At 44.3% G+C, this 57,671-nt stretch carries 44 protein-coding genes (1 of these 44 running past the window's edge); 32 read left to right on the top strand and 12 right to left on the bottom strand.

Annotation, left to right across the window (positions count from 1 at the left end):
* Positions 1 to 125: 125 nt before the first annotated feature.
* Positions 126 to 1,355, bottom strand: a complete 1,230-nt coding sequence (locus tag NYE45_RS04450) for a nitrate/nitrite transporter (RefSeq protein ID WP_340017303.1) — start codon at positions 1,353 to 1,355, stop codon at positions 126 to 128.
* Between the two features lie 427 nt (positions 1,356 to 1,782).
* Between NYE45_RS04450 and nirB the strand changes: the two genes are divergently transcribed.
* From nirB to NYE45_RS04485, 7 genes are all read left to right on the top strand, one after another.
* Positions 1,783 to 3,888, top strand: coding sequence for a nitrite reductase large subunit NirB (gene nirB, locus NYE45_RS04455; RefSeq protein WP_340015770.1), 2,106 nt, complete (start codon positions 1,783 to 1,785; stop codon positions 3,886 to 3,888).
* A 20-nt stretch (positions 3,889 to 3,908) separates the two neighbouring features.
* Positions 3,909 to 6,041, top strand: a complete 2,133-nt coding sequence (locus NYE45_RS04460) for a molybdopterin oxidoreductase family protein (RefSeq protein WP_340015771.1) — start codon at positions 3,909 to 3,911, stop codon at positions 6,039 to 6,041.
* Positions 6,042 to 6,375: 334 nt separating this feature from the next.
* Entirely contained in the window at positions 6,376 to 6,795 is a 420-nt protein-coding gene (locus NYE45_RS04465; RefSeq protein WP_340015772.1) for a hypothetical protein, read from the top strand.
* A 24-nt stretch (positions 6,796 to 6,819) separates the two neighbouring features.
* A complete protein-coding gene (locus NYE45_RS04470) occupies positions 6,820 to 11,790 on the top strand; it encodes a DUF4132 domain-containing protein (RefSeq protein WP_340015773.1) in 4,971 nt (1,656 codons plus the stop codon).
* A 589-nt stretch (positions 11,791 to 12,379) separates the two neighbouring features.
* Complete coding sequence (locus NYE45_RS04475; protein ID WP_340015774.1) at positions 12,380 to 15,091, top strand: glycoside hydrolase family 3 C-terminal domain-containing protein; 2,712 nt, start codon at positions 12,380 to 12,382, stop codon at positions 15,089 to 15,091.
* 144 nt (positions 15,092 to 15,235) lie between these two features.
* Positions 15,236 to 16,801, top strand: a complete 1,566-nt coding sequence (locus NYE45_RS04480) for a glycoside hydrolase family 30 beta sandwich domain-containing protein (RefSeq protein WP_340015775.1) — start codon at positions 15,236 to 15,238, stop codon at positions 16,799 to 16,801.
* 279 nt (positions 16,802 to 17,080) lie between these two features.
* Positions 17,081 to 18,067 (top strand): WXG100 family type VII secretion target, encoded by a 987-nt coding sequence (locus NYE45_RS04485; protein WP_340015776.1) that lies wholly within the window; start codon positions 17,081 to 17,083, stop codon positions 18,065 to 18,067.
* Between the two features lie 262 nt (positions 18,068 to 18,329).
* Here the strand turns inward: NYE45_RS04485 and NYE45_RS04490 are convergent, their stop codons facing one another.
* The 3 genes from NYE45_RS04490 to NYE45_RS04500 form a co-directional block, all read right to left on the bottom strand.
* A complete protein-coding gene (locus NYE45_RS04490) occupies positions 18,330 to 19,118 on the bottom strand; it encodes a formate/nitrite transporter family protein (RefSeq protein ID WP_062837512.1) in 789 nt (262 codons plus the stop codon).
* An 83-nt stretch (positions 19,119 to 19,201) separates the two neighbouring features.
* The gene (locus NYE45_RS04495; protein ID WP_340015777.1) at positions 19,202 to 19,588 is read right to left on the bottom strand and encodes a hypothetical protein; all 387 of its coding nucleotides are present in this window, start codon (positions 19,586 to 19,588) and stop codon (positions 19,202 to 19,204) included.
* A gap of 25 nt (positions 19,589 to 19,613) precedes the next feature.
* On the bottom strand, positions 19,614 to 19,754 hold the full coding sequence (locus tag NYE45_RS04500) for a hypothetical protein (RefSeq protein ID WP_340015778.1): 141 nt from the start codon (positions 19,752 to 19,754) through the stop codon (positions 19,614 to 19,616).
* Positions 19,755 to 19,964: 210 nt separating this feature from the next.
* Between NYE45_RS04500 and NYE45_RS04505 the strand changes: the two genes are divergently transcribed.
* Genes NYE45_RS04505 through NYE45_RS04520 form a run of 4 tightly spaced genes read left to right on the top strand, consistent with a single transcriptional unit; the run spans position 19,965 to position 26,330 of the window.
* Positions 19,965 to 21,215, top strand: coding sequence for a hypothetical protein (locus tag NYE45_RS04505; protein WP_340015779.1), 1,251 nt, complete (start codon positions 19,965 to 19,967; stop codon positions 21,213 to 21,215).
* A gap of 4 nt (positions 21,216 to 21,219) precedes the next feature.
* Entirely contained in the window at positions 21,220 to 24,027 is a 2,808-nt protein-coding gene (locus NYE45_RS04510; protein ID WP_340015780.1) for a helix-turn-helix domain-containing protein, read from the top strand.
* 1 nt (position 24,028) lies between these two features.
* Positions 24,029 to 25,654 (top strand): hypothetical protein, encoded by a 1,626-nt coding sequence (locus tag NYE45_RS04515; RefSeq protein WP_340017304.1) that lies wholly within the window; start codon positions 24,029 to 24,031, stop codon positions 25,652 to 25,654.
* Positions 25,647 to 26,330: a hypothetical protein gene (locus NYE45_RS04520; protein ID WP_340015781.1), complete on the top strand. Its 684-nt coding sequence runs from the start codon at positions 25,647 to 25,649 to the stop codon at positions 26,328 to 26,330. Before NYE45_RS04515 ends, NYE45_RS04520 begins: the two co-directional genes overlap by 8 nt.
* Before the next feature lie 270 nt (positions 26,331 to 26,600).
* Here NYE45_RS04520 and NYE45_RS04525 read toward each other — a convergent pair whose 3' ends face one another.
* On the bottom strand, positions 26,601 to 26,945 hold the full coding sequence (locus tag NYE45_RS04525) for a helix-turn-helix transcriptional regulator (protein ID WP_340015782.1): 345 nt from the start codon (positions 26,943 to 26,945) through the stop codon (positions 26,601 to 26,603).
* A 135-nt stretch (positions 26,946 to 27,080) separates the two neighbouring features.
* On the opposite strand from NYE45_RS04525, the gene NYE45_RS04530 reads away from it, so the two are divergent.
* From NYE45_RS04530 to NYE45_RS04550, 5 genes are all read left to right on the top strand, one after another.
* Positions 27,081 to 28,061: a DGQHR domain-containing protein gene (locus NYE45_RS04530; protein WP_340015783.1), complete on the top strand. Its 981-nt coding sequence runs from the start codon at positions 27,081 to 27,083 to the stop codon at positions 28,059 to 28,061.
* A 493-nt stretch (positions 28,062 to 28,554) separates the two neighbouring features.
* Complete coding sequence (locus NYE45_RS04535) at positions 28,555 to 29,400, top strand: hypothetical protein (RefSeq protein ID WP_340015784.1); 846 nt, start codon at positions 28,555 to 28,557, stop codon at positions 29,398 to 29,400.
* A gap of 365 nt (positions 29,401 to 29,765) precedes the next feature.
* The gene (locus NYE45_RS04540) at positions 29,766 to 30,209 is read left to right on the top strand and encodes a MarR family transcriptional regulator (protein WP_264926902.1); all 444 of its coding nucleotides are present in this window, start codon (positions 29,766 to 29,768) and stop codon (positions 30,207 to 30,209) included.
* Positions 30,210 to 30,564: 355 nt separating this feature from the next.
* A complete protein-coding gene (locus NYE45_RS04545) occupies positions 30,565 to 31,743 on the top strand; it encodes an MFS transporter (RefSeq protein ID WP_340015785.1) in 1,179 nt (392 codons plus the stop codon).
* A 46-nt stretch (positions 31,744 to 31,789) separates the two neighbouring features.
* Positions 31,790 to 32,917, top strand: a complete 1,128-nt coding sequence (locus tag NYE45_RS04550; RefSeq protein ID WP_340015786.1) for an NtaA/DmoA family FMN-dependent monooxygenase — start codon at positions 31,790 to 31,792, stop codon at positions 32,915 to 32,917.
* Between the two features lie 1,249 nt (positions 32,918 to 34,166).
* Here NYE45_RS04550 and NYE45_RS04555 read toward each other — a convergent pair.
* On the bottom strand, positions 34,167 to 35,156 hold the full coding sequence (locus NYE45_RS04555; protein WP_340015787.1) for a zinc-binding dehydrogenase: 990 nt from the start codon (positions 35,154 to 35,156) through the stop codon (positions 34,167 to 34,169).
* A 181-nt stretch (positions 35,157 to 35,337) separates the two neighbouring features.
* Between NYE45_RS04555 and NYE45_RS04560 the strand changes: the two genes are divergently transcribed.
* The 5 genes from NYE45_RS04560 to NYE45_RS04580 all read left to right on the top strand — a co-directional run bounded on the left by NYE45_RS04560 (position 35,338) and on the right by NYE45_RS04580 (position 40,553).
* Positions 35,338 to 36,198, top strand: coding sequence for a LysR family transcriptional regulator (locus NYE45_RS04560; RefSeq protein WP_340015788.1), 861 nt, complete (start codon positions 35,338 to 35,340; stop codon positions 36,196 to 36,198).
* 14 nt (positions 36,199 to 36,212) lie between these two features.
* The gene (locus NYE45_RS04565) at positions 36,213 to 37,313 is read left to right on the top strand and encodes a beta-eliminating lyase-related protein (protein WP_340015789.1); all 1,101 of its coding nucleotides are present in this window, start codon (positions 36,213 to 36,215) and stop codon (positions 37,311 to 37,313) included.
* Positions 37,314 to 37,632: 319 nt separating this feature from the next.
* Positions 37,633 to 39,021: a discoidin domain-containing protein gene (locus tag NYE45_RS04570; protein WP_340015790.1), complete on the top strand. Its 1,389-nt coding sequence runs from the start codon at positions 37,633 to 37,635 to the stop codon at positions 39,019 to 39,021.
* A gap of 151 nt (positions 39,022 to 39,172) precedes the next feature.
* On the top strand, positions 39,173 to 39,643 hold the full coding sequence (locus tag NYE45_RS04575) for an SMI1/KNR4 family protein (protein ID WP_340015791.1): 471 nt from the start codon (positions 39,173 to 39,175) through the stop codon (positions 39,641 to 39,643).
* Between the two features lie 31 nt (positions 39,644 to 39,674).
* Entirely contained in the window at positions 39,675 to 40,553 is an 879-nt protein-coding gene (locus tag NYE45_RS04580; protein WP_340015792.1) for a LysR substrate-binding domain-containing protein, read from the top strand.
* On the opposite strand, the gene NYE45_RS04585 is transcribed toward NYE45_RS04580, so the two are convergent.
* Positions 40,550 to 41,539: an aldo/keto reductase family protein gene (locus tag NYE45_RS04585; protein WP_340015793.1), complete on the bottom strand. Its 990-nt coding sequence runs from the start codon at positions 41,537 to 41,539 to the stop codon at positions 40,550 to 40,552. The two genes, NYE45_RS04580 and NYE45_RS04585, sit on opposite strands and share 4 nt — an antisense overlap.
* Positions 41,540 to 41,644: 105 nt before the next feature.
* Positions 41,645 to 42,679: a PocR ligand-binding domain-containing protein gene (locus NYE45_RS04590; protein ID WP_340015794.1), complete on the bottom strand. Its 1,035-nt coding sequence runs from the start codon at positions 42,677 to 42,679 to the stop codon at positions 41,645 to 41,647.
* A 305-nt stretch (positions 42,680 to 42,984) separates the two neighbouring features.
* Here NYE45_RS04590 and NYE45_RS04595 point away from each other — a divergent pair, with 305 nt between their 5' ends.
* Both NYE45_RS04595 and dhaK read left to right on the top strand, forming a co-directional pair.
* Positions 42,985 to 44,127 (top strand): glycerol dehydrogenase, encoded by a 1,143-nt coding sequence (locus NYE45_RS04595; protein ID WP_076333049.1) that lies wholly within the window; start codon positions 42,985 to 42,987, stop codon positions 44,125 to 44,127.
* On the top strand, positions 44,127 to 45,896 hold the full coding sequence (gene dhaK / locus NYE45_RS04600) for a dihydroxyacetone kinase subunit DhaK (protein ID WP_340015795.1): 1,770 nt from the start codon (positions 44,127 to 44,129) through the stop codon (positions 45,894 to 45,896). Before NYE45_RS04595 ends, dhaK begins: the two co-directional genes overlap by 1 nt.
* Positions 45,897 to 46,238: 342 nt before the next feature.
* Here the strand turns inward: dhaK and NYE45_RS04605 are convergent, their stop codons facing one another.
* On the bottom strand, positions 46,239 to 46,403 hold the full coding sequence (locus tag NYE45_RS04605; protein ID WP_340015796.1) for a peptide-methionine (S)-S-oxide reductase: 165 nt from the start codon (positions 46,401 to 46,403) through the stop codon (positions 46,239 to 46,241).
* Complete coding sequence (locus NYE45_RS04610) at positions 46,381 to 47,013, bottom strand: LysE family transporter (protein WP_145146180.1); 633 nt, start codon at positions 47,011 to 47,013, stop codon at positions 46,381 to 46,383. The genes NYE45_RS04605 and NYE45_RS04610 overlap by 23 nt, the downstream gene beginning before the upstream one ends.
* Positions 47,014 to 47,452: 439 nt before the next feature.
* Between NYE45_RS04610 and NYE45_RS04615 the strand changes: the two genes are divergently transcribed.
* The 6 genes from NYE45_RS04615 (at position 47,453) to NYE45_RS04640 (ending at position 54,189) form a co-directional block, all read left to right on the top strand.
* Positions 47,453 to 48,490 (top strand): siderophore ABC transporter substrate-binding protein, encoded by a 1,038-nt coding sequence (locus NYE45_RS04615; protein WP_340015797.1) that lies wholly within the window; start codon positions 47,453 to 47,455, stop codon positions 48,488 to 48,490.
* A 16-nt stretch (positions 48,491 to 48,506) separates the two neighbouring features.
* Positions 48,507 to 49,532 carry an iron chelate uptake ABC transporter family permease subunit gene (locus NYE45_RS04620; protein WP_340015798.1) on the top strand — a complete coding sequence of 342 codons (1,026 nt, stop codon included), beginning with the start codon at positions 48,507 to 48,509 and terminating at the stop codon, positions 49,530 to 49,532.
* The gene (locus tag NYE45_RS04625) at positions 49,529 to 50,593 is read left to right on the top strand and encodes an iron chelate uptake ABC transporter family permease subunit (RefSeq protein ID WP_340015799.1); all 1,065 of its coding nucleotides are present in this window, start codon (positions 49,529 to 49,531) and stop codon (positions 50,591 to 50,593) included. Before NYE45_RS04620 ends, NYE45_RS04625 begins: the two co-directional genes overlap by 4 nt.
* Positions 50,590 to 51,342 (top strand): ATP-binding cassette domain-containing protein, encoded by a 753-nt coding sequence (locus NYE45_RS04630; RefSeq protein ID WP_340015800.1) that lies wholly within the window; start codon positions 50,590 to 50,592, stop codon positions 51,340 to 51,342. The genes NYE45_RS04625 and NYE45_RS04630 overlap by 4 nt, the downstream gene beginning before the upstream one ends.
* A gap of 258 nt (positions 51,343 to 51,600) precedes the next feature.
* Positions 51,601 to 52,779, top strand: coding sequence for an alanyl-tRNA editing protein (locus NYE45_RS04635; RefSeq protein WP_340015801.1), 1,179 nt, complete (start codon positions 51,601 to 51,603; stop codon positions 52,777 to 52,779).
* A gap of 105 nt (positions 52,780 to 52,884) precedes the next feature.
* Entirely contained in the window at positions 52,885 to 54,189 is a 1,305-nt protein-coding gene (locus tag NYE45_RS04640) for a DUF1963 domain-containing protein (protein ID WP_340015802.1), read from the top strand.
* A 587-nt stretch (positions 54,190 to 54,776) separates the two neighbouring features.
* On the opposite strand, the gene NYE45_RS04645 is transcribed toward NYE45_RS04640, so the two are convergent.
* Both NYE45_RS04645 and NYE45_RS04650 read right to left on the bottom strand, forming a co-directional pair.
* A complete protein-coding gene (locus NYE45_RS04645; RefSeq protein WP_340015803.1) occupies positions 54,777 to 55,124 on the bottom strand; it encodes a DUF1801 domain-containing protein in 348 nt (115 codons plus the stop codon).
* Positions 55,121 to 55,696, bottom strand: coding sequence for a GNAT family protein (locus NYE45_RS04650; protein ID WP_340015804.1), 576 nt, complete (start codon positions 55,694 to 55,696; stop codon positions 55,121 to 55,123). Before NYE45_RS04650 ends, NYE45_RS04645 begins: the two co-directional genes overlap by 4 nt.
* 255 nt (positions 55,697 to 55,951) lie before the next feature.
* Here NYE45_RS04650 and NYE45_RS04655 point away from each other — a divergent pair, with 255 nt between their 5' ends.
* The 3 genes from NYE45_RS04655 to NYE45_RS04665 all read left to right on the top strand — a co-directional run.
* Positions 55,952 to 56,407 (top strand): GNAT family N-acetyltransferase, encoded by a 456-nt coding sequence (locus NYE45_RS04655; RefSeq protein WP_340015805.1) that lies wholly within the window; start codon positions 55,952 to 55,954, stop codon positions 56,405 to 56,407.
* A gap of 155 nt (positions 56,408 to 56,562) precedes the next feature.
* On the top strand, positions 56,563 to 56,844 hold the full coding sequence (locus NYE45_RS04660; RefSeq protein ID WP_340015806.1) for a hypothetical protein: 282 nt from the start codon (positions 56,563 to 56,565) through the stop codon (positions 56,842 to 56,844).
* A 95-nt stretch (positions 56,845 to 56,939) separates the two neighbouring features.
* Positions 56,940 to 57,671: the 5' portion of an amino acid permease gene (locus NYE45_RS04665; protein WP_340015807.1), read on the top strand. Its footprint extends 663 nt past the window's final position; the window shows 732 of its 1,395 coding nt (coding positions 1–732); the start codon lies at positions 56,940 to 56,942; the stop codon falls past the right edge of the window.

Genomic DNA, 57,671 nt, shown 5'->3' on the forward strand with positions numbered 1-57,671 from the left:
TAAGCAAAAAAGCAGCCTTAAACAGAAACAACAGCGTAGCCCCATCGGGCTGCGCTGTTGTTGGGTTAATCCAGGGTCATTGACAACCACCGTACCATTGGTTAACGGCCGAGTGGTTGTACGGCTCAGGACGAGAGGGATGTCGATTCAGCCATGCCTTTGTTGCTTCGGCTTAGCCAGCTTACACGCCAGCGGGATTGCATGAAGAGAACAAGGATTAGGGAAGCTGCTGCAATCAGGCTAAGAATGACAAAGCCTGGTGTATAGGATTGATAGCTGCTATACAGTTGACCGAGAATCAGCGGCAATGCATATCCGCCCAATCCGCCAGCGGCACCTACAATACCTGTCATTAGACCAATCTCGTTACCGAAGCGTTGGGGAACCAGTTGGAACACGGAGCCATTTCCGGCTCCCAGACACATCATGCCGAGGAACAACATGACTACCACAACAGGAAGTGGTGGCATGAAGGATACACCGATCAACATGATACAAGCTCCTGTGTACAGGAAAGTAAGCATGCGGGTTCCGCCAATTTTGTCCGCCAAGTACCCCCCAACAGGCCGGAAGAAACTGCCGGCGATCACACAGAAGGTCGTAATGTCTGCGGCACGAACAGGAGAGAGTCCGTATTGGGTGTTGAAGAAGATGGTGAGATAGTTACATAATCCAACGAAACCACCAAAGGTTACACAATAGAAGGCACAGAATACCCAGGCATCTTTTTGTTTAAGCAGACTTCCGTATTGGGACAATTTCTTGGGTTCAGGCCGGTTAGGGCTATTTTTGGCAAAGATAGAAAAGAGAATAAATACGATAGCGATCGGTATAATAGCAAGTCCGAACACAACTTCCCAGCTGCCAAAATGCGTAGCCAAGCGATTGGCGAACAACGTCGCGAGTACGGTTCCGCTGTTACCCGCCCCGGCAATACCCATGGCCAGACCCTGATGCTCTTTGCCATACCATTGGCCTGCCAGAGGTAGCGCAGCAGCAAAGGAGGCGCCTGCGACACCGAGCAAGAGTGCCACCACGTACAGTTGGCTTAAAGAGTCGACCCATAGCCAGCCGAGTAACAAAGGAACCAAGGTAACGAGCATCCCAATCTGTGCGGTCAGTTTTGGACCAATATAATCAGACATGAAGCCAAGCACAAGGCGCAGGATGGAGCCGCCGAGAATAGGCAATGCGACCAGATTGGCCTTTTCCAGCGGAGTCATCGGATAATCCAATGCAATAACAACTGCGAGTGGACCAAGCATCCCCCATATCATAAAACTGATGTCAAAATACATAAACGCCCCGAAGAGGGTGGGCTTATGCCCGCTTTTCCAAAAACTTTTGTTCTCCATCATCCATCATCGCTCCTCATCCAATTGAGATCTTCGTGATTTGTCTATGTGCTTGTGAAGGCAGAAAAAGGCCGCAATTCGTCCAGATAAGAACGATTTGCGGCCCCGTTGCCGACAGGCGGTACACGTCATTGTGTTCCCGCATCTGAGTTGATCACAGCACTGTGATTTTGATTCAAATTATAATCAAGAGAAAATAGAGATGTCAACAAAAATTACACGTAATTTTAAATATTTCATTTTTAAATCGTATTTCACATTTATGATGTTAATTTAGTTGACATATGATTAGGATTCCCTTAATCTGAATCTAATATGAATCCACACAATGGCGTGTGGATTCCGGAGGCAACGGTGCCCTTTTCCGAATCATGGAGAAGGGATTTTTCTGTTTATTTTCAGGTGAGAGAGAGATAGGGGGCAGCCCATGAGCAGAAGCAAACTGGTGATTATCGGGAATGGCATGGCTGGAGTGAAGTGTGTTGAAGAGATTATCGCACTGGCGCCTGATACGTATGAGATTGTAATTTACGGCAATGAACCCCGTCCCAACTACAATCGGATCATGTTATCGAAAGTATTGCAGGGTGAGCATTCGTTACAGGATATCATTATCAATGATTGGACCTGGTATGCCGAGCATCATATTCGGTTATGCACAGGTGAAACGGTACACCGAATTGATACCCGCGGAAAATATATAGAGACTGAATCCGGCTTAAGGGAAACGTATGATGTCCTGATTCTGGCGACAGGGTCTTCACCTTTTATCCCACCGATTCCAGGAATGGATAAAGAGCGGGTCATGTCCTTCCGGACCATTGATGATTGTACACGTATGTCTGACTATTCCAAAGTATATCGAAAGGCTGCGGTCATTGGTGGTGGATTGCTTGGACTGGAGGCTGCACGCGGGTTGCTGCATTTGGGTATGGAGGCGGTGGTGGTCCATAACGCACCTTACATTATGAACCGACAGCTCGATCAGAAGGCGGCCATGATGCTTCAGCAGGAGCTTGAAGACCAGGGCATGACCTTTCTTTTGGCCAAAAATACGCAGAAAATTACCGGACGATCGCAGGCCCAGGGGCTGCTGTTCACAGATGGCTCCAAGCTTGAAGCTCAGGTTGTCATTGTCGCTGTAGGGATTCGGCCAAATGTGGATCTGGCCAGACGAAGCGGAATTGCCACCAATCGGGCAATCATGGTAGATGACTATATGCGCACCAGTGTACCGGATATATACGCAGTTGGGGAATGTGCCGAACATCGGGGAATCAGTTATGGTCTGGTGGCTCCCTTGTATGAGCAGGGGAAGGTACTTGCACGTACGCTCTGTGGACAGGAAACGCCTGAGTACAAAGGATCTATTCCTTACTCACAGCTGAAGGTATCCGGGGTTGATGTTTTCTCGGCGGGCGATATCAGTGGGGAGGGCATGCAGACCGCAATTCAACATCTGGATGGTATTCGAGGCACATACAAAAAAGTGCTGATGCAGGCTGGCAAAGTGCGTGGAGCCATTTTATTTGGAGATACAGCCGAAGGAACGGCATTGCTTGGACTGGTGCAACGAGGTGCGGATGTGTCGGAATTGGCTCCGCGTGAAGGGGCCCCGGACCCGGCTGAGATGGCTGCTGCGGCATTACCGGCTCAGGAGACCGTATGTGCCTGCAACAATGTGACCAAGGCTGCGATAATGAAGGCCATTCAGGAACAGGGCCTGGAAACGGCAGATCAGGTTAAGGAGCAGACCAAGGCGTCAGGTTCATGCGGTGGCTGTCGGCCGATGGTGGCTGCTCTGTTGAAACATACGCATAACCTGAAAAATAACGTGGGTACTGGCGTGGTCGCCACACCGGATAAACCTGCTCCAATGCCTGTATGCAGTTGTACGGATCTTGGGCATGCAGAGCTGAAGGAATTACTGGCTGACATCATTGTTCCAGAGACAGACCTACCTTTGATCTTGCAGAAGCTGGGTTGGGGTTCGGAGCTTGGCTGCGCGGGATGTCGTCCAGTGATCCACTATTACTTACAGGTATCCACTCGAACGATACATGATCAAGAAATCGATAGTATCCAAGAGATTCAGGTGCGTTGGGATGATCAGATCCCGTTGTCATCTTATGCAAGGGATGCGGGTGGCTTGGCAGCACAGCTTCGTACGAGTTGGATTGGTGCAGCGATGCCGTCGCCCGTGAATATAGGCGTCGCACCAGGGCCGGGATCATTGGTGAGCGCACTTGTGCAAGATATTGGCTTGCTGGCATCACCAGCTGGATGGGAGATCTACGCAGGCGGTCATGCAGAGCATCCGGTCAAGCAAGGTGGCTTGCTCGGGGTGGCTGAAACAGAGGTGCAAGCGGCCGCACTGGCATCAGCCTGCCTTCAATGGTATCGCCAAACCGCCTGGTACGATGAGCCGTTATGGGCGTGGACAGAGCGATTGGGATTCATGTCGATTCGGGAAACGTTGCTGGATGACCAGTTGCAGAAGGAACTTGCAGCTACACTTCATGCTGATATATAGATGAAAGGCGGGGATGGAAGATGGGATTATCCGTGAGTTCAGAACCAACAGCCTCCAGGCTCTATGTAAAGGAAACCCAGTGTCCGTATTGCAGTGTGCAATGCAAGATGACTGTTGAAGAACTGGCTGCACCTGTTGCAGGCCAGCGTCGTGGTGAGTATGCGGTTCAGGGCGTTCCGAATGAAGCCTCTCAGGGCAGGCTGTGTGTGAAGGGCATGAATGCTCATCAGCATGCACTCAGTGGACAACGATTAATGCATCCGTTAATTCGTCGCAATGGCGAGCTTGAACCCTGTTCCTGGGACGAAGCCATTCAGACCATTGCAGAGCGGTTTCGGCAATTGAAAGATTCATACGGAGCAGATACGGTCGGAGTATACGGAGGCGGATCTTTGACCAATGAGACAGCCTACCTGCTCGGAAAATTTGCCAGGGTTGCATTGGGTACGAAGTATATCGACTATAATGGACGGTTTTGCATGTCAGCTGCTGCTTCAGCTGGCAGTAAAGTGTTCGGGATGGACCGTGGCTTGACGTTCCGCCTGTCCGATATTCCCAAGGCGGGCTGCATTGTACTCGCAGGTACCAATATTGCGGAATGCCAACCTACCCTGTTGCCCTACTTCAATCAGGCCAAGGAGAACGGGGCATTCATTATCGTTATTGATCCCCGCAAGACGGCAACTGCAGCCATTGCCGATCTCCATTTGCAGGTGAAGCCGGGCATGGATGCATTGCTGGCGGATACCCTGTTGAAGGTGATTATGGATGCCGGATTGGCAGACCCTCATTTTATAGGCGAACGAACGCATGGATACGAACAATTAATGCAAGGGTTGGCTGATCTGCAGCTTGAACAGGCGGCACAAGCATGTGGGGTGGATCTCGCCCTGATTCGTAAGGCGGGAATGGCTTACGGTGAGGCAAAGACGGGTATGATCATGACAGCGCGTGGTGTGGAGCAGCAGACAGATGGGCATATGGCCGTCAGGCACTTTCTGAACCTCGTGCTGGCGACTGGCAAAATTGGCAGAGAAGGCTGTGGATATGGTGCCATCACAGGTCAAGGTAATGGGCAAGGCGGACGGGAGCATGGGCAAAAGGCTGACCAGCTGCCGGGCTATCGCTCCATTGAAAATGAAGCTGATCGTGCCTATGTGGCATCGGTTTGGGGCGTGGACCCTACAAGTCTACCGGTTAAAGGGGTCTCGGCCTATGAGATGATGGAGAAGGTTCATGATCAGGAGATTCGGGCATTGCTTGTGATGGGCTCCAACCCGGTTGTATCCAATCCCAATGTGCGTTTGGTGGAAGAAGGTCTGCGTAAGCTGGACTTTCTGATCGTGGCAGACATGTTTCTATCCGAGACAGCGCGAATGGCTGATCTGGTTCTCCCGGTTACGTCTTATATGGAGAATGAAGGTACACTGACCAATCTGGAGGGGCGTGTTCTGCTGCGTGAACAGGGGCGACCTGCGCCAGGAGAAACGGTTGATGATTGGGATATATTATGCCGGATTGCTGCGCAACTGGGCAAAGATTCTTATTTTGAATATGACAGTGCTGAGGATATCTTTAATGAGCTTCGGGTGGCGAGCCGTGGTGGAGTCGCTGATTACTATGGCATTACCTATGAGCGTTTGCGTAACGAGAAAGGGGTATACTGGCCGTGTTCTGCCCTTGAGGATCAGGGAGAAGGACTACTGTTCGGTGAACGATTCGCTCACCCGGACGGCAAAGCCGCATTCACATTCGAATCAAGTCCGGGCTGGAATGATGTATCACCGGAATTCCCCTTAATTCTCACCAATGGGCGTGTGCTCCCTCATTATCTGACAGGGGTCCAGACACATCGTAGTCCGGCGCTGGCAGCCCGTGAATTGGAGAACTTCGTTGAACTTCATCCGGCTACCGCTGCCCGTCATCGCATTCACGATGGAGAATGGGTCGAGATTCAATCGGTTTACGGAAGCTTCACGGTACGTTCGCGCATCAAGGATTCCATTCGGGAGGATACCTTGTTCGTGCCGATGCACTGGGGTGGCGTTCAGAATGTGAATCGGGCAACCCGACCGGAGCTGGACCCGTTCTGCCGAATGCCTGGATTCAAGACAGCGGCCGTAACCATTCGACCGTTGCGATTGGCGAGATGATCATACAGATTAAGGGTTACCAGGTGTCATAATCTTCTCTAAGCGTAGCTTAGCGGCTGCGCAGTCCCATATTTATATGAGACTGTGCAGCTTTTTTTGCGTATATGTACGCAAGTAGGCCATAGTTCCGTGGTTCCACGTAAACATGAGGATTGGCTCATGAATATGGATTGAATTTTAGTTATGATGTTTATTAGGGGTACATATGTACGTATTTTTGGTTATATTTTGAGGCCGATAACAGTTTCGAGTTTAGGTTATTACGCATCGTGGTATAGATATCGGGGCTTATGGAAGCTTCTTCAAATAGGGCAGGACATAGGGAGGGAACACGGTGAACATATGGATAACGGTAAAAAGTCTGGGTAAGCGCAAGCCGGCACTTGCCAAACAAGCTGCCGAACTTCCGGAAACAACCCATACGCTGAGGCAGCTCATTGAGAACATGGTGGCTCTGCAAGTGAAAGCTCTTCAGGACAAGAAGCAACAGGCAGAATTACTCGCCTATCTCATGCCGGATGAGATTGAGACGCAGGGAGCGACGGGAAAAGTTGGGTTTGGCGCAGTATACAATGAGGGCGTCCCTGATCTGAATGGTGCGATGGAGACAGCTATAACCGCCTATGAGGATGGGTTGTACAAAGTGTTTCTCAACGATGAAGAATTGCAGGAACTGGACAAGTCGATGGTGATACAGGACGGCGACAACGTGGTGTTTATTCGTTTTACAATGCTTGCCGGACGTCTGTGGTAGAGAACGATGAAGGAGGAGAACAGGATGAATCAGGAAGAACAAGTACAGGTGTATATGGATGAATTGCAGGATAGAGCCAAGTCGTTAACAGGGGTACAGCTTGAGTTGGCAAACTATGTTGTGGAGATCGCCGGGTCTACGTATTTGCGTGGAGATGAAAAGATGTTTTTGAATACAGAAAAATTGCTTGGAAGGCTGGCTGCAGAAACGCAGCAACCATTATTCCAGCCACTATTGGATGTGCTCCAGCATCTGGCGAGCGAGTCATTGGTTGCACGATTCCGTTATATAGCTGAGCGTGCGACTCGTTTCCCATATAGTAACCACTATGAACGCCGACCTTTTCGCACATCCGATCCGGAGCAGCATGTAGCACAGGTCATCCGCAAACTGATGGGATTGTTCCGAATGGAGATGAAGAATTTCTCCCTGAGTGAATATGTGTCACTTCGTGAGTACAAGCTGGATTATCTGCATGAGATCCGTTGGGTTCTGGCGGATTGTATCGCATATGAACTGGATCATCAGGGCGGAGATATGAAGCAGGCATTGCACGATATTATCTATGGTGACAATCAGACGGCGCTGTTAACCCATGAAATGATCAAAGGCATATTCATGAGCGATCAGGCAGATGCCTATCAGATGGTGGGTGAGTTGCTCGTTGCAGCAAGGTTGCAGGAAGGGTTGCGCCAAAGCATTGTGGAGCGGATGGATGAAGGAACACTGGAAGCCTATATTTACATATTAAAAATCATCATCGACAACAACCTGATCCGTTTCAGTTCGGTGGTAAGAGCACTCGCCGTATGGACGGGAATTGGCATAGAAGCAGCCAATCAGCGTGTTGCCGCACAGCTCATTGAACAAGCCCATGAGGCGCTTGTGCAACCAGAAGTACGCGAATCCTGGCAGCAGGAAGCGAACGCCAACAAGCTCTTTATCAGCCTGTGGGCGACAGCGGTCATTGAAGAGAATGAACTGAAGAGCAAGATCATCGAGATTATGGATCAAGGCCAATTATATCAGAAGATTGTTGCCCAATACGTACTGGCTAACAGCCAGAACAGAGAGCTTCGTTTGCACATTGCACGTCGTTATCTGGAGGCGCAGGATACCGAGTTGATGCACTGGATTGTGACCAACTATGATGCCATGTATATGTACAACTGGAGTTTCGAGAATGGAGAGAATCAGCGTAGTGTCTACGTGTGGCCATTGCCTGCGCTTGAAGATAAGGCTTTGAGACGTCAGGACTTTGATCAATTCAAACAGATGTTGGCTGTCATTCCAAAAGGCGGATCAGGTGGACCATCGGGTGTACTTGAGTATGTTCACTACCGGATTGATACAGATGATGTAGTGAAGAAAATGTTATATCTGGCCGCTTATGATATGGACCCGGAATGGATTGGGGAAGTCATCGCAATCAAGGACCGTTTGAGCCCAGAACTGCGCGGGGAACTGTTGTCCCAGTTTGTTCAGCATCCCGATAATGAGGTGCAGCGGCAGTTTGTGTTTGAGAGTTTGTCTGATAAAAGCATCAGTAATCGGGAAAGTGCGCTCTCCAAGGCGAAGCAGCTCACGTTGACGGTTGAAGAGATGAAACAGATGGAGGCGCTGATGAAGCTCAAGACAGGCTCACTTCGTCAGAAGGTCATCCATGTATTGTTACTACAACCCGTGGACCAATTGACGGTTTCACTGAAGCGACTTTTGCAGGCCAAGAGTGAGTTGCAGCGTCTAGGCGCGCTCGAATTGTTGACCGAGATTGCGGCAGATCCGGAGCGGGCAGATCAGCAGGAGCAATTGCAGCCATTGGCACAGCTGATTGAGACGCCAACCGCGAAGGAACAGAAGTTGCTCGATAAGCTGACGGATCAGGGGAGTCGCTATACGGCCGCTAATGGGTTTGGTTTATTCGATCCGAAGCGACGTGAGCCATTGCTGGATGAGAAGCGTGACCTCAAAGGCCACAGTCCGAAGGATATCTTTACACTTTCTCTGGATAAGACCAGACCATTCCTGCAGGGGCTCGATGAATTAGTGCATGAACACAGGGATCATGAGTATGAAGTGGAGTACTATGCTGGCTACAAAGACACGTTGTTAGTCGGAGCGAGTCTTCGCTCCAAGGTTCCGTATGGAGAGCGGAATGAAATGAAGCAGATGGAACAGTTCCCCCTACATGACGTATGGGAAAACTTTATTCAACATGCTGGGTTTAGCAGTGTAGAACTGATGCAACTATACATGGTTATACAGCTCCGGGATTTCAATGGCAAATTGAGTGACCATTACAGTTACTTCCATGATCAGTATGACTATGAAGAACTGCAAAAGATTCCGTTATTGGAAGGCTGGCGCAAGTCGTTTGCCGAACAGATCTATCCTCTGGATGACATCGAAAAGCTACAGCAGATGCTGGATTCGTTAACGTATAAGGATCAGGTAGTGGCACTGATATCGGCGGCATTTCTGGATAGCGATCCGATCGACACGTTTGAAATAGCTGAGAAAACCTGGGCCTCCATCATCGCGAGTATGCCTGCTGATCGACTCGAGAAAGAGTCAGGCATGCTTCATATTCTGACTGGACCTTGGAATTATGTGGTTCGTGGCAAAATCCATGACGATAACAGCTTCAAACGTTTCTTCCAGACAGCCTACCAGTTCGCCAGTCTTGTAGAAAATAGTCAACCGTTGTCCTTGCTGTCACTTGAAGATTTCCTGCGTGCGTACCAGCTGAACCTGATTGATGAACAGGAGATATATCGACAGGTTCTGGTCGGTGGGAATCGTCTGTTATTTATTCGGGACTTAACATCCACTCGTACAGAAGGGATCGCGAGTGATCCGAAGCTGGTTCAATTACGAGATGCGGTGGTCGATCGCATTCTGGAGATTGAGCTGACCCGGGGAGAGCTCTCTACAGAAGTGAGTACACTTGCGATGAAACTGGAACGAATTGAAGGCATGGAACACTGGGTACATCTGGTCTCGGCGATGGATCAGGATACATTTGTCCGTGGATATATCTACAGCTATGGAGACAATACAATACGCAAAGAGACGTTCAGCTATCTCATTCAGAATTGTCATCCACGGGATGGAGAAGATGAGAATCGGCTTGGAGAACTGCTCCAGAAGTATCCGGTGAATGAGAAAAAATTGCTGGAAGCAGCCATGTATGCACCACAGTGGATGGAGATTGTTGCGAAACATCTGGGATGGGAAGGACTCCGCAGTGCAGCCTGGTACTTCCATGCCCATATCAATGAACGCTTTACTGCGGAGAAAGAGACCATTGTGGCCCATTATTCGCCAATCTCACCACAAGACTTCAATGAAGGTGCGTTTGATATCGCGTGGTTCGAAGAGGCCTATGCTGCTGTCGGGGAGGAACGGTTCAATCTGTTATACGAATGCGCCAAGTACATTTCCGGGGGAGCCAATCACCGCAGATCCCAATTGTTCGCGGATGCTGCACTGGGCAAGCTTCGTCTGGACGACATGCGTGAGTCCGTGTCAGACAAGCGAAACAAAGATCATTTGTTAACCTACAGTCTAATTCCATTTGCCGTAAATCGGGAACAGGATCTGCGTGAGCGATACGACTTCATTCAGAAGTTCCTGATGCAGAGCAAACAATTCGGTGCACAGCGCCGTGCCAGTGAAGGTGTGGTATCGCAGATTGCACTGGGCAACCTTGCCCGTAATGCAGGTTATGCCGATGTTACGCGGCTGATGTGGGACATGGAAGCACGTAAGTTGGATGAGATGAAATCTTTCTTTGAACCTCATGCATTGGATGCTGACACCACAGTTCAATTGCTCATTGATGAGGAAGGCCAACCCGAGATGGTTATTGTTAGCAAAGGGAAGACCCTCAAATCTGTACCTGCCCGGTTCAAAAAAGACGGATATATCGCTGAACTGAAAGAGCTGAAATCGGATCTGGTGGATCAGTATCGCCGGGCACGACAGGAACTGGAACGTTCGATGACGGCTGGAACATCCTTTACTCGTCAGGAAATTGCCAGTCTGATGCAAAATCCGGTCATACAACCGCTGGTAAGAACACTTGTATTCCAGTCAGGTGACAAGACGGGAAGATTCGATGTATCGTCTAGCGGTCTGCTTGCTCCAGGACCAGAGGGCACGATCCAGGCATTAACAGAGCAGGATCAGCTGCTGATTGCTCATCCGCTTCATCTGTATCAGAGCGGAAGCTGGAGTGAATTCCAGCGAGATCTGTTCACTCGTCAGGAACGTCAGCCATTCAAGCAGGTATTCCGTGAGCTGTATCTTCCTAACGAGGACGAATTGGCTAATGGTACGGTGTCCCGACGATATGCCGGGTATCAGATTCAACCGAAAAAAGCAGTAGCTCTGCTTAAAGGACGTCAATGGACTGTCAGTTATGAAGAAGGTCTGCAGAAGGTAAGCTACGAGCACAACCTGATCGCAAATCTCTATGCGATGGCAGATTGGTTCTCACCGGCAGATACCGAAGCACCAACACTGGAGACAGTGCAATTCTACGATCGCAAGACCTACAAGCCTGTAGCGCTGCAAGATGTGCCGCTGACGTTCTTCTCGGAAGTCATGCGTGATATTGATCTGGTGGTCAGCGTTGCACATGTGGGAGGCGTAGATCCGGAAGCCAGCCTGACAACAATCGAGATGCGCCACGTCATTGTGAACGAGTCGTTGCGTCTGCTGAAGATCGACAATGTACGTCTGGACGGGAACTACGCACGGATTGATGGTGAATTGGGTGAGTATGCTGTTCATCTGGGTAGTGGTAATGTGTTCAAACAGGCCACAGGTGCACTTCATATCGTACCGGTGCACAGTCAGCATCGGGGCCGAATCTTCTTGCCATTCCTCGATGAAGATCCGAGAACGGCTGAGATTCTGTCCAAGGTGATGTTGCTCGCTGAAGATAAGAAGATTAAGGACCCGCAGATTCTTGCACAGTTACAAAACTAGAAATGAACGAACTAGAATTGAACCGCCCCGTGGGGCGGTTTTTTATTTGTTAATCTGGAGAAATTCCAACATAAAGGCAGCGGAAGAACCTGTTAAAAGGGACTTCAGTTGCTTTTATATTTTTGGATATTTCAATGGGGCGGATTGGTTCCGGTTTCAAATAGACTTAGGACCCAGAGCGTGTCGGCATATTCCTTAATCTGATAATTAATTGCATTAATTGGTTGAACGAGAGTGGGTCGAACCGACTGTTTTTAAAAGTAAAGAATTTGTTCGAAAGTAGTTACGGAAATGTAAATAATTCGTTTTCTTGTTTTGTTATCTGAATTATTAATATGGTGATTCCAAAGAACTAGGCTCGTTCCAAACGGTCTTTTACCAAATTTAAGGGGATGTAATTCGCAATCAGGTCGGTTAACGTTAGGAAGCGAAATCTGCTGACTTGCTTGCAGGCTGCAGTTTCAGAAGCCATGTGCAGGACGACCTGAATGCTTGAAAGACTGGGATCAAGCCAGTTTGCATTCCCTTGTATACATGTATTCAATATGTGCACAAGAAAAATGATCAAGAGAGAAGGAGAGCTTACAACATGAACAGAAGACTCAATCTGATTTTCCTCAAACGATGGTTTATGCTATTAATCATCGTGGCGGTTGCGGCCATGCCGCTACACGCTTTCGCCGCGGAGGCGGAATCTGGGGCTAATCGACCTTGGATGAACAAATCCTTGTCTGCGGAGGAACGCACCGAGCTGCTGCTCAAGGAGATGACGCTGGAGGAGAAAGTTGGATTCGTAACTGGTAAAGTCAATAACTATTATGGTTTCTATAATGATGGATTGGAGCGCCTCGGTATTCCGGCATTACAGATGGCAGATGGACCCGCAGGGGTACGTGTAGCCAACCCGGATGTGCAGGACAAAAAGTCCACGGCGCTGCCTGCACCGATCGCCCTTGCGGCTTCCTGGGATACCGATCTTGCCAAGAAATATGGCGATCTGATCGGTCAGGAAGCACATGATACAACACATAATGTAGTGCTTGGTCCTGGGCTGGACATTGCACGTACACCATGGGGTTCCCGGAACTTTGAATCGCTCGGGGAAGATCCGCTACTGGCTTCCGGCATGGGTGCAGCGTATGTGAACGGGATTCAAAGTAATCCGGTTATCGCTACTGCGAAGCACTATATCCTGAACAACCAGGAGACGGAACGTTTCACGACCAATGCAACAGCCAGCGAACGTGCCATTCAGGAAGTCTATGCACGTCCGTTCCAGGCGATGGTCGAAAAAGCGGATCTTGGTTCGGCCATGTGTTCATTTAACCAGGTGAACGGTACATATGCTTGTGAGAACAAGGAGATGCTGACGGATGTCCTTCGGGATCAGTTTGGCTTCGAAGGGTTCGTCATGAGTGACTACGGTGCAAACTTCAGCACAGCCAAGTCCGCCAATGCGGGTCTGGATCTGGAGACACCTGGGGAGCCGTATGGCAAATGGGGAGACAAATTGCTGGAAGCCGTGAACAATGGCGAAGTCAGCGAGCAAACCATTGATGAGAAGGTTAGACGCATTTTGCTTCAAATGTTTGATAAAGGGCTGTTCGATAACCCTGTAACGAATACACAAATCAATGCCAAGAAAGACGGTAAACAAGCACGTGAAATTGCGGAAGAGAGCATGGTTCTTTTGCAAAACGACGATAATACGCTGCCACTTTCTAAGAAAAATGTGAAATCCATCGCTGTCATCGGACCGGATGCAGATAACGCATCTGCTGCTGGTGGAGGTAGCAGTCTGGTTAACCCAACGTATACCGTAAGTCCACTGCAAGGCATTCGTAACCGTGCCGGAAACGGTGTGGATGTTAAATATGCAGCCGGAACCGATCCAATCTCCGCAGGAGATGCATTTAATGGACCGTCGGCCGTACCTTCCACTCTTTTATCACCTGGGGATGCTCAGGAAAGTGAAAGAGACTATGGTACAGATCGTGCGGAATACGGTCTGCGTGCTGAATACTGGACGAATAAAGACATGGAGGGTAACCCTTCGTTGGTTCGTACAGATAATCAGGTCAACATGAATCTTGGATTCTACAACTATGAAGGGTTTAATGCACAATCTTCCAAGCTTCCAGTGACACCAACGAAGTTCAATGCCAAAATGTCCGCTCGTTGGACAGGGGCAATTACGGCGCCTCAAACGGGTGAATATAAACTTTCCCTGACCAGTCTCGGTTCTGCGAAACTGTATGTGGATGATGAGCTACTCGTAGACAATCAAGGTGAAACACTGAGTACAACGAAGAAAGAAATCACGTTCAAAAAAGGCGAGTCCCACAATATTCGAATTGAGTATCGTACGGATTTCCCGGTACAGACCAATCATGATATGGGCGCACAGGTTCGTTTTGGCTGGGAAGCTCCAGAAGACGCTGTTGATATCAAAATGCAAAAAGCAGTCGATTTGGCGAAAAAATCAGATGTTGCCGTCGTGGTAACACGTACGTATGACAGTGAAGGTTATGTAGACCGTTCTGATCTGGAACTGCCAAATAATCAGGAGCAGCTGATTCGCAAAGTAGCGGCAGCCAATCCAAAAACGATCGTGGTGCAAATGAGTGGTCGCGCTGTCGAGATGGACTCCTGGCAAAAAGAAGTGCCATCCATCGTTCAGGCTTGGTACGCAGGTCAGGAACAAGGTAATGCAGTGGCACGTGTGCTGTTCGGTGATGTGAATCCATCTGGTAAGTTGCCGGTGACGTTCCCATCAGATGATTCCCAGACCCCTGTATCCACTGCGGAACAATTCCCAGGTGTGAATGGGGTGGGTAACTACTCCGAGGGTATTTTTGTAGGGTACAAAGGATATGACAAAGAAGGCATGACACCGGCGTTCGCCTTTGGACACGGACTGTCGTATACCGATTTTAATTATCGTAATCTGCATGTGAAAAACACAGGCAAAGGGGACAAAGAAACCGTAGAAGTATCCCTGAACCTGCGCAATACCGGTAAGGTTGCCGGTGCAGAAGTCGTACAGGTCTATGTCGGCAATCTGCCAACCAAAGTTGAAACACCAGAGAAACAACTTGCTGGCTGGGCGAAGGTCGATCTGAAGGCAGGCAAGCAACAACGGGTTAACATTCAACTGGATCGTAGCGCATTGTCCTACTGGGATGAAACATCGCATGAATGGGTAATGCCTAAGGGTAAAGTCCAGGTGTATGTCGGCAGCGCGTCGGATGATATCCGTCTGACAGGCAGTGTGAATATCGGAAGCAAATCCGGTAAATAAAAGTGCAATAAGGGAGATCGAAAAGCTGTTCTTCCCATTGAATATATCTGTGTGAAATGGAGTTTGTTCTAATTTATATATAGCGAAATGAGTCGTGGCCGAATGGCCGCGGCTTTTTCCACAATGGAAGGAGAGTGAAGCGTGATGAGCATAGGCTCGCGAGAGCATCCCAGACGATGGATCATCCTGTTAATCGCTGTTTGTTGTGTCGGTGCAGGAATTTGGCTTATCCTCAACCGAAATGTACAATCCATTCCTCCACCGATTACGGACAAAGAGACAGCGGCTGAAGTCTGGTTAACCACGAGAGATCAGCAAAATCTGCTTACACCACAGAAACCCATTTCAATTACAAATCACCATGATGCAGACACAAGCACTTCAGAATCTACAACGCAGGAGTCTGATACTTCCCCGTCAGAGTTTACGATACAGATTGACCCGGACAAGACATATCAGACCATGGATGGATTTGGCGCAGCGATGACGGGTTCGTCAGCACATCTGATTAATCGGCTTCCAGTGGAGCAGCAAGAGCAACTGCTGAAGGAACTGTTTACGACGGAAGGGCTGAACATGGATATGGTGCGTCATACAATTGGCGCTTCCGACTATTCGGTAGATGAATCAGGTGAGGCTTCAAGTTATACCTATGATGATATCGAATCCGGAACCGATTATGACATGCAACACTTTTCGATCGATAAGGATCAGGAAGTTGTGAATATGTTGGAGCGTGTAGCTGGTCTTAAAACGGACCTTAACGTACTGGGCACACCGTGGACGGCCCCGGCCTGGATGAAGTATGGGGAGAAGACCACTAACGGCTGGTATCTGGATTATAACGATCCCCAGGTGTATGAAGCTTACGCGAGATATTTTGTGAAATATATCGAAGCTTATCAGGCAAAGGGCATTCCCATCTACGGGATCACGTTGCAAAATGAACCGGAGTTCACCTCGGATAAATATCCGAGCATGAGTATGGGCGCCGAAGAACAAGCCAGGTTCATTCGGGATTATCTCGGCCCGGCGCTACAAGATGCGGGACTTGATACGCGAATCATCGCTTATGATCATAACTGGGATCAGGCGGTCGAATATACCAGCAAGGTGCTCGGTGATGAGCAGGCTGCTGCCTACATCGATGGATCTGCTTTCCATTGTTATGCAGGTGATCCATCTGCCATGTCGGAAGTGCATGATCGCTTCCCGGACAAACATATTTATTTTACCGAATGCAGTGGTGGGGAGTGGAGTCCTGATTTTGGCGAGAATCTGAGTTGGCAGATGTCCAATCTCATCATTGGTGCGCCGCGCAACTGGGCGAAGAATGTGCTGCTCTGGAACATTGCACTCAATCCGCAAGGTGGTCCCACGAACGGTGGCTGTGAGAACTGCCGTGGGGTTGTGACGATTGACCCGGAGCGTGATGAAATCACTAGAAATGTCGAATATTATGCGCTAGGCCACATCAGTCGTTATGTACGTCCGGGAGCCGTAAGGATCGATTCCTCACAAGAGCAAGGCAAGATCGAGAACGTAGCTTTCCGCAATCCGGATGGAACGATCGTGCTGGTTGCAGCTAACACGGGTGAGGTAGAAGTTTCCTTTGATGTAGTTATGGACGGAGATTCGTTTCAATATGTACTGCCTTCCCAATCGGCAGCAACCTTCCGTTGGAATCCAAAAATGGGAGTAGAACGTTGACTCAAGCTTGGAAATTATGGGTACAGATTGAATGATGGACATGGTAAAATACACGTAGAGTTATTTCAAATTTGATGTATTAAATAAGTCCGATCTCAAGATCGGGCTTTTACATAACTTTTTACTTTTAGTAGAAAAGGAAAATACGTTGGACAGGTTAGTCGTTGCATATCGGGAACAGGATCATGACAAGTTGGTCGAGATCTGGGAGTGCTGTTCGAGAGACAGCATCATCGGATAACCTCGGGATATAAATGACCAGGATGAGGAGTGTGCAGGATGACACAGATCAAGGTGACACCGGAACAACTGGAGACGGTCAGTGGGCAGTTTGCTCAGGCGCATCAGCAATTATCGGGCTTCATGTCCACGCTGGATAGCAAGATGAGTGTCATGCGCAGCAACTGGGATGGCATGGAGCGGGAGCGTTTTTATAACGATTATTCAACAGCTCAAGGCACGATGAAATCTGTTCTGGAACTGGTTCTGTCCATTCAGTCGGAGCTTAAGAAAATTGCCGAACGCTTCCGCACGACAGATGAAGAGGCGGTGAGCCAGGCAATCATGACGGCGCTGACCGCAGCGCAGGCGCTATCAACCATGGGCAAACATAAAGGTGACGCTCTAGACAAAACGCCAGGCCCACCAAAGAACATGGATGAATGGGATGAGAAGGATGCCGAGAAGTACCAAAACTATGAGGAAATGCTGAAGAAAGCCAAAGAGGTGGGTGATGAAGAACTGGCGCAGCAGATTCAGGCCAGCATGAACATCATTCGGCTTCAGTATGAAGATGTAATCTATCAGACTGACCCCAATACGGGCAAGACGGTGAAAATTACCGAGGATTCCATCGTGGGTACGTATCAGGTGAAAAGCGACAAGGGCGAAACGACCACCATCAGTCTGGATAAACAGGGCAATGTGGTGGACTATAGCAAGGATACGGAAAAGTATAAGTATTCGGAGCAAACGCACACGACCAGTCAAGGAGAGCATCTCTTTGGCAAAGTGGCCCAAACGGCTACAGCCTACGGCATTGGTCTGCTGCTCACAAGCAAGACGGGCTCTGCCTTTACCGAACACGCCACTGGACTCGGTTCTTCCTTCGTTGCGGACAAGTTCCTGTTCTCTGTGCCGGAAGAAGGCGAGACACGTACGATGATCTACCGGACCAATAAGGATACGGGCAAAATGGAAAATATGATCGTGGTCACGCGCGGCGACAACGATATTGAATATACTCCGTGGCGGGATTACTATTAAGCCACGGATGGGGGCGACAAGCAGGCAACCCAGGAGTACCTGGTTGCGGCCTGCTTGTCGCCCCACAGCATGGAGCCATGTGGCTGTGTATCACATGGCTATGCTTGTGGAGGGCAGGCGGCTTATCCATGAGCCTGCCCATAGAGAAACACCCCGGCAACCTTCTCCCTGAGATGGGAAGGTTGCCGGGGTGTTTTGGGTTAATCTTACCGATTAGCCACGGTCAACGGACCGTGCTAAAGGGAGTCTTTTTTGCCAAAGCTTAATGCGTCTCTTCATCCAGAAACGGTTTGTTCACCGCATAATACATAAAGCCCATCAGCAGCACACCGCCCACCAGATTACCCAAGGTCACGGGAACTAGGTTGTGAATCACGCCTTCGAATGAGATTGTCCCCGGATGGTTCAGCACAAGCGCAATCGCGAACGTACACATATTGGCGATGCTGTGCTCATATCCCGAGATGAAGAAGCAGAAGACAAAGAGCATCATGGCGAACATTTTGGCTCCATTCTCCTTCATGAACATCGGTACAAAGAATGCCATACATACGAGCCAGTTACACAGGATTCCCCGGAAAAAGAGCTGCATGGTTGGAACTTCCATTTTGTGTTCTACCACGCTTAACAGAAACCCATTCACTTGAGACGAGTCGAACAATCCAGTCAGGTAGATTAACAGGGCAAACACGGCTGCACCCATAAGGTTACCGCTATAACTCGCAATCCACAGCTTGACCACTTCAAACCAGCGCAGTTTCTTCCGCAGCGCCGCATACGTGTAATAGAACGTATTGCCCGTGAACAGGTCACCACCGCCATAGGCGATCAGGATGATAGCCGCACCAAACGTAATTGCCGCCATCGGATAGGTGAATGGGGACTGCTCCATATAAAAGAAGTTACCTGTCTTAAACGCCACGATGACGCCGAATCCGATAAACATACTGGCCAGCATGGAGCGTGCAAGGTACCTGATTAAGCTTTGTTTGTAAATCTTGTGTTTCTTCAAAGCTAGTTGTTCCACATTGCGTAGAGCTTCCGTTTCCATAATTCTCCTCCAATAGCATGATGTCTTGCTTACCATTATAACGAAATTATGGAAATTGGGGAGGGGGAAGCTTGGATTAGTGATTATTTAACCGGATATGGATACATACAGGATCTGAGAATCTCGATCTTTTGATCCTCAGTCCGTTCACGCGGTGCCAATTCTTCTGCATAAGAACGTTCCAGCTTGGCGCGCATGAAACGCTCTGCATGTTCGTTTGGACGAGAGTGAAGTTCTTTGGCGTACTCACCAAATGCGCTGACATCCCGTACCTTCTCCAGCACGCTGTTCAGCAGAGGACTACCCGAATAGAGCAGGGATTCAGTCTCTTCGCATTCAAACTTGAGAAACATAATGGCTTTCTGCAGTGCATTGATTTCACCTTGGGTAAGGTAAACAGGCTGCGTAGTGTCTTCTTTAGATTCAGTGAAATCAGGCTGTTCATTACTATTTTGATTTGTAACTGACATCCGAGTGCTTACCTCCTGACTGAAATTAGGACTGGGGCGGAAGGAGAATAGGACGGGCAGCCAGCACTTCTTCCACAATCTGTTCAGGCGTCAGGTCTCGGTCATCCCAGTAAATCAGATTGCTGATCTCTGCATGCGGCATCTGCTGCTGTAGCTCCGTCAACATGTCATCCAATTCCGCTTATCTCCATTCATTTGCACAAAAATAATATGTACAATAATAAATGAATTATAGCTTAGTAATAGAGAGTTTTATGAATTTTCTCTAAAATGCTATTGTACAAAAATATCAAAATGTTATTATAGTAAACATAGTATATCCAACATATTACATTTTTACAATCTTGTACAAAAGTAAAATTCTATTGGAGGACACATGGCCAATTCAAAATCGTCTACTATTATTACTCTTCAAAATTTTAAATTTATTATGATTTCTGTTTGGATTGATTGGGGGACATTAAGTGATGGCAAAATTATAAAAAAGCAATTTGCAGCAATCGCGTTAAAAAATTTAACAACGGATACTCATATCGTCCATCCATTTACAGATTTTATCTTAAACTACTGGCAGGCAAGAAAGTTCAACACTCAGAGGAAGCATGCACTGAATACAGTGAAATTTCTTAACTACTTACTATTTAATAAACGTAATATGAATATTCGGTCGCTAGCTGATTTGACTCTTATGGAAGGTAATTATTTTCTGAATTCACTTACCTCCGAGGGACAATCTAGGGGATCAGTAAAAGACAATGAAAGGACACTTACATATTTATATCTTTGGTTAAGTATTAAGGGTGTAGGCACCCTAGAAGAAACCAAATTTAATAAAAAAGAAACGCATTATGGAAAATACTATTATGAATCCCCCTTTCAGGTTATTTACCCGGATCATCGTCCATCAAATGTGGAGCATGCATTCCCCATTCGATACATACCTCTATTGTTTGAAATAGCCATCCTCGTGGCAAGACCAATTGCGCTCGGAATCTATCTACAAATGTTTGGTGGGCTGCGAGTTGGTGAAATTGTAAATTTAAAACGCACTCAGCTAAGAAGAAGAGTAGCGAATGGAGATTTCCTTTTTGAAGTTAAGGATCAAAACTTCCGTTCTGACCTTAAAGATAGTTCCGGTAGCAACAGTGTAAAACGTAGTAGAAAACAAAGAGTTTTTCAAATTAGGGATTGGGGTGAGTCCCTATTCAATGATCATATTGAATTGTTTGCACCAACGGATAAAAGCAACGCTCTCTTTGTAAACAGAGATGGTAAATCGATGTCTGGACGTAGTTATCGTCAATACTTTGATAAATTAAAAAGGAGTTTCATCGAATACTTAAAATTACATGGAGATAGCGATGATAAACTGATTGCCCACCATTTGAGTATGATGAGTTGGTCCACCCATATTGGAAGAGGAACTTTTACAAATATGTTAGCTGAGCTAGCTGAAAATCCATACGATATAGCATTTCCTCGTGGCGACAAAAGCCTTCTTTCCTCTCTCTCTTATATGTCTAGAACAGAACGGATGCGAAAGAAATTAGAAGAGAAATTTAATAATATGCATGGATTGTATATTCCAAAATTGATTGAAAAAAGTAAAAATCAAAAGGAGTACTAAAGATATGCACGATACATCCGAATATCTCACTAAATCAGAACTCGCAAGTGTCTTAAATGTCACCTATGGCACCGTTTCAAAATGGATTTCTGATGGGAAAGTGCCATCAATCATAAAAATTGATAAAAAATCCTTAATACCAAAGGAAACCATCCCTTTAATAAAAAAAAACATTGGATATATAAATATAGATGAGTACATGCGTCAAGAAGAATTCCTTCGACTCTTTAAAATCAGTCCTGAAACATTTTTGAATTGGATTAAAAAAGGATGGATTAAGGACAATGTTCGTTATCGTTTGATAACCTATATTCCCCTTAGCTCCATAGATGAGATAAAAAAGTTGAGCGGTTATGTGAATGAGGATGATTATATAAACGTCAAACAATTAAGTGAAATTCTATATACTAATCCAGAGAAAATATTCAGACTCATTAAAAGTGGCTTGATTGTAGATTTCCGTAACTACAAAGATAAATATCTCTTTAAAATGGATTCTATTGAGGAGATTAAACAAAATATCGGATATTATCCTGCCTTTAATCCAAATGAATATTTTAGAATAAATCAGGTTAGGGCTAAATTAAATATAGACTTTAATTTTCACTATTGGAAATCAGAGATACCGTATATTTTGCATATGGGAAATCCATATATACATACTAAAGATTTAAAACTTATCTTCGAGCTGAAAGATAAAAAGAAGCCTAAAAATTCACCTTCAATTCCAGGGATAGAAAACTATGTGAGTACTAAAGAAGCTTCTGAATTGTTGAAAATTACTCAGTCTATGGTGACATATCTTATAAACTCCGGAAAAATCAAAGAGGCTATTAAAGTTCCGTCCAACATTAGCCAGGCTAGATGGATGATTCCGATGGAATCGATCGACGATTATAAGCAATCTCAAATATCTTCACTAAAGTATAAGAAGACAATTCTTATCCCTCCCAATACACTTAGTCTGAAGATGATAGCCGAAAAGACTGGAGTGTCTCAGAAATCACTGCAAGTGAAAATTAAAAATAAACAAATTTTTGCAAATGCGCAAAAGATTAAAGGTATGTATTATATACCGGTTGAAGAGGTCAATCATTTTATCGAGAATACTTACGAACAATACTACAATAAAAAGGTAGATATTTATACGAATAAAGACGCTTTAGATGAACTATTACACTATATGACTTTTTTTTCATTACCATCTCATCTAGGAAAAACGGCAGACCTGTTTACAGAGTTTTGTACAATTAACTTGAGTAAGCTAAGAGGAAATCCAAGACACGTTCGTAACCTTTTCAATTGTTACAAATTTGTGTTCGAGACATTAAGGTCACAAAACATAAATTTACATGAGTTGAGTGTAAGTGTATTAGACCACATCATATTTAAACACATGAGTAACCAGCATACTAAACGAATTTTCATTTCATTTTATTACTATTGTTATTCCAGTTGTAATCTTCCTGTTCCGAAACAATACGTAGTATCAAGAATAAACAACAATAAAAACAAGGAAAAAGAAATATATTCGCCTGAAACATTTTATTCCTTCTATCGGTATGTAAAGGATGTAACGTTGCACTTACCTAATGCCATTTGTGATGACTATTATGCAAATATGTGGGCCTTTACAATAATGCACCTTACAAACGCATGGAGAGCCTCAGATATTGTTTTTAAGACTCCTAATCTCGACCTCTCCACAATTCAGATACATTCGCTTGATTGGTTTAACAACAATGCATTAACACAGACGCAGTGCCAAAAAGTTATTAATCAATTATATTTGCTATTTCGCTCAATCAAGACAAGTAAAACAACTGCTTTTGTTACATTTTTAGTCGAGCCGGACTTGGTGGAACCATTATCGACAGCATTGATTGTTTGTGAATTGCATAGACAGAAAAACGGGAACTCATTTCTTTTTGAATCTTTCATTAAGGGAACAAGAATTAAAACGGTAGCTACATCAGGGAAACCCCATCATCAACATTTTTTCAAGTGGGATTCGACACTTGAACCCTTTAAAAGTTTGAAGTTTAACAATAGTACTCTGACTTACTTTTTTTATAGTATTAGTGATGAAGACGGGAATGATTCTGATGTTGCACTAGAACTAACTCAAAGGGTAAGGTCCCACAACAGGGCTGAAAGCACGGCTATTTATGTTCAAGCTACAAACAAAGACGGGAGCTTGAATCAGGTATCTTCCAATCTATTCCGACGAGGACACTTTGGATGGTTATATAATTATTTGATATTATTGGCCAGCGAAAGTGATGTTACATCCCGAACAATGGAAGATAAAACACTGGCAATTTCAGCGATTCGAAATCAATTAGCTAGTCCAATGAACACCGAATTATGGGCTCAATTTCTCTTGCAGATAGGACAAAAACGAATTTCTGTTATGTCGAGATTGGCAAAGCAAAGTAAAGAAAGCTTGATTGAATTAATAGTGAAGATTTTTAAAGGAGAAATGCCTTCTAAAACGGAAAACGCCCAGTGTATCACATCTCCAAGATGTGAATATCCACGATTGAATTCATGTTATTCATGCGCCAATATAATTCCGAAAAATTACTTATTTATTGAGCTTAGTGGTGAGTTTGATCGGTTAATTAATTCGATTGAAAGCACTGATCATGATGCCATTCGTAAAAAAGAGTCTTACTTCCTTTTAAATTTACTCGTACTTCTTGATGAAGGGATCGACTTTTTTGGTGAGGATTATATTGAGGCTTTCTTAAATATAGAATATGTTCGCGGGAAACTCAGCCAATTGGCAGACAAAATATATATTGAATAAGGTGGATATTTTGGAATACAAACTGTCTCAAGAATTGATTGGACAATCAATAGTAAGCGTGATCGAGCAAGTACATTACAATAAAATGGAAAATAGTATATATTTGAATACTTTTTCTACCCTAAAAGAAAATGGATATATCGTGGCAGATTCTTTCCATGACCGCATATGGACTTTGCCGTGCGAAATAAGGGCAAATGATTTTCATCTTGTATTTGACCTTGACTTATATAGGGACCTAAATGAAGCGGTAAAGGCCTTTATCACCTTACGGAGATCATCTGGGGTAAGCGCACATAAGTGTTATGATGAAGTCCAGGTGCTTAAAAAATTTATTAGGTTATCCAATGGTTTGAAGCAAACGAATAACTTGAAAGACAAGTTGTTTTCAATGTCAGAACAACGGGCCTATGCTATTTCGAATGTATTGAAGAACTTTATTAGCTTCTATTCCTTCGAACAAGAAGAGGAACTATTAAGGATCTGTAGCAGTATTCCTTTCGCAACATATGAAAATAGACGTTTGCCACACTTCCACGATGTACTTGTTTTCAATGATATTGTAAATGATTTTTTTCAAACTAAACCAATAGAAACTACCTTGAAATTTATGCCTATTATGTTTTGGTGGCTTATCACGAATATATTGCCTCAGAGACCGACTGAGCTGCTTTTAATGAATATAGACTGCCTTGAATATAGAAATAATGAATCTATATGGCTTAAAGTTCCTAGAATCAAAAGAGAAAATGATTCACCAGATAGAGTTATTCATTATGATTCAATACAAATAGACTTAAAAACCTATGAATTAATCTCATTCTACAAAACAAAGCTAATTGGATTTGGTATTGAGGATGAATACCTTTTTCCTAGAGATTTTTATCAGATGTTTCGCAAAAGTCCAAAACGTCAAGCCTTTAATCGAATGACATTATACAATTTTGAGGTGTTACTGCAGGAGTTTTATAGCGAGGTTGTGCAAGGTGTATATTTGGAGTCAAACCTTGATGAAATTAAGCCTGGAGATACCAGACATTTCGCAATTATCAATATGTTTCTACAGGGATTCAATATGCTCTCTATCGCTAGAATGGCTGGACATGATGTTATTGCCACACAGGAGAATTATTATTCACATGCGGAACATTTCTCTCAATCGTATGTCTATGTATTGGCTCAAAAGATACTAGAACGTAAGATTTCAGATACTATGCCTGAAGGATTTATTGGATGGAGACGAGATGCATATGATAGAGGAAAAATTTACAATACCCAAGACACAATGGATATGTTAAAAGTAGACTACGGTTATTGTAAGGAAATGAAAGAAGTCTTCCCTTCTTCGTGTGTTGAAGACTGTAGGCTATGCAACAACTACGTTTTTAAACCAGATATTGATAAATACGAACAAGGGATTGAATGGCTGCAGGACTTCTCTGGTATGCTCAATCAACGAATGAATGAAATTCACCTAATAATGAGGGAACAATGCAGTGCATCTCCCCTATCAAAGCATCCTTATTCTGATGAAATTTCAAAGACCAATTCAATGAAACTTGTAAAAAACATGAATCAAAAAGCGATAATTGAATCGATTTTGATGGAGGAAAAAAGGTATGACTAAAAAAAAAGAAGGACGAGCTGGTAAAGGTAGGCCTTCTAATTATACTGACAAACAACTCAAGGAAATTGCTTTGGATATTAAAAAGAAATATAAAGGTAAAAAGCTAACTTACCTTTTATTAGAGAAGGAAACCGGCATCGGAAGGAATACGTGGAGTAGACGTATTCCTGATACACTAGAAACATTAAACACTCCTGTTAGAATGCCGATTGGAATATCTGAACGTGATGATGTTTACTTTCCAAATATTGAACAGATTTTTGACTTCTATAAGAATGACAAAAACAAAATAATTAATGAGTTTTATTTCATCGAAAAGGCATTCTACGAGCTTCATAGTAAGGTTAACAATTTGGAAGAAGAGCTGAATCGAAGAAAAGATTACAGTGCTGAATTAAAAATGAAGAACGATGAAGTACGATTATTGCGATCACAGGTAAGACATTATGAACAGTTATACAATCAACAAATGATCTCAAGTACCTTTTCTCACATACAATTACCAAACCAGATGAAAGAAAATTTATTACAGTTTGATAAAAACAACAAGAAACATATGAGTTTAGAAAATTTAGAAAGCCTTTTTGAAACGGAAGAATCGGATCTCTCCGAAAAAAATTCAAGTCTATCTAAGATGGAAGCCAAGTACCGTAACATATTCAAAAGAGACCACTAGGGTACGAGCTATGAGAGTCTATTTATCCAAATATCGAGGTTAACAAATACTATGTTGAATGCGAACAAGATGCTTGTTATTTGAAGTATTGGCTCTTTCTCATTGTAAGAATATGAAAATTGGATGCTTGTCTGTCTTTGTTTTGTCATTGATACTTTATAAATTAATTAAATTTCTTCTTTTAAGGCTGAAATCAAAATAAAGCCCCTCCTTGATCTCCGTAACATAAGAGGTAGGGAAGGTGCTTTTTGTTTTTCTTTGATTGGAATTTTATAATTCTTTAAATACAAGTGCATCTTTAATTAAACGATGAAGCACTTCAAGTTCTTTACTAGATAGGGATAACAAGGTTGTATCAATTTTCTCCAGAATATCGGTCTTTAATTTATCCTTTGAATAGTGCTTGTCATCCTCTAGCAGCTGTGAAGGTGTTATGTTAAGAGAATTTGCTATTTTGTCCAAGGTCTCTATCGTGATATTAACTTCCCCACGTTCGATTCTTCCCAAGTACGAATAATCTATTCGAAGTTGTTCTCCTAATTCTTCTTGGGTTAGTTTTTTTGCTTTCCGATATAAACGAATTTTTTTACCTACTCTTAGATTTATTTTGGACATTCATGCCACCTCTATTTAAGAGTAGGTATCTTATGTCCTGGAATGAAGAATACTTAACTACTTAATTCCAATTGTAAATTGGTGTTATATATCCTAAAATGAAAGTAGCATATGATAATAAGGAGAATAACATCTATGACACAACAACATGTAATTGAAAATGTGCTGCAATATAAAATGCGTGGTAAAGTTTCTTATTTAGGGAATGTCTCTGCTACATCTGTATTACAACTTACCTACGTAAAGCCTTTTGATCATCCATCCGGAAAGGGATATCAACGACCAGTGGATAGTAAAAGGTGTAATGATTTTGCTTTGTATCTCTCCAAAGGAGAAGATGCACTCTTTGCTCCAATCATGTTAAATGCTGAATCTCATTGGGACTTCAGCGCATATGACAAAGCCAGGCCACATTTAGGTCGATTGCTTTGCAAAGGCAAGGCATCCATAATGGATGGCCAGCATAGGGTTGGTGGAATTGAAAGATATACGCAAGATACAAACTCTGAGATCAATGTACCTTTCTTGGCATTTCATTATTTGGATGAAGATGAAGAGATCCATCTGTTTGACATTATTAACACAACAGCAAAAGGAATTGGAACTTCCTTAAGTAAATACCTACATCGAAATTCGGATGAATATAGTTGGATCGCAACACAACTTATAACCCGTGGTGACAGCCCCTTCCACTTTATAGGGACACTAACGGGAAAGCGTAGCTCTGGTCGACATGTTACTCTTCAGAATTTATACAAAGTAATTGAGGTGCTTACAAAGCCAGAAGGTCTTGCTAAACTGAACAAAGAAACAAAACTGGCCTTAATTCTCATATACTTTAACTCCATTAAGGAACAATTTAATACCGAATGGCTTAACTATAAAGGATATCGTTTAACACATATCGTTTGTCTTAATGCTTTGGCAATTGCAGGGGCAGAAATCCTTAATGAATCTATAAATCGGCAAAAGGGTAAATCGGATTACTCTTTTATTGAAAAATGTGTAAGAAAAATGAGAAATACAGAATGGTCTGCGGAAGGCCCGCTGAAGTATTTAAAAGGAATTAGTGGCTCTAAAATGCTTGCTCAAGATTTGATTTCAGAGGTCAAGTGAATCGAGAGAGACTCTAATGCAGATATGAGCCGCATTCATTTTGATTCATCATTTCATAAGAACCCGCGCCCAGCGCGGTTTTCCTATTTTAAGGAACCGATTCGAGAAATAGGACGAATTTATTGCTTCGAGAAAAGCGAAGTGTGCAATGCAAACCGAACCGTACTTTTGATCAAACCAAGAGAAGTTTAGCGATCCCCTCCTGACTAAGCAAGGTCTTCAAGATAAAATGTGTATTTTCAATTATAACAAAGGACAAGAACATGTTCCGCCAATACTTGGTTAGTTGACGGCAGATTTTCGTTCCATTTGAGAGATATAGGAGACCATATTCTAGGCTCAGAAGTTACATGGAGCCAGAAGACAAGAAAGCCACTTTGACTACCTAACATCTATAATATAGAATGAAATAATACAGAAGCTACCGGTAAATGCCCTACTATTTGGTAGGGCATCTTTAATTAATTTAGTTCTCTGAAAAGGAGTGAATTTATTGAGTGAACTGACCAATAAAATTATTCAAGATATAAAAAAAACGGGATTTCCATTTGAATTAAAAGCAGCAGAAATCATTAAGAAATGTGATTGGACGTTGTCTTATAACAATTTTTACATTGATAAAGATGAGAACAAAGGTAGGGAAATTGACTTAATAGCGGAATGTACTGTTGCGACTGAGGATTTTAATTCAACGCATTTCGTAGAAACTAGTATGATTTTTCCTATAGAGCTGAAACAAGCTAATCAGCACCCATGGATCTTTTTCACAACAGAACAAAATGTACATGAAAAATTTCATGATTTTTATTCAATTATTAAACATGAATCTGGATTTAATAGTTCGCATGGTAATCGTATTAGATTTATCCAGGAAATAACTAATTATCAAGGACGTTTGGCGAGATCTTTCTACGAGGCATTTACTAGAAATGCTGGGAGGGATGACATATTCAAAGCTCTGACGGGGGTGGTGAAAGCACTCGAACATCTTTATGAAAGTAGTTATTTAAGACCTAGAGAAGGTTCGGGAGATATTAATGATCTTGAAGATGATGATCCATTTTATTCTCATTTTTTACAATTATACGAGCCAGTAATTATTTTTAGAGGTGAATTATTTGAGGCACGGGTAGATGAGGAGGATGTCATAGTTAAAGATACAGATTATGTACTTGTGTCGTTTAACTACATATCACCCTATTACAATAGAGAGTTTAGTTACTTAGTTCATATTGTAAAAGAAGAGTATGTAGAAGAATTTTTTAGAGAAAAGAAAAATGGGTTACATAAGTTGCATGCAATATTAACAGATTCAGAATATGAAGTGGTAAGTTTATGATCTATGTGCGTAAGGATCGATGTGCGAGTCACGATTTTATTGCAGGAACAGAAGTGGTTTGGGATTAACCAAGAATTGTCGAGGGACAAGAACATAATCCCATTAAAGTCGCTATTTTAGTGGCTTTTTTATTTTATCAGTACAAGTTCGTGTCCAGAGACAAGGACACGAACTTGTACTGATTGCCGAAATTACGTAAGAGGATTTATTCATTAAATGACACTCCTATGGCAAAGTTAAATTGAATGTGAACTTGGTGCTTACGGAACATATGCACGTCGACATAACTGATTTTCTCATGTTTTAATCAAGGTTGACATTCAGTCAACAAATGTTACAAAATAAAGTTTAGGGAGGTTAAATAAATGGATGATAAAATGAATGATCAAGGTGGTACCTTTTTTTCGATTAAACGGATTTCTCGTGACTTAACACACCTCACCAACCAAATATGCGCTAAATTAGAAGACGGACTCTCTTCTGCCCAGATAGATGTATTACGCTGTTTATGGAAAACAGGAGATGGACTTACTCAAAAAGAGATATTGGAGAAGTTAAATATCCGTCCTGCATCGTTATCAAATCTTATTGACTGCTTGGTTGCAGGGGGTTGGGTGATCCGGAAGGTTGATTCAAAAGATGCACGTGTGAAAAGAATATTTCTTACAGAGACAGGTAAAGCGCAAGAAGAAAAGAATTTGCATACAATTGATGTTATTGAACAGAAAATGCAAGAAGGATTTACGAATGAAGAAATATCTTTAATGCGAGTCTGGCTACAACGAATGGAAAAAAATATTAAAAGATAATTTCTTGACAGAACTCTTTAACACGTCTTATTATTTAGTTTACCTAAATAAATATTATTGTATGATGAATTGAGGTGAATATGTTAATTATATTGAAAATAATGAGAAGAAACTCTGTTTATATATTTAGTAATACTAAATATTAGTTTAAGCTGTAGCATTGGCTAGCTAAGCTGTTACGAGTATCACTGAAGTAACAAAGCGTCCAATCATCTTGAAAGAAGCATACTACCCTTTTCACTAGAGTATTTAAAGTGTGTTTAATTTTTTGGAATGAGATGAAGATTCAAGTAATCATATTTCAGCTCAATATTTTCAGAATTACAAATTATCGATTACAAGGTGGATTAATAAAATGAGTAAAACTTGGAAACTACAAATATACTTGCTGACCCTGATCAGCCTTTTAGTCGGCACTTCGCAAAATGTCTTTGTGGGCATTTTGGACAAAGTTGCTGATTATGCTGGTGTAACCGTCTCTGCTGCTGGTCAGCTTGTTACCCTATTTGCATTAGCCAATGCAATAGGCACGCCTATCATTATTTTAGCAACAGCGAAGTTAGATCAGCGTAAACAGTTGATATTGGCTCTCTCTTTAACTGTTCTAGGAAGTGCTATGACGGTCATTTTTTCTGGTTTCGGATTTTTGATGCTGTCACGCATTGTACTCGGAGTTGGAATGGGAGTCTTTATTGTCACTGCCTTCTCCCTCGCAGCAAAATTATCACCACGAGGTCATCAGGCGAGTGCCCTGGCTACTGTGACAATGGGATTTAGTGCTTCTCTTGTCATTGGAGTCCCCATAGGCCGTTTCATTGCTGCATCATTCGATTGGAAGGTAATTTATTGGGGCATCGGTCTCTTATGTCTCCTAGCAATTTTTGCTGTCGCTAGAATGATTCCTGCAACAAAAAACGAAGCGCCAGTTCCTCTTAGCAAACAACTCGCACTTTTGAAGAATTCAAAGATTACTTTCTCTCTCTGCGTGACATTCTTTTTATTTATTGGTTACGCGGTATTTTATACGTATATTACACCTTTCCTGAATACCGTCTCACCGATGAGCGAACGAGCATTAAGTCTTACTCTACTTGTTCTCGGGATTGCAACATTAATTGGTTCCAAGCTCGGTGGATTTATGACGGACCGTTTAGGCTTCGCCCGTACACTATTTTTCGGTATGTCTGTTAATGCTCTTGCTCTTATAATGCTCTCTACCATAGCAGGGTCGTATATTGTCATTTTTGTTTTGCTTATGGTTTGGGCGATTGCTGCTTGGACATCAGGGCCAACCCTGCAGTACAACCTCGTCTCCATCGCTCCAGAGGCGTCCGGAATTATTCTTAGTTTAAACAGCTCCGTCTTGCAACTTGGGATGGCTACGGGTGCGGCTTTCGGAGGGCTGGTCACTGCCGGATTATCCATTCAATCAGTCAGTTTGGTAGCCGCTGCTTCAGTTGTCGTTGCAATTAGTATTTTTGCAATTTCATTCGCTTTGTTCCGTTCCAATGTCAAGACCAGATTAAACGGATAATACGCATGTTTCAACAAACAAGTTAAAATGAAAGGGGAAGATATACATGAAAGAGAAAAGACAACTTAAAATTGGTGGTACCATAGATGGAGTTGGGTGGAATTATATGGGTTGGCGTCACCCAGATATGCCAGCTAATGCTAGTGAGAGCATAGAGTACTATGTACAAAAAGCTAAAAGATTAGAAGAAGGAAAGTTTGACACTATCTTTTTAACTGACGTCAGCCATATAGGACCGAATATGATCCCACATTATCTGAGCATGTTCGAAGGTGTAACTATTCTCTCTGCATTAAGCATGGTGACTCATTCAATCGGGCTAACTGCAACCATTGCTACTTCCTATGCAGATCCATTCACCGTTGCCCGACAGATGGCTTCTTTAGATAAAATTAGTAATGGACGTGCAGGCTGGAATGCCATAACTTCAAATCCGGGAGGATTAGCAAATTATAGCCGCAACCATCTTTCAAAAGCAGATCTGTATCCTATGAAAAAAGAGTTTTTAGAGATAGTTGAAGGCCTATGGGACTCCTATGAGGATGACGCTTTTATTCGGGATAAGCAAAGCGGTATATTCTTTAATCCGAAAAAAATGCACGCTCTAAACTTTAAAGGGGAGTATTTTTCAGTGGATGGCCCGTTAAATATTAGCCGTTCGAGACAAGGAAGACCCGTGATTTTCCAAGCGGGCTCCTCTTCGGATTTCATGAATATTGCCGCAAAGCATGCTGACGGAGTATTCCTCCCTTCTGATGACTTAGAGGATGCTAAAGCATTCAGTCATGAGGTGAAGAGAAGGGTCGCATTAGAAGGCCGTTCGCCTGATGATTTCATAATTACACTCTCGCATAATCCGATTGTAGGACGTACAGATAGAGAAGCTGAAGAAAAATTTCAAGAATTAGAAAGCTTAATGCCTGGGTACAGAATACCCAAACCTAAATTTTTTGGTTCTGCAGAAAAAGTAGCAGATCAAATTGAACAATGGTATGAGGCGGGTGCGATGGACCTATTAAAGATCAGACAGGAGCATCCGTCAGGATTCGATGACTTCATCAATTTAGTTATTCCTATTTTGCAAGAAAAAGGAATCTTCCGTACGGAATACGAATCACATACTTTACGTGGTAATTTAGGTTTGCCCTATCCAGAAAATAGATATTCAATGTGAAAAAAATTAGCCACAGCTGTTGTGAACTCTTTTATATTTTGAATAACATTTAAATAAATCGTGGATAAGTTAAGAGAATATACTTGGTTCAGTGATAGGTTTTTACTAAGCTTAATCAGTTGAGGTGTTTATTATAAAAACCCGTTAATCTATGAAGTGATGATTAACGGGTTTTTGTTGCAGAAAATGCTGGAGAGTACATTACATCTATTGCTCACCATAAAATCATTGTAGCAGTAATAGGAATAATGAATGCTAACATGATGGGAAAGGATGCTACAGCAGCAAATGAAAAAGCAACGATGGAATTTTTATTGAATACAAAAGATGAAACTCCCGGATGCAAAGCCGTTACAGGATGGTCAAGGTAGCAAGATTGGTCGCTGGGTTTGGATCGGAAACAAAGAATTCCGGAGCAGATGTTAAGGAGTTTTAAGTCCTCCGGTGTGTACTATATCGCAGGAAAATGTATAAAATATTCTTAATTTTAGTTATTGTTTTAAGGTTTAATAGAGTATAAGAGTACTTTATGAAATAAATCAATTTACAAAAATCACGATATTACAGGCAGAGACCCCATTAGAAAGGAAAAAAGCAGAACAAAGGTCACCACCACCACACAATGTTTATGTACACTCATAGATATCAAAGTGTTACTTATGTACAGTACTATAGTTATGTACAGTTAACATAATGACATTTTTTAAGACAGACAAGGCTTTCGGATTAAAATAAGATTTATGTACATATGATTTTATGTAGATACTTTTAATTCCGTCCCTTCAGCGTCCATCAGCTTGCGAACTAATTCGACCAAATACAATCGATTGTCCATATGTATGTACACCTCCTGAATGGTTAATAGCGTGAACAAACTAGAGCGAGCGCTAACGAATCTGAGCCGTCTTATTCAAGGATTTGAAGCGCCCGCGGAAATCTAAGGAACCTGAGACACGCTATATCCGAATAAACAACCGTTTGCAGCGGTTTTGCTAGTGAATTTTGGGAAATAACGTGTCTGAAGTTCCTTACAATTTAGAAAGAGGACCTGGAGGCCGAATAAGACGTACTGTGTTCCTTAGAAAGTCGCAGACCCATCAACCAGGATCAACCAGCTTGGAATTCAAGACTTTTTAGATGCTGATATCCATCATCGTATAGCTTGCTTGAGTTTGAAAACACACAATAGTCTTGTATTGGCTTGATCCAATTCAATTCGTTCTATTTAAGAGTTGACTATAGTCCGGCATCACTCCATAAGTATAGCCAGATTGCCAAACTGCTCGCCTTTTTCCATACGCTCGAATGCTTTCGCTGTATCCTGCAACGGATAAACGCCATCGATTACAGGATGTATGTCATGTTGCTCCACCCATTGCAGCATCTGGACAAACTCCTCACGGCTGCCCATAGAGGTGCCGATCAGACGGATCTGTGGGAAAAAGATAGAGCGAATTGGTATGGACAGATCATCCCCTGAGCTTGCTCCATACATCACGATACGTGCACCTGGTCTGATTATATCAAAATATTTCGGGAACATGGCTTGTCCGATGCTATCCATGATGATGTCCACAGGTTCCAGATCATGCTGCAGATGCCAATCGGCATGACTATCCAATGCATGGGTAGCACCCAAGCGCAGTGCCTCATTTCTTTTGGCTTCACTTCTGGAAGTGACAGTCACCTGGGCACCAGCGGCTACCGCCATGAGTAGGGCATAGGTCGCTACACCACCGCCAATGCCGGGGATGAGGAGATGTTCACCTTGCTTCAATACGCCGCGAGTAAATAAGGCGCGATAGGCCGTCAGCGCGGAAAGGGACAGCACGCCTGCTTCCTCCCAGGATAGGTGGGCTGGCTTAGGCAGGGCATTTTCAGCAGGCAAGGTTATATATTGCGCCAGCGTTCCGTCCGTGGGACCCCCAACAATATCGGGTACGATCGGCACTTCAGATGTATGTTCCCAACCGAGCGTAGGATGGATAATGACTTCATCTCCTATTGCGAATCCTCTTACACCTTCGCCGATCTCAACGATGATACCTGCCCCATCGGAACCGGGAATAAGTGGGGTGTCCTGGGTTCCGCGTTCTGCCATGGTGAATAGATCCCGATGGTTGATTCCAGCGGATTTTAGTTGGATCAGCACTTCCCCAGCTTCTGGTGCCCGAGATGTTGACTCTGTATATTGAAGACCTGCAAGGCCGCTCTGGCCTGAATGAACGATAGCTTTCATATTCAATATTCCTCCTGTCTATGTAGCCAGACTTCGCTACTGAGCCTCATTGTACAGACGGGGCAGATTCACGTAAAATGAACAAAAATGATTGTCAGTATCATTGAAAATAATAGATAAGTATTTTGCATGAATCGCATGATGCAGAATACCGATATAACGACGAGCAGGTGATCAGGGTATGGATGCAGGTGATTTGAAAATATTTCAGGCGGTTGCCCGCGAAGGTAGTATCAGTAAAGCTGCGCTCACACTCAATTATGTACAATCCAATGTGACCACACGGATCAAACAGTTGGAGACTCAGCTACAAGTACCGCTGTTTCATCGTTCCAATCGAGGGATGTCGCTCACACCGGCGGGCGAGAACCTGCTTGTGTATGCGGATCGAATTTTGCAATTGTTATATGAAGCAGAGCAGGCCACGCAAGTGGGAACCCCACCAGCAGGCTTACTTCGTTTGGGCGCCATTGAGACAGCAGCTTCCACTTTTCTGACGCCACTTTTGGCTGAATATACTTCAAGCTACCCGGAGGTACAGCATTCGCTTGTCACGGGTGGGACGCATGAACTGAACCAGAAGGTGATTCAACATGAATTGCATGGTGCTTTAATATATGGCCCAATCGATCATTCTGAGCTGAACTATATGAAGATGTATGACGAGGAATTGGTGCTGGTCGCCGAACCTGGAACACATGAGCTACATGCTCTATTGTCCAGGCCGATGTTGTTTTTTGAGATCGGATGCACACATCGGACTCAGGCGGAATCTTTTTTGAGAGATCAAGGTATCCACTCACTGAGCGTCATGGAATATGGAACACTGGACACGATTCTGAATGGTGTATCTGCCGGGCTCGGCGTATCATTGCTGCCACGTTCTTCGGTTACCAAAGCAGAATTAAGAGGCGAGATTGCAGTGATGTCTTTGCCCGATCCATATTGCAGGTTGGAAGTAGGATTTGTGTATTCCCGTGGTGAACATATATCTAGTGCGCTGAGCGCTTTGGTACAGATCATTACAGAACCAGAACTATAAAGGAGTGAGTGATCTTGGAGGATACTGCGTTAACGCTCGCGGAAGCATTTAGTCAGGCAGACTTTATTATTGGCGGTCATGGCAGTCGCAAAGTGAAGGTGCTTCAGGACGTACTGGAGCAGATCGATGGGGAGCTATTCAGTGACCACTATGGTAACGGCCCCGTCATTGAAGAATTTCAGCAACAGATGGCTGACGTTCTCGGCAAGGAATCGGCGGTGTTTTTCCCAAGCGGAACGATGGCGCAGCAGATTGCATTACGGATCTGGTGTGACCGCAAAGGTGTGAAGCGAGTAGCTTATCACCCTCTATGTCATCTGGAAATCCATGAGGAAGACGGTCTGAAAGAGTTGCACCAGATTGAATCGATTTTACTTGCGGACAAGGACCGATTGATTCGTTTGCAAGATGTACAAGCGCTCGATCAGGACATTGCCTGCTTGCTGTTGGAACTGCCGCAACGGGAGATTGGCGGTCAATTGCCAGCGTATGAAGAACTGGAAGCGATCTCGGCCTATTGCCGTGAACGCGGGATTAAGCTACATCTGGACGGGGCGCGTCTGTTTGAAATTACTCCCTATTACCAGAAGACTCCTGCGGAGATTTGCAGTCTGTTTGATACAGTGTACGTGTCCTTTTACAAAGGCATCGGGGGCATTGCGGGGGCCATATTGGCGGGAGATCCGGATGTGATGCAAGAGTCGAAAGTATGGAAACGGCGGCACGGCGGAGATCTGATCGGCCTGTATCCGTATATTCTGAGTTCCCAGTACTATTTCAATGAACGGATTGGCAAAATGGAGCTGTATTACGAGCAGGCTCAAGAACTCGCCTCCCTACTGAATGCGTGTCACGGGATACATACATTGCCCGAGGTGCCAGTATCGAATATGTTCCATGTGCACTTTGCGCTGGCTGCTGTCGAAGTCGAACCGATTCTTGTGCAAATGGCTCAGCAGTATGGCATAGCAGTAACTTCGTATTTGAACAAGACGAGTGGGAACAGCTGCGCTTTCGAATTTTCTGCAGGAGATCGTTATGAGCAAGTTCCCCAGGACAAGCTGCGTGCAGCACTGGAATGGTTGGACCAAGAGCTGCGTAAACAGGTGAGATAAGAGCGGTGAGAGAAATATATAGTACGAAGTAAACAAAACGATGTTTATCTGCCTTGTCCACATGCTGGACAGGGTATTTTTGTGCACTTTTATACATCTTCCTATGAAAACCACTTTCATGAACGAGCATATGTCATTAGTCCAAAGTCCGATTTTTATCACGGGATTAACTTGAACAAGTGCATGAACCTGTAGCAAAAACAGGTATACCGATGTATTCCAACATTTTCTTTATCATGTAAAATATTAAAGGTAATATATTCCAAACAAGGAATGGGGAGCGAAACAAGAACGGTTCATAACATTAGGGGAAGAAAGGATGAAGATTATGTTTTCACGTCAAAAATGTACGCTAGCTGTAATGTCACTCGCGTTATCTGCAACACTGCTGGGGGGAAGTACCGCATGGTCTGGGGAGGCGTACGCAGCCGAAGCCGCCGATTCTGGCGTATCAATCACGGCTGTATTATCCGATATGCCTTCGGAATTGAGATCATCCATTGAGTGGGTGTATGCCAATCGCATGATCAAGGAAGGATCGGTCAATCGGAAGAACCTGATCTACGATCAGATTTTTGCAGGTCAAGGAACCATTAACTATGTTGTGCGCTGGCAATCGACCAAGAATGTGACCCTGCAACAGCGTAAGGATATTGAGAAGATGCTGGGACGGCAAATGAATAACTGGACGAAACATTTGAAGGGTTATGACGGTTGGCCTTATGGGGATATTGCGGTTAAAGTAGTCGGTTGGGCAGTAGCGAATCCGGCACAGATTCTGGACAAGCAATCAGATGAAATCATATATACCACCACAACTGTGGATGAGCTGAGCAAGTCTGATCCAAAAATCCCGGCAGCCTTGCCCTATGCACCTAACGCGTTGTCGCGATTTGAGCATTTTACGAATTCGAACTATGCCTATCCTGGCGGTTTGGACAAGCGGTTTGACATGTACCTGTGGGGAACGTCCAACTTCGGTGGCGGTGCTGGCGGAGACTGGGGGCAGCGGGTTTCCGATGATTACATTTTGAGAACCGTGAACAACACGGAAATTGAAATTACTGAACATGAAATTGGACATGGCTTCGGCATGCCAGATTTCTATGAAGTACCGGATCGTCCGCCGGGTGGCTTCCCTATGCCAACGATTATGTGGGCAGGCAATTCGTCTACCATTACAAATTGGGATGCCTGGTTGCTGCGCTATACATGGAGCCAGTTGAAAAAGGATACCGCACGTTTCCCGCTTGCGCCATCTTCCAATCAACCTGTTAATGTAGCTGCGAATGCCAAAGTGACGACATCGTATGTTTCTCCATGGGAAACGATTGCTGCGCTGAATGATGGACTGGACCCTGCACATTCCAACGATCGTACACAGGCGGTGTATGGGAACTGGCCAGAGATCGGTACACATTGGGTACAGTATGATTTGGATCGCACGTATACGGTATCACAAACGGATGTTTACTGGTTCAAGGACAACGGCGGTATTGATGTACCTCGCTCGTACAAAATTCAATACTGGGATGGAAAAACATGGCGTGATGTGAAGAACGCCAAAGGCCGTGGAACTCGTGCAGATACGTACAATACCACGACTTTTGATCCGGTGAGCACTACGAAAATGCGTCTTCAGATGGTATCCAGTGATGCTGCTTCCACGGGCATTCTGGAATGGAAGGTAACGGGTATTGCGTTGTAAGTTGCAGTTTATTTATAAGAATTGATCTGACTATACAGCGGCTGATCAGTGGCGAAAGTCCTGATTCAGCCGTTTTTTGCAGGAATAAATAGTTAAGTGACGAAAGGTACTGAAAGAGGTTGTTGAACACGTATTAAAAGGGGGAGTTCAAGTGGCATCGATAGAATTAGAACCGATTCGTGATCTTTTGGCGAAAGCTTATGATACGACAATGGGAGAAGGGTGTGCTCCTGAATCGCAAGAAAGCATTGTGGATTTTGAGCAAAAGCATAATGTGAAACTGCCCGGAGCGTATCGTGCGCTTTTGCTCGAATTCGGTGCATGTAACTTCGGCGATCCTGCTTTGTATTCCGTGAAAGAACTGGACTGGGCGTATCCCGAGTTTCTTGAAGCTTACTGTGAATATGAGAAAGAATACGAGCTGCCAGCTGACCTCCAGCCTTTCCCGATTGGTGGATTTGGTGAAGGAAGTATGGCTATACTGGATCAAAGCTCCGGCAAGGTACTGATGTTGATCCACGATGCAGGAGAACTGCCTCTTCGGGAGATTGCTGTGGATTTTAATGAACTAATGATAATGCTGGCTGAGTCGGCAATCTGGGTTCAGGAACAGATGAATTAACAGGATAGACGGAAGGAAGCACAACAGACGTATGGATATCCGAAAGTTAAGATACTTTATCACCGTGGCGGAGGAGCTTCATTTCCACCGTGCAGCAGAAAAATTAAATATGACGCAACCACCGTTGAGCCAGCAGATTCAGAATTTAGAGGAAGAGCTTGGTGTAAAGTTGTTGGAGCGTACGAGAAAAATGGTTCGTCTGACACCAGCAGGTGCCGTATTTCTGGAACAGGCCAGACTCATTCTGGCCCAACTCGAACGATCCATTCAGCTTACGCAAAAGGCAGATCAAGGCATTATCGGGCATATAACCGTAGCCTTTGTGGATTCGGCTTCAGGGAGCATCATGGTCGATGTACTCAGGAAATTTCGCGCTGCGTACCCTCAGATTGAATTGACATTACGTGAGATGACCTCGTCCCAGCAATTGCAGGCGCTGGAAGACGGACAGATCCATATTGGATTTTTGCGGTATCAGGAAGATACCGGGCATGTCTCGTTCCGTCCCTGTCAGATGGAAACGCTGATTGCCGTGTTGCCAGATCATCATCCGATGGCTTCTCAGACTCAAGTTTCGATTCGAGCACTGGCGGATGAAGATTTTATTTTATTCCCACGACATCTGGGTTCTCCATTTCATCGACTGGTTCTGGACTACTGTAGAGCACATGGCGTAGACCCTCGAATTACGCAGGAAGCGATCCAGATGTACACTATTGTGAATCTCGTTGCAGCGGGCATGGGGATTTCCATTGTTCCGTCATCGGTGGATGTGTTCCAACGGAAGGGTGTGGTGTTCCTTCCATTACAAGAAAATCCGCCCTCCGTACCGTTGTATACGGCATGGCGGACGGACATGAATCAGGAAGTGGTATCCCGTTTTATGAACTTCGTTGATGAATGTATTTAACCCGTCTTGGCTGGATCACGCTCAATCCACGGATTCAGTGTTTCATCAATACGAGACATGATCTCAGGGTCTAGCTTCACATCGGAAGCTTTTACATTTTCCAATACCTGCTCCGGCCGGGATGCACCGATAATGACGGAACTGACATACGAATGCTGGAGAACCCAAGCAACGGCGAGTTGAGGGAGCGTTAGCCCGATCTCTTTCGCCAATGGAACAAGCTCTTGCACAGCGGTAAGAACATCTTCGCGTAACCACTGACCAGCCAATTTATTGAAAAAGGGAGCTCCTGCCTCCCCAGCTGCACGTGATCCGGTGGGCAATGCTTCGTTAGGCGCATACTTGCCTGATAGTATGCCCTGAGCAAGAGGAGACCATGTGATCTGTCCCAGTCCTGCTTGATCGCTTGCGGGTACGACTTCTTGCTCAATCACACGCCATAACATCGAATATTGAGGCTGGCTTGCAATGAAGGGCACATGAAGTTCCCGCGCCAAAGCGGCTCCTCTTGCGATCTGATCCGCGTTCCATTCACTTACGCCAATGTAGTGCACTTTGCCCTGACGCACCAGATCGGCAAAAGCCAGAAACGTCTCTTCCAGCGGGGTATTGTAATCATAACGGTGAGCGTAGTAGACATCGAGATAATCAGTCTGTAAGCGCCGCAATGAACCATTGCAGGCTTCCATAATATGTTTCCGGGAAAGTCCTCGGTCATTATGACCTGTACCGGTCGGGTGACAGACTTTGGTGCACAGTTCAATACTTTCTCTTCGTATCCCCTTCAGTGCCTGTCCCAATACAACTTCGGCCTTAGTATTGGAGTATACGTCTGCCGTATCAAATGTGGTAATGCCTGCCTCCAATGCGGCCTGAACACAAGCCTCTGCTATTCCATCATTCACTTGCGCACCATGCGTAATCCAGTTGCCGAGTGAAATCTCACTAACGGTTAATCCACTGTTCCCTAATTTGCGATATTCCATTGATGCCGCCTCCCTAAGTAATCTGGACTCCATTGTAGCAATGACAGATTAATAGGTGAAATATCTTTTAACCCCATCTTTGATATGAAAAAGATATCAGTGAAACTACATTTTCTCCTGAATGTATTTACGATAGAGAGCGGGCGTAATTTCCTCAAACTTTTTGAATATTTTAATAAAATATCCCGATTCATTGAATCCCAGCTCGTCACTGATCTGTGAGACAGGCATGTCAGTGACCTCCAGCAATTGCTTGGCCCACTTGATTTTGAGCCGTGCCAGGTAGGTTGTGAAGTTCTCACCGGTTTCCTTGGCAAACAGCCTGCTGAAATAACTCGGACTCAGGTGGCATAGATCGGCCATTTGTTTGAGTGAAACCTGCTCACTCTTGTGGCTGTGAATGTATTCAAAAGCAGGCTGGAGCACCGGGCTGGAGCTTTCCGTATCACTTGGGCTGTTTTTGAGATAGGCATCCGCAATCGCATTGGTCATCTCTTTTTTGATCGACTCGATATTGCGAATGGAGTAACCCGGCAGAATGGTGGAGAGGTTCAGCGACTCCTGATTGCCTGAAGCTTTCTCGAACATTTCCACTAACAGATTTTTGTTGAGTGCTTCTTCAACAATATAGTTGCAGAGCAGGGATAACATGTTGGAGATTTTTACAATCTCTTCATAGGTCATCACAGGTAGCTGGGCGTAATCGTCCTTTAATTCCTCCAGCTTGGCTGCATGCATGGGCACGTTCTTGGACGTGACAATCTGTTCTAGATCACTACCCTTTTCCGGATCGGCCAGCTTCACTTGTCCTGCCATCACGGCACCGATATATTTGCCATCGATTGTGATTGGAATCGCGATATCAATAATGTTGAAATGGCATAGATAGACATAGGGCTCATTCAACCGAACCGCTTCCAGACCGCCGCGCGAATCACATTTTTGGCAGTAGGGGAGAAGTTCGGGGTCTTTGCGTACATTCTGGCAGAAGGCCTGACAGCTGCTGTGACTGGTTATGGGAATGCCTTTATAGTCAACGGTAAGGATCGCGAGTTTGGTAACTGTGGCAAGAGAATCCTGTAGACGCTTCCATTTATTAAGGTCGAGAATTTTATTGATATGCAGATATTCTTTAATCATTGGATGAAACCTCCATAGCTAACCTGATTCATGATGTAGGCCGTTAAAAGTTAGCAAGTTGTACATATTAAGATGTAAGGATGACGGGTAATGTATAATGGGAGGTCAAAATTCAACCATCTCATGACAATAACATACCATGATTGCACTAAAAAGCAAAAATTTACGATTGAAAATTATAATAATTTGTTATCAAAGTCCACTGTAAACCTGTTGCTCATGCGTTATATTAAGGTCAATTGTAAGAAATTAAAATTTGATCTAATCACTACACTATTTCATATCCTTAGGAGGCATATAATCATATGAGAAAAGCATTTATCAGCCCAACCAAATATGTACAAGGCGAAGACGAGTTGTTGAACCTGGGGTACTTTGTTAAATCCTTCGGAGAATCGGCCTTGCTGATTGCACATCCGGATGATGTACAGCGTGTCAAAGCGAAGCTGGATGCAACAGCAGAGAAATTCAATATTACGTTTGTTGAAAGCGGTTTTAAAGGGGAATGTTCCCGTGAAGAAGTTGCACGTCTGCAAGCGATCGCGAAGGAAAAAGGATGTGACTCTACCATCGGTCTTGGTGGCGGTAAAGCCATTGATGCTGCTAAATGTGTAGCCGAAGGCGAAGCACTGATCATCTGCCCAACGATTGCGGCAACAGACGCACCGACAAGTCACTCGGCTGTATTGTACACACCGGATGGTTCTTTCGATGACTATGCTTACTTCAAACAAAGCCCAAGTGTGGTACTCGTTGATACAACGGTAATCGCTAACGCACCAACACGTTTCCTCGTATCCGGTATGGGAGATGCGCTCTCTACATACTTCGAAGCAAGAGCAACAGCGAAATCCTATTCCCGTGTAAACGCAAGTCTGCCAATGGGTTCACGTGAAGGGTATACACCATCTGCAGTAGGTACAAATGCGGCACTCGCATTGGCAAAACTGTGTTATGAAATGCTGCTGACTGATGGAGCAAAAGCGAAAGTAGCCAGTGATAGCAACGTCGTGACTCAAGCGCTGGAAAACATTGTTGAGACTAACATTCTGTTGTCAGGTCTTGGATTCGAAAGTGGCGGTCTGGCCGCAGCACATGCGATCCATAACGGTTTGACTGTTCTGGAGGGCACACATCACTTCTTCCACGGTGAAAAAGTATCCTTCGGTACGATTGCACAGCTCGTCCTTGAAAATGCACCAACCGAAGAGCTGCATGAAGTTATGGACTTCTGTCTCGAAGTGGGACTGCCGATCAGCTTGGCGGACATCGGTGTAGATACCATTAGTCAGGAAGAGCTGTTGAAAGTTGCAGAGATCGCTTGTATTCCGGAAGAATCCATTCACGCCATGCCGTTCCCGATCACCGTTCCTGAAGTGGCTGCTGCCATTGCAGCGGCTGACCGTATGGGACGGGAGTACAAAGCAGCTCGTCGGGAGGCAAAATAATGAAGAAAATTATTAACCAAGCTGAGAATGTGGTTATGGAAATGTGTAACGGGATTGCGCTTGCGCACCCGGAGCTTGAGTTCCTGAAAAAATATAAAGTTATCAAACGCAGAGAGATTCAGGCCGATAAAGTCAGCCTGATCAGTGGCGGTGGCAGTGGACATGAACCAGCTCACGCAGGTTATGTGGGTAAAGGTATGCTGGATGCAGCGGTGTGTGGAGATGTGTTCGCATCTCCTTCCCAAATCCAGGTGTACCAAGCAATCAAGGCAACAGCCAGCAACAAGGGTACACTCTTGATCATCAAGAACTACAGCGGCGACATGATGAACTTCAAGAATGCAGCGCATCTGGCAGAAGAGGATGGCATCGACGTACAGTATGTGCGTGTTGAGGATGACATCGCTGTACAAGACAGCTTGTATACGGTAGGGCGTCGCGGCGTTGCCGGCACTGTACTGGTTCACAAGATTGCCGGAGCAGCAGCGGAAGAAGGCCGCAGTCTGGCAGATGTGAAATCCGTTGCCGAGAAAGCAGCTCAGAATGTTCGCAGTATTGGTTTTGGATTCACATCCTGTACCGTGCCAGCCAAAGGCACGCCTACATTTGAAATTGCTGAAGATGAGATGGAATTCGGCGTAGGGATTCATGGTGAGCCAGGAATTCGTCGTGAGAAAATCGTATCTGCGGATGAATTGGCAGGACGTATGGTTGAAGCATTGCTCGCAGACATGAAGCTGGATAAGGATGCATCCGCTGAGATTGCGGTGCTCGTGAATGGTTTTGGTGCAACACCACTGCAAGAACTGTACCTGCTCAACAATTCCGTTCAGCGTGAGCTTGCAGGGCATGCAGGTCTGAAGGTCGCTACAACGTTTGTAGGCAACTACATGACAAGTATCGATATGGCGGGTGCATCGGTTACGATCCTGAAACTGGATGATGAACTGAAGTCATTGTTGTTCAAGGAAAGTGATACCCCTGCATTTAAAGTATCTGGCCCTCCGGTAGCACAAGTGGCGTATTCCGAGGCTCTGGAAGCCGTTGTGGGTGAAGACGCTCCCGTATCTTACGAAGTGGAGACGGATGCATCAGCTGCGGTAATCGAAGGCAATCAATTTTCATTGGACAATGTCGTCTATCTGATCGATAAAATGGGTGAGATCATCATCAAGAACGAAGTGCCATTCTGTGAACTGGATTCCCATGCCGGGGATGGCGATTTCGGTATGAGTGTGGCCAAAGGCTTCCGCCAGTTGAAACGCGAATGGAATCATATCATTAACGAAGATAAAAAAGATATCGGTTCATTCCTCGATGCGTGTTCCCTGGTCATCATGGAATATTGTGGCGGCGCATCCGGCCCGATCTGGGGTTCAGCATTCCGTGCGGCTGGCAAAGCAGTAGGGGATAAACAGCAGTTGAACGTTGCTGAATTTGCTGACATGATCCATGCAGCTGTGCAGGGGATTCAATCCACAGGAGAACGCTCCTTCGGACGTGGTGCAGTTGTAGGCGACAAAACCTTGATCGATGCACTCGTTCCGTGTGCTGATTCCTGGACACAAAGCGCAGAGTCTGGCGATGACTTCAAAACCGCATTTGCCAAAGGTGCAGCAGCTGCCGTTGAAGGTGCGAAGAAAACCGAAGACATCGTGGCACGTATGGGCCGCGCGGGTACTGTCGGCGATCGCAGTCTGGGCTACCCTGATGCTGGCGCGTATGCGCTGGGTGTTATTTTCACAGAATTGTCCGAGTCGATGAAATAAGGAATCATATCGTTCTAGATGAATTGAACTAAACATTTACACGAGAACGTAGAGGACAGAAACAACCTGAAGAAGCGGAGCTAAAAGCTTTCTGCAAGAAAGCTACTTCGGAAGCATACACCTCGCCTTTATCACCAGATTTTCCCCTTTGTAAAGCCTGATATAAAAATCTGGGGATAACAGCGATCAGAAGGTTGTTCTGTCATCGGAGTGGCAAGTGTAAATATTCTTTAGTTCAATTTATATAGATGAATTATTGAAAAAAAGAATAAAAGAAATAGGACAATCCTAATTGCTTTAGGAGTGTCCTATTTTTTTGAATATCGTTTAACTCCAGAATTTTTAATCACTTCGTGCTTCGATAGCTGTCACAACCGGCTCAAGGAAGCGTCCGGACTGGTCTAAATCTGTCTTTGATTTCTCTGCAATAACGTGTTGTTCCTCCGTATGATATAAAATGACGGCACGATACTGACTTTTTCGATCAAAAGAATTGAATGAGGCCAACTACGAATTCATACACAAAATATAGAGCAAATCCGAGCAACATGATACCAGCAATGACCGAAACCCAACGAATCATTTGGCGGCTCATTACTTTTCTGGTTACGGAAACAATAGATAACAGGCCTAAATCATGAATCAAAATTCCGCTCATTACTCCAAATGCTGCAATGGCAAAGCTTCCTGAATGGGAAGAACTATAGGATTGGGAAAGAACCGCACCAAATACGGAAACCCAAAATACTAAGTTACCAGGTGATACTGCAACAAGCAATCCGTTTCGATATGTACTAAAAAATGATTTCTGTGTCTTTTCATCTGCCGGAGTGATATCTTTATCGGCATTTTTAATTGAATCGTAACCCAGATATGCGAGGAACCCTGCACCTACGATCCAGAGAGGTGTTTGAACATACGGCAAGGCCAGTACGGAAGCAAAGCCGAAGTACAGAGCAAGTATAAGTAAAATGTCGATGGTCATGCCACCAATACCGACGGCCCATCCGTGAATAAACCCATTTTTCAATCCTTGCTTTGTCATTTCTACTGTAATTGCTCCAACAGGCATGGCTATGGCAAGACCGATTAAAAAATACTTAAGATAAATATCCATTGAACATATCCTTCCACATCTATGATTCATTTTTACTGTATACAATAAAAGTGTATTTTTTAATTTACAATATACACTTGGTAATATCAAGCGGTCACTCAATGATAGAGTTCAGATGGATGCAGATTGTTCATTGTACATCATTATAAAATGTTGTTTTTTTATGCATATAAATACATAGAATAGAATATTTGGTTCATAATTTCGCCATGAATTAAAACAATTAGGTTGTTGAAAATGCCGTCTAACTTGTTATAATATAACCTATTGATATTGATAATCACTATCATTTGTTGTTTTGTTACTCAGCACTACCGTGAAAAGGGGTTAAGATTATTTTCTAAATTTACGTCTGAGGAGGTATATGATACTGAGTTTATCCAACGCAGTACGCTGAGTGGGAATCCAAATTTTCTAAATCTAGGGGGATATAAATTACATGAGAAAATCTATTTCTTCAAAATTAATGTTTATCATGGTTGCAGCTTTAACTTTGGTGTTGGCAGCTTGTTCAAGTAATGAACCTGCTACGACGGATACTGCGAATACAGAGGCTACAACTTCCGATGCTGCTACTACAGCTACACCCACAACTGTTGAAATTACGGATGCTCATGGAACGGTAACTGTGCCAGTAAATCCAACGAAGATCGTTGCTCTGGATAACAGAACATTTGAGACGCTGTCCACTTGGGGTGTCAAATTAGCAGCAGCGCCGAAGGATGTAATGCCTGCGGATTCACCATATGTGGCGGATGAATCGGTACAAAATATTGGAAATCATCGCGAACCAAATCTTGAACTATTGGCTTCGATACAGCCTGACCTTGTCATTGTTGGTCAACGATTTGCTGGCTTCTATGAAGACATCAAAAAATTAGTGCCTAATGCAGCAGTGATTGACCTTAATATTGAGCTTGAAGAAACAGCATCACCTGGAGATAACTTTGTTAATGGCCTTAAAGATGCAACAACCAATTTAGGGAAAATTTTTGAGAAGCAAGAAGAAGCTAGCCAGCTGATTGCTGATTTTGATAAAGCTATTGAAGAAGCTAAGGCTGCTTATAACGGTGAAGATAAAATTATGAGTGTTGTCGTTTCTGGTGGAAACATCGGTTTCTCGGCTCCGCTTACTGGACGTGTATGGGGACCATTGTATGACATTTTCGGCTGGGTTCCGGCACTAGAAGTGGACAAATCTTCTTCTGATCATCAAGGTGATGATATTTCTGTTGAAGCGATCGCGCAAAGCAATCCGGATTGGATTTTCGTACTGGATCGGGATGCAGCTGTATCTGCTGAAGAAGGTGCCGTTCCGGCTCAGGACGTTATTGATAACTCACCTGCTCTGCAAAACACCACTGCTATTACTCAAAAACAAATTGTTTATGCTCCAAACGACACGTACACCAATGAATCCATCGAAACGTTCTTGGAGTTGATTAACAATCTTACGAAAGCTCTAGCTAAACAGTAAAAGGGAGTATGCTGCAGTGCAGAAAAATTTAATACCAAAATTAGCTGGGGTTGAGAATTCTCAACCCCAGCGTCATCATCCGAAAAAGCTATGGACGATACCTTTTATCATTGCGATTATAGCCACTATTATTTTAGGCATTACATCACTGCTTATTGGAGTCTATGACATACGAGGACAAGCCGATGGAATGGAGATGTTCTTCATTACTCGTGTCCCAAGAACTGTTGCATTAATGCTTACCGGTGCCGCCATGGCAATGGCTGGACTGGTCATGCAGCTTATTACACAGAATCGCTTGGTGGAACCTACCACAACAGGAACAATGGAATGGTCAGGTCTGGGGATCATGTTTATTTATCTGGTCTTTCCTGCACCGAGCTTAACACTAAGAATGACTGGTGCAATCATTTTTTCTTTTATAGGAACGATGATTTTTTTTATGTTTCTAAAGAAAGTTAAACTCCGTTCATCTTTGGTTGTCCCCATTATTGGGATGATGCTTGGAGCAGTCATTTCTGCATTTTCAACTTTCGTTGGACTTGTATTCCAAATGACTCAAAATATCGAAAGCTGGTTTGCAGGCTCCTTTTCATCTGTGCAAATTGGCAGGTACGAATATTTATGGCTCATTGTATTGGTGACTATTCTTATTTTTGTTTTTGCTGATCGTTTGACTTTAGCCGGACTAGGGGAAGATGTCGCTACCAGTCTTGGCGTAAATTATGACAGGATCATTCTTTTGGGTACTGCGCTTATTTCACTGGCCGTTGGAATCGTTGCAGCTGTCATCGGGAACTTGCCTTTTCTAGGGTTAATTGTCCCCAATATCGTTTCCATGTTTAGGGGTGACGATCTCAGGAGCAATTTGCCATGGGTGTGCTTATTAGGGATGGGCAGTATCATTGTTTGTGATATCCTGTCTCGTGTCATCATCATGCCTTTTGAAATACCTGTCTCGATGATCCTTGGAACAGTGGGAGCCGTCGTATTTATTGTCATTTTGTTAAGACAAAGGCGGTCAACAAGGAGGGTAAGATGAGCGACTTAGCAAGTAGAAATCCACTAAATATCGAAATCGATTCTAGCCGTCGTCCTAAAAAAAGATCAGCTAGAGCCTTCCGTACCAAGAAAGAAGAAAAGCGTTATTGGATTTTGCTGATCACATTGATTGTTCTGGGCGTTTTTGCATCGGTTGGACTACTGGTTTATAACAATCCCGTCCCGGTGACCTCACCTTCTTTTATACCAGTTGTTACAAGAAGGGTAGTCGCTCTGGTTTCAATGCTTATCGCTGCAATTTGCCAAAGTTTATCCACGGTTGCTTTTCAATCGATTACGAATAACAGAATTATAACTCCGTCCCTTTTAGGTTTTGATGCGATCTATTCAACCATTCATACGAGTACTATATTTTTCCTCGGTGCTACGGTATTTGTGAATTTTAGCGGTGTTGATTCCTTCTTGTATCAAGTTGCTGCAATGGTCATCATGTGTTTGATTCTTTATGGATGGCTGCTTTCCGGAAAATACGGCAATTTACAGCTTCTGCTTTTGGTCGGTATTATCATTGGGACCGGGCTGAGATCCGTATCTTCATTTATGAGAAGACTTCTAGCACCGTCCGAGTTTGATATTTTGCAGGCAAGAATGTTTGCTTCCGTGAATAATGCGGATTCTGCCTATTTCCCGATTGCGATTCCTATCGTCATCATTGCAGCGATCCTGCTGCTTGCTAATGCCAAGAGGTTAAATGTATTGTCGCTGGGTAAGGATGTCTCGACTTCCTTGGGAACTAAACATCAAAGTAGTGTGATTTACACGCTGGTCCTGGTTTCCATTTTGATGGCTATTTCGACGGCTTTGGTTGGACCACTAACATTCTATGGATTTTTAGTAGCGATTTTGAGTTATCAGGCCGCCCAAACCTATGATCACAGATATGTTTTCCCAATGGCTCTTGCGATAGGGTTTGTGATCTTAACCGGTGCATACTTTATTATGAATCATGTTTTCAATGCCCAAGGTGTTGTTTCTATTATTATAGAATTGGTTGGCGGGCTAACATTTTTAATTGTGATTTTAAGGAAGGGTTCTTTATGATACAGATCAATAATGTCAAAAAGTCCTATGCAGCCGAGGTAGAGATTGGTCCTTTGAATATTCATATACCCAAAGCAGGTCTTACATCTTTAATTGGACCCAATGGTGCGGGGAAGTCGACGACACTTCTGATGATCGGAAGACTTTTGGATTTGGATGAAGGTCAGATTACGGTTGCCAATATGGATGTTTCCACATCCAAATCAAGGGACCTGGCCAAGATTGTAACGGTTTTACGACAAGAAAATCATTTTGTCACAAGGCTTACCGTTAGGCAACTTGCCGGATTCGGACGGTTTCCTTATTCTAAGGGAAGATTAACGGATGAGGATGAAGCTATTATTTCTAAATATATTGATTTTCTAGACTTAACTGATCTGGAAAATAGATATTTAGATGAGCTTTCTGGTGGTCAAAGGCAAAGAGCTTATGTCGCCATGGTTTTGTGTCAGGAGACGGAATATGTACTTTTGGACGAGCCTTTGAACAATCTGGATGTTGCGCGTTCTGTTCGGATGATGGAGCATTTGAGATATGCGGCTAATGAATTCGGAAGAACCATTCTGACAGTTATGCATGATATCAATTTTGCCGCCAAATATTCGGATCGAATATGTGCCATGAAAGATGGACAAATCGCCGCTTTTGGAACCGTAGAAGAAGTGATGGACCCTGAAATTTTAACAGATATTTTCGAAACGAAAATTGAAATTATCGATGGTCCGTATGGACCGATAGCGATCTATTAGCTACAAGAGTTTAATAAAGTTGTTTGTTTAAAACGATTTTAGAAAGTAGAGTGATTATTCACTCTGCTTTTTTTTATTCAATGCCGAGAATCCTCCTGCAAAATTTTCTTTCTTGTTCAAAAGGTATTTTCGCTCACAGAGCGTTATTTTGGGTATGGAAATCGATTTTGTATGCCATAAATTGGCTTGAGGGTTCCAGATAGTGTAATCTGGAGATTATGAAAACCCATTTGAACGAGAAGGGATCGGGATGATTCAATGACGCAAAAAATCTATTATGACTCTGCTTACACAAGAGAGTGGCATACAACGATTACAGGCAAAGTGGACAAGGAAGATGGCGTATATGTCACGCTGGCGGAGACAGCTTTTTACCCGCATGGGGGCGGACAGCCTTGTGATCTGGGGCAAATTGGTGGCATCGCTGTGCTGGATGTGAACATTGAAGATGATGACGTATGGCATAAGCTGGAACGCGCCCCTGAACAGACTGAAGTACATTGTGAGATTGACTGGGAGCGCAGATTCGATCATATGCAGCAGCATACGGGTCAGCATTTGTTATCGGCAATCACGCTGAAGCTGACTGAAGCGATGACGCTCAGTTTCCATCTTGGTACGGAGGTTGACACGATTGATGTGGCTGCGGCTGAACTGGGAGCGGATCAATTGACTGCCATTGAACAAGAAGTGAATCGTCAGATCTATCGTAATGCTCGCATCAACACGTCCTGGGTTACAGCAGAAGAGGCGGCACAATTGCCACTGGTGAAGCAGCCTACCGTAACGGAGGACATTCGCATCGTCGAGATCGAAGGTGTGGAGTATAACGCCTGCGGCGGAACGCATGTGTCGGCGACAGGTGAGATCGGCATCATCAAACTGTTGAAAACTGAAAAAGTGAAGGGCGGCACCCGCATTTATTTCAAATGTGGAACAAGGGCGCTGAATGAATTCGCAGCTACACAAAATGTGCTCAACAGCATCATGGTTAAATTAAAGACCAGCAAGGACGAATTATTGGAGCGCATTGAGAAAATGGAGCAGGAGCAAAAACAGCTGCAAACTGAATTGAATGCAGTGAAAACAACCAATGATGCCTATTATGCGGAGGAACTTCTGGCTGCTCGGCAAGGGCTGGTGATTGCTCAAGTCTTTGAAGACAAATCGCTCAAGGATATGCAGAGCCTGGCAACCAAGCTGACGGCAGACCATGAAGGCCTTGTACTCTTTGCCAGTATCTCAGAGGCCAAAGTCGTTCTGGCACAGAACGGACAGCCGCCCGAATGGGCTTGTGGACCTTTCTTTAAAGGCAATCTTGGAGCCTACCAGGGCAAAGGTGGCGGTAGTGAAAAGATGGCTCAGGCAGGCTTTGCCAGCAGCGAAGATGCGCTCGCCTTTTATGAGTTCACCAAGGACCAGTTGGGACATCACTGATTCGCATTTTCTTTTACGGACAGGAAGTATTGAAATAGGAGTAAGGGACAAGCACGTCACATTGTGGCGTGTTTTCCATTGCCAATAGTTGAAGGAGGTTGGAATATGACAGAACGAATTCCGTGTATACGGGAAGGGTGTGCAAATACCATTTTACCAGCAACAGCGGCCAAAACGGGTGGTTATTGCATGCCTTGCAAGCAGGAGATGGAGCGTGAGGAGCGCCAGAGATACATTGAAGCGAATCGACGTGACGTGAACTTGTATGCAGGTATCACAGACCCGGTCGAAATTTTGAAAATCATGCACGAACCTCAGGTTCGCGATCCGCTAATTCGTTATGTGCCATATGAACAATCTAAGGAACAAGTATATCTGTCCTTGTCTGTAGAGCAACAAGATCAGATGAAGGATTATGCGATGCAACAAATTCGTACAGGCGATGAGGATACCTGCAAAGACATCCTGTTATACCTCGTCTGCTACCACGATATATCGTTGACTGCCGAAATTCCTGAGCTGCTGGAACAGGAGATCTATTATCCTGCCATTTTGTATAAAAGTGCCTCGGGTGAGGCTCGTGATCATCTCTTGCAGCAGGTGAACACCGATGATGAGAATCGGAACCACATATTGCACATGCTGGCCCATATCGGGGATGATGTTGTGGTGCAGCAGTTCCGGCAGTGGAGACAGTCTCCGCCATCTTGGGCGAGTGAGTTGTACGTTGCACCAGAGCATTACGCCACTGAAGCGGGTTGGGAGCTCACGAAAGACGGGCAGCGCAGGGAATTATTCATCACCCCAAGTTATTCACTCTATAAAGTAAAAGATAATGAAGGAACTAGCGTGGAATCATTCGGAGATTCGTTCTCGTTGCTGACCCCTAGTGCCAATTGCTGTCCATGGTGTGGTAGTGCGTTAACCACCTTAATTAATCTGGATGTTAAGCATCCAGCTCTGAAGGACGTTTCTTGGCATGCTCAGCAACTTCAAATCCAGACCTGCGTGATATGCAGCAGTTACGGTGTGGTTTACATGGAGGTGGAGGGAGCAGGGGAACCGTTATGGAGCTCACATAATGTTATGCCTATGGGAATGGACGAGATTGACCTGGACGACTATGGTAAACTTGCACCGGATGTTGGCCAGCAGTTTCGGATTGCGAATGCATCGCGTCATGCATTCCATGCCAGTGAATGGGCGATGGAGCCATCACTATCTCAGGTCGGCGGACATCCGGGATGGGTTCAGGATGCGGAGTATCCAACATGTCCGACCTGTTCCACGAGAATGAAGGCCGTCGCACAACTGGATTGGGGCGAGGTTGAGAAACATGGTGAGGGCATGTATTACATGTTCCTATGTGAGCCGTGTCAGATGACAGCCGTATCCTACCAGCAATCTTGATAGTGGAAGCTATGATTATAAGCAATCATCTTATTAGTAATATAACAGGGCTTTTCAGGTTGGAATGGCAGTAGTAGACAGACAAAAACAAAGGGCATCCGTAAGTTCTTGAACTTCATGAACTTACGGGATGCCTTTTTGTCCTGCGCATGATGAATGAGGGCTTTTTTTCTACAGTTAGCCGGTTATGTTATTCAGTCACTAGAGAAACGTTGGATTGGTTTTTCATCTGCGTGCAGAGGTAGCTTGTCGTACTCACACAGTCTAACGAACCCAGCACGTCTTATTGGGCGATTTTGCAGCAGTATAGAATTCTAACGAATCGTAGCCACGTTATTTTTCCTCTTGGCAGGGTTTATCGAAGAAAATCAGAGGATTTTTCTGCAATAAGACTGCTGAGATTCGTTAGAATTTCATATGCTTGTTTTAATGCAAAATAAGGTGTATGCGATTCGTTAGCACTGCGCCCAAACCTAAATTCACCCCATACACATCACCCGCACATTACGGCCCACACCATACGTTCCGCACATTACCACCTAAATTACTACTGCTTCGTATGAACATCGCCTCTTCACTACATCTGTCTACAAGTCCGCAGATGCCTGCTTTAACAAACCAGCCAACCATTCATAGTCAGGCGTATCTTTTTCCTTGAGCTTGATCGTTTTGCGCTCTTCCGGGCCTTCGAATATTCCATCGGGTAGATCTAGTCCGGTTGCATGGAAGATGGTAAAAGACACGGCCTGTTTGGATGGCGAGATGACCGCAGCGTACTTTCCGTTTTTCAAAAAATGAGGTTTCTTGTATTGCACGCGTTCCTGCACATCAGGAATGGTATCATGCACCAACTGACGCAGTTGTCCAGCGACTTCTACTTGCCAGGGGATCTGAATCTGTTCAATAAACGCAGTGACTTCTGCATTCTTGGTCATGCTTGTTCACCCTCCGTATGGATTGGATTGTGTGTTTCCCATTCTGGTCTTAGGATTCCCATCATCAAGCGGTCGTAACGCTTCCCATCACGATATACAGCGGAGCGTGCCCGACCTTCCAACTGAAAACCAACCTTCTCATAGGAACGGATTGCTTTGGCATTGTAGGCGATGACATCGAGGCCAACCCGGTCCAGATTCATTTCATGGAATGCATATCGTAAAATAAGATTCAACGCTTCCGTACCATATCCCTTGTTGCGATGTTCGGCAAGTCCGATGCCAATGGCAAGCTGTCCGCAGCGGTTATTCCATTCAATACTGTGAATGACGACAAAACCAATCAGCGTATCCTCTTCATGCGTGCGCAGTCTAAAGTAGACTTCCTTGTTCTTCGTTTCGCCCTCATCTTCCAACTGTTTCTCTGAATAGGGAATGGCCAGATCAGTATCCACATTCCGAAGGTACTCCGGGTCTTCGTTCCATTGCAGCATGGTCTGCACGTCTTCAGAGCGTGGTGGCGTCATCTTTAATCGTTTGCTATAAAACAGGTTATCCGTAGTGAGTGTCATAGGGGTCTCCTTTAAATTAAGTTAAGCTTGCTTCACCGTAGTTTCACATGTAACTCTATGTATATTTCGCAATAGACCTCGCCCCTTTGGCATCTGATAGCCTCATCATACTGGAAATTACAGGTGAATCACAATAGCGTATTTTAGTGGATAGAAGCAACCTCTTGTCATAAAACTTACCACGGTAGTAAGATGAAATGATTGATATACATTCAGTGATAGAACCAATAATAATGTCGGCGGGAGTGGTACGTTTTGGAGATCAAAGTGGATGATTTGAGTGGAGCGCAAGTTAAAGCATTAATCGCAGAGCACTTGCAAGGGATGGCAGCGGACTCCCCTCCAGAGAGTATTCATGCGTTGAATCTGGATGGACTCAAGAAGCCCGAAATTACTTTCTGGTGTGCATGGGAAGGGGACGACTTGCTCGGTTGCGGGGCTATCAAAGAACTTAATTCGGAACATGCAGAATTGAAGTCGATGCGTACCGCTTCGGCTCATCTGAGAAAAGGCGTAGCGAGAAAGATTTTGGCCCATATTATAGAGGTTGCTACAGATCGTGGTTATAAGCGAATCAGTCTGGAGACGGGTTCCATGGATTCATTTATCCCGGCACGGAAGTTGTATGAAGATTTCGGATTCGAATACTGCGAACCCTTCGCGGATTATATATTGGATCCGAACAGTACGTTTATGACAAAGATAATCTAAATCGATTCGCATGAGAAGCCGGTATTCTGTTTTTTTACAGGATGCTGGTTTTTTAATTTTGCAACATATCATACATATTGAAATTTGGAAAAAGAGTAGAATAAACTCAATGACGCAACATGGACCATGCTATGAAAAGGGTGGAGGAGTCGTGCATGATATATTGGTGGTTTGATCATATGAATCCGCTGTTTGCTGTCTTGATGTTATGTCCCATCATTGCAGTGGTGCTAGGAGTATGCAGTTATTTTGCCAAATGGTTTAGACTCTGGGTTGCGCTGATTATTTCTTTTATGCTGCCTTTGTTGTATATCGCGAGTGATCTTTCAACAATGGGTAGTAACATAGGCGCTTGGTTCATCTATGGGGCAGTGTACAGTTTGATCAGCTGGATTATACACAGATTGCTTCGTGCCATTGTGGGGTATAAAACATAGGTTGTGTCCCTATTCGTTTGGGATGAATTGGCCATAAGGAACTTCTGGGCTGATTGATGGACAATAGGGTATACTGGACATTATGTCTATGAAATATGACAGCATTACAGACGTTTTTTACATCAGGAGGACTTGAATTGGCTCAGACAGAAGGAACACTACAGAAGAAGCTTAAACCAAGACACATCAGTTTTATGGCTATGGGTGGTGTCATTGGAACCGGAATTTTCAAAGGCAGTGCAGAGACGATTGGACTCGCAGGTCCGGGCGTGATCGTCACGTACATTTTTGCCGGATTATTGCTGCTGGTCGTTATGGCCGCGATGGCGGAGATGGCTACGGTGTACAAGAACAAAAATATGAAAGACTTCGTGCAGGAAGCATTCGGTAGCAGAGTTTCCTTTGTTATGGGATGGATGTACTGCTTTCTATGGTTATCGGTGTGTGTCATTGAGGTGATTGCCGCCGGGAGCTTTTTGCAGTATTGGTTCAGTGAAGTACCGCTGTGGATGCTGAGTCTGGCTTGTGCGGCGTTCATTATACTGGTTAATCTGCTCAGTGTGGGTGTGTTCGGGGAATTTGAGTTTTGGCTAGCTGGGATCAAAATTGCCATGATCATTATTTTTATCTTCCTGGGCGCAGGATTGATCTTTGGCATTATTCCAAGTGATAACACCCCTTATCTGCAAAATTACACGCAAGCAGGCGGGTTCTTCCCGAACGGATGGTCATCGATCTTCTCGGCACTGCTTGTGGTCATGTTCTCCTATGGGGGATCGGAGCTGATTGGTCTGACCCTGACCGAGACGGAAAATGCAGAAAAAGTG

The sequence above is a fragment of the Paenibacillus sp. FSL K6-1318 genome (assembly GCF_037976905.1).
Taxonomy (GTDB): Bacteria; Bacillota; Bacilli; order Paenibacillales; family Paenibacillaceae; genus Paenibacillus; species Paenibacillus amylolyticus_A.

Coding starts and splice junctions, on each gene's coding strand:
- NYE45_RS04500 (WP_340015778.1), bottom strand. CDS start 19,754: ATGTTGACGGAGCTACAGCAGCAGATGCCGCATGCAGAGATCAGCAAT.
- NYE45_RS04645 (WP_340015803.1), bottom strand. CDS start 55,124: ATGACCAAGAATGCAGAAGTCACTGCGTTTATTGAACAGATTCAGATC.
- NYE45_RS04490 (WP_062837512.1), bottom strand. CDS start 19,118: ATGGAAACGGAAGCTCTACGCAATGTGGAACAACTAGCTTTGAAGAAA.
- NYE45_RS04650 (WP_340015804.1), bottom strand. CDS start 55,696: ATGACACTCACTACGGATAACCTGTTTTATAGCAAACGATTAAAGATG.
- NYE45_RS04480 (WP_340015775.1), top strand. CDS start 15,236: ATGAGCATAGGCTCGCGAGAGCATCCCAGACGATGGATCATCCTGTTA.
- NYE45_RS04505 (WP_340015779.1), top strand. CDS start 19,965: ATGGCCAATTCAAAATCGTCTACTATTATTACTCTTCAAAATTTTAAA.
- NYE45_RS04495 (WP_340015777.1), bottom strand. CDS start 19,588: ATGTCAGTTACAAATCAAAATAGTAATGAACAGCCTGATTTCACTGAA.
- NYE45_RS04485 (WP_340015776.1), top strand. CDS start 17,081: ATGACACAGATCAAGGTGACACCGGAACAACTGGAGACGGTCAGTGGG.
- NYE45_RS04475 (WP_340015774.1), top strand. CDS start 12,380: ATGAACAGAAGACTCAATCTGATTTTCCTCAAACGATGGTTTATGCTA.
- NYE45_RS04525 (WP_340015782.1), bottom strand. CDS start 26,945: ATGTCCAAAATAAATCTAAGAGTAGGTAAAAAAATTCGTTTATATCGG.
- NYE45_RS04630 (WP_340015800.1), top strand. CDS start 50,590: ATGATACAGATCAATAATGTCAAAAAGTCCTATGCAGCCGAGGTAGAG.
- NYE45_RS04640 (WP_340015802.1), top strand. CDS start 52,885: ATGACAGAACGAATTCCGTGTATACGGGAAGGGTGTGCAAATACCATT.
- NYE45_RS04610 (WP_145146180.1), bottom strand. CDS start 47,013: ATGGATATTTATCTTAAGTATTTTTTAATCGGTCTTGCCATAGCCATG.
- NYE45_RS04545 (WP_340015785.1), top strand. CDS start 30,565: ATGAGTAAAACTTGGAAACTACAAATATACTTGCTGACCCTGATCAGC.
- NYE45_RS04580 (WP_340015792.1), top strand. CDS start 39,675: ATGGATATCCGAAAGTTAAGATACTTTATCACCGTGGCGGAGGAGCTT.
- NYE45_RS04555 (WP_340015787.1), bottom strand. CDS start 35,156: ATGAAAGCTATCGTTCATTCAGGCCAGAGCGGCCTTGCAGGTCTTCAA.
- NYE45_RS04635 (WP_340015801.1), top strand. CDS start 51,601: ATGACGCAAAAAATCTATTATGACTCTGCTTACACAAGAGAGTGGCAT.
- NYE45_RS04450 (WP_340017303.1), bottom strand. CDS start 1,355: ATGGAGAACAAAAGTTTTTGGAAAAGCGGGCATAAGCCCACCCTCTTC.
- NYE45_RS04550 (WP_340015786.1), top strand. CDS start 31,790: ATGAAAGAGAAAAGACAACTTAAAATTGGTGGTACCATAGATGGAGTT.
- NYE45_RS04595 (WP_076333049.1), top strand. CDS start 42,985: ATGAGAAAAGCATTTATCAGCCCAACCAAATATGTACAAGGCGAAGAC.
- NYE45_RS04615 (WP_340015797.1), top strand. CDS start 47,453: ATGAGAAAATCTATTTCTTCAAAATTAATGTTTATCATGGTTGCAGCT.
- NYE45_RS04470 (WP_340015773.1), top strand. CDS start 6,820: ATGAATCAGGAAGAACAAGTACAGGTGTATATGGATGAATTGCAGGAT.
- NYE45_RS04510 (WP_340015780.1), top strand. CDS start 21,220: ATGCACGATACATCCGAATATCTCACTAAATCAGAACTCGCAAGTGTC.
- NYE45_RS04625 (WP_340015799.1), top strand. CDS start 49,529: ATGAGCGACTTAGCAAGTAGAAATCCACTAAATATCGAAATCGATTCT.
- NYE45_RS04660 (WP_340015806.1), top strand. CDS start 56,563: ATGATATATTGGTGGTTTGATCATATGAATCCGCTGTTTGCTGTCTTG.
- dhaK (WP_340015795.1), top strand. CDS start 44,127: ATGAAGAAAATTATTAACCAAGCTGAGAATGTGGTTATGGAAATGTGT.
- nirB (WP_340015770.1), top strand. CDS start 1,783: ATGAGCAGAAGCAAACTGGTGATTATCGGGAATGGCATGGCTGGAGTG.
- NYE45_RS04530 (WP_340015783.1), top strand. CDS start 27,081: ATGACACAACAACATGTAATTGAAAATGTGCTGCAATATAAAATGCGT.
- NYE45_RS04560 (WP_340015788.1), top strand. CDS start 35,338: ATGGATGCAGGTGATTTGAAAATATTTCAGGCGGTTGCCCGCGAAGGT.
- NYE45_RS04570 (WP_340015790.1), top strand. CDS start 37,633: ATGAAGATTATGTTTTCACGTCAAAAATGTACGCTAGCTGTAATGTCA.
- NYE45_RS04540 (WP_264926902.1), top strand. CDS start 29,766: ATGGATGATAAAATGAATGATCAAGGTGGTACCTTTTTTTCGATTAAA.
- NYE45_RS04460 (WP_340015771.1), top strand. CDS start 3,909: ATGGGATTATCCGTGAGTTCAGAACCAACAGCCTCCAGGCTCTATGTA.
- NYE45_RS04585 (WP_340015793.1), bottom strand. CDS start 41,539: ATGGAATATCGCAAATTAGGGAACAGTGGATTAACCGTTAGTGAGATT.
- NYE45_RS04590 (WP_340015794.1), bottom strand. CDS start 42,679: ATGATTAAAGAATATCTGCATATCAATAAAATTCTCGACCTTAATAAA.
- NYE45_RS04520 (WP_340015781.1), top strand. CDS start 25,647: ATGACTAAAAAAAAAGAAGGACGAGCTGGTAAAGGTAGGCCTTCTAAT.